The organism is Bradyrhizobium sp. Mp27, assembly GCF_029953005.1.
GTDB lineage: Bacteria > Pseudomonadota > Alphaproteobacteria > Rhizobiales > Xanthobacteraceae > Bradyrhizobium > Bradyrhizobium barranii.
The window spans coordinates 1-42,573 of record NZ_JASAUS010000075.1; the positions used below are offsets into that span (position 1 = coordinate 1).

General features: G+C 64.1%; 46 protein-coding genes and 1 pseudogene. 37 read left to right on the forward strand and 10 right to left on the reverse strand.

Annotation, left to right across the window (positions count from 1 at the left end):
* Nucleotides 1–109: 109 nt before the first annotated feature.
* Nucleotides 110–1,000 carry an HNH endonuclease gene (locus tag QJT78_RS30130; protein WP_038943869.1) on the reverse strand — a complete coding sequence of 297 codons (891 nt, stop codon included), beginning with the start codon at nt 998–1,000 and terminating at the stop codon, nt 110–112.
* 323 nt (nt 1,001–1,323) lie between these two features.
* Here QJT78_RS30130 and QJT78_RS30135 point away from each other — a divergent pair, with 323 nt between their 5' ends.
* Nucleotides 1,324–2,250 carry a hypothetical protein gene (locus QJT78_RS30135; protein ID WP_162136576.1) on the forward strand — a complete coding sequence of 309 codons (927 nt, stop codon included), beginning with the start codon at nt 1,324–1,326 and terminating at the stop codon, nt 2,248–2,250.
* Nucleotides 2,251–2,449: 199 nt separating this feature from the next.
* On the opposite strand, the gene QJT78_RS30140 is transcribed toward QJT78_RS30135, so the two are convergent.
* Together QJT78_RS30140 and QJT78_RS30145 are read right to left on the reverse strand one after the other, a co-directional pair.
* A complete protein-coding gene (locus QJT78_RS30140) occupies nt 2,450–3,091 on the reverse strand; it encodes a hypothetical protein (protein WP_038943873.1) in 642 nt (213 codons plus the stop codon).
* Nucleotides 3,088–3,780: an HNH endonuclease signature motif containing protein gene (locus QJT78_RS30145; protein ID WP_038943874.1), complete on the reverse strand. Its 693-nt coding sequence runs from the start codon at nt 3,778–3,780 to the stop codon at nt 3,088–3,090. Before QJT78_RS30145 ends, QJT78_RS30140 begins: the two co-directional genes overlap by 4 nt.
* A 246-nt stretch (nt 3,781–4,026) precedes the next feature.
* Here QJT78_RS30145 and QJT78_RS30150 point away from each other — a divergent pair, with 246 nt between their 5' ends.
* Together QJT78_RS30150 and QJT78_RS30155 are read left to right on the forward strand one after the other, a co-directional pair.
* Complete coding sequence (locus QJT78_RS30150) at nt 4,027–5,892, forward strand: SIR2 family protein (RefSeq protein ID WP_240537645.1); 1,866 nt, start codon at nt 4,027–4,029, stop codon at nt 5,890–5,892.
* A 221-nt stretch (nt 5,893–6,113) separates the two neighbouring features.
* Nucleotides 6,114–7,343, forward strand: a complete 1,230-nt coding sequence (locus QJT78_RS30155; protein WP_240537646.1) for a nuclease PIN — start codon at nt 6,114–6,116, stop codon at nt 7,341–7,343.
* Between the two features lie 25 nt (nt 7,344–7,368).
* On the opposite strand, the gene QJT78_RS30160 is transcribed toward QJT78_RS30155, so the two are convergent.
* Genes QJT78_RS30160 through QJT78_RS30170 form a run of 3 tightly spaced genes read right to left on the reverse strand, consistent with a single transcriptional unit; the run spans nt 7,369 to nt 10,137 of the window.
* Nucleotides 7,369–7,836, reverse strand: coding sequence for a hypothetical protein (locus QJT78_RS30160; RefSeq protein ID WP_038943877.1), 468 nt, complete (start codon nt 7,834–7,836; stop codon nt 7,369–7,371).
* A gap of 11 nt (nt 7,837–7,847) precedes the next feature.
* Nucleotides 7,848–8,090 carry a hypothetical protein gene (locus QJT78_RS30165; RefSeq protein ID WP_038943878.1) on the reverse strand — a complete coding sequence of 81 codons (243 nt, stop codon included), beginning with the start codon at nt 8,088–8,090 and terminating at the stop codon, nt 7,848–7,850.
* Nucleotides 8,083–10,137: a DEAD/DEAH box helicase family protein gene (locus tag QJT78_RS30170; RefSeq protein WP_049807744.1), complete on the reverse strand. Its 2,055-nt coding sequence runs from the start codon at nt 10,135–10,137 to the stop codon at nt 8,083–8,085. Before QJT78_RS30170 ends, QJT78_RS30165 begins: the two co-directional genes overlap by 8 nt.
* Nucleotides 10,138–10,322: 185 nt before the next feature.
* Between QJT78_RS30170 and QJT78_RS30175 the strand changes: the two genes are divergently transcribed.
* From QJT78_RS30175 to QJT78_RS30215, 9 genes are all read left to right on the forward strand, one after another.
* Entirely contained in the window at nt 10,323–10,913 is a 591-nt protein-coding gene (locus QJT78_RS30175) for a ComF family protein (protein ID WP_038943880.1), read from the forward strand.
* 4 nt (nt 10,914–10,917) lie between these two features.
* Entirely contained in the window at nt 10,918–11,787 is an 870-nt protein-coding gene (locus QJT78_RS30180) for an XRE family transcriptional regulator (protein WP_038943881.1), read from the forward strand.
* Between the two features lie 395 nt (nt 11,788–12,182).
* Nucleotides 12,183–13,379 (forward strand): DUF932 domain-containing protein, encoded by a 1,197-nt coding sequence (locus QJT78_RS30185; RefSeq protein WP_212490982.1) that lies wholly within the window; start codon nt 12,183–12,185, stop codon nt 13,377–13,379.
* A 196-nt stretch (nt 13,380–13,575) separates the two neighbouring features.
* A complete protein-coding gene (locus tag QJT78_RS30190; RefSeq protein ID WP_212490983.1) occupies nt 13,576–15,666 on the forward strand; it encodes a ParB/RepB/Spo0J family partition protein in 2,091 nt (696 codons plus the stop codon).
* Nucleotides 15,667–15,758: 92 nt separating this feature from the next.
* A complete protein-coding gene (locus QJT78_RS30195; protein ID WP_038943885.1) occupies nt 15,759–16,811 on the forward strand; it encodes a toprim domain-containing protein in 1,053 nt (350 codons plus the stop codon).
* Between the two features lie 325 nt (nt 16,812–17,136).
* Complete coding sequence (locus QJT78_RS30200) at nt 17,137–18,066, forward strand: DUF2493 domain-containing protein (RefSeq protein WP_038943886.1); 930 nt, start codon at nt 17,137–17,139, stop codon at nt 18,064–18,066.
* Nucleotides 18,067–18,241: 175 nt separating this feature from the next.
* A complete protein-coding gene (locus QJT78_RS30205; protein WP_038943887.1) occupies nt 18,242–18,682 on the forward strand; it encodes a hypothetical protein in 441 nt (146 codons plus the stop codon).
* A gap of 576 nt (nt 18,683–19,258) precedes the next feature.
* Nucleotides 19,259–19,585 carry a DUF736 domain-containing protein gene (locus tag QJT78_RS30210; RefSeq protein ID WP_038943888.1) on the forward strand — a complete coding sequence of 109 codons (327 nt, stop codon included), beginning with the start codon at nt 19,259–19,261 and terminating at the stop codon, nt 19,583–19,585.
* 129 nt (nt 19,586–19,714) lie between these two features.
* Nucleotides 19,715–19,927 carry a helix-turn-helix transcriptional regulator gene (locus tag QJT78_RS30215; protein ID WP_038943889.1) on the forward strand — a complete coding sequence of 71 codons (213 nt, stop codon included), beginning with the start codon at nt 19,715–19,717 and terminating at the stop codon, nt 19,925–19,927.
* A gap of 19 nt (nt 19,928–19,946) precedes the next feature.
* On the opposite strand, the gene QJT78_RS30220 is transcribed toward QJT78_RS30215, so the two are convergent.
* A complete protein-coding gene (locus QJT78_RS30220; protein WP_038943890.1) occupies nt 19,947–20,192 on the reverse strand; it encodes a helix-turn-helix transcriptional regulator in 246 nt (81 codons plus the stop codon).
* 227 nt (nt 20,193–20,419) lie between these two features.
* Between QJT78_RS30220 and QJT78_RS30225 the strand changes: the two genes are divergently transcribed.
* The 25 genes and pseudogenes from QJT78_RS30225 to QJT78_RS30345 all read left to right on the forward strand — a co-directional run.
* The gene (locus tag QJT78_RS30225) at nt 20,420–20,683 is read left to right on the forward strand and encodes a DUF2285 domain-containing protein (protein ID WP_038943891.1); all 264 of its coding nucleotides are present in this window, start codon (nt 20,420–20,422) and stop codon (nt 20,681–20,683) included.
* A 125-nt stretch (nt 20,684–20,808) separates the two neighbouring features.
* Complete coding sequence (locus QJT78_RS30230; protein ID WP_240537648.1) at nt 20,809–21,090, forward strand: DUF6499 domain-containing protein; 282 nt, start codon at nt 20,809–20,811, stop codon at nt 21,088–21,090.
* Entirely contained in the window at nt 21,050–21,595 is a 546-nt protein-coding gene (locus QJT78_RS30235; protein WP_240537649.1) for a DUF2285 domain-containing protein, read from the forward strand. The genes QJT78_RS30230 and QJT78_RS30235 overlap by 41 nt, the downstream gene beginning before the upstream one ends.
* A 213-nt stretch (nt 21,596–21,808) precedes the next feature.
* On the forward strand, nt 21,809–22,060 hold the full coding sequence (locus QJT78_RS30240) for a helix-turn-helix domain-containing protein (RefSeq protein WP_038943893.1): 252 nt from the start codon (nt 21,809–21,811) through the stop codon (nt 22,058–22,060).
* Between the two features lie 11 nt (nt 22,061–22,071).
* Nucleotides 22,072–23,187, forward strand: coding sequence for a replication initiator protein A (locus QJT78_RS30245; protein ID WP_212490985.1), 1,116 nt, complete (start codon nt 22,072–22,074; stop codon nt 23,185–23,187).
* Entirely contained in the window at nt 23,184–23,822 is a 639-nt protein-coding gene (gene parA / locus QJT78_RS30250) for a ParA family partition ATPase (RefSeq protein WP_038943895.1), read from the forward strand. The genes QJT78_RS30245 and parA overlap by 4 nt, the downstream gene beginning before the upstream one ends.
* Nucleotides 23,819–24,073 (forward strand): hypothetical protein, encoded by a 255-nt coding sequence (locus QJT78_RS30255; RefSeq protein WP_038943896.1) that lies wholly within the window; start codon nt 23,819–23,821, stop codon nt 24,071–24,073. The genes parA and QJT78_RS30255 overlap by 4 nt, the downstream gene beginning before the upstream one ends.
* Nucleotides 24,070–24,588, forward strand: coding sequence for a DUF2840 domain-containing protein (locus QJT78_RS30260; protein WP_038943897.1), 519 nt, complete (start codon nt 24,070–24,072; stop codon nt 24,586–24,588). Before QJT78_RS30255 ends, QJT78_RS30260 begins: the two co-directional genes overlap by 4 nt.
* Nucleotides 24,585–25,130 carry a S26 family signal peptidase gene (locus tag QJT78_RS30265; RefSeq protein WP_038976194.1) on the forward strand — a complete coding sequence of 182 codons (546 nt, stop codon included), beginning with the start codon at nt 24,585–24,587 and terminating at the stop codon, nt 25,128–25,130. The genes QJT78_RS30260 and QJT78_RS30265 overlap by 4 nt, the downstream gene beginning before the upstream one ends.
* A gap of 35 nt (nt 25,131–25,165) precedes the next feature.
* On the forward strand, nt 25,166–25,501 hold the full coding sequence (locus QJT78_RS30270) for a DUF736 domain-containing protein (RefSeq protein WP_038943900.1): 336 nt from the start codon (nt 25,166–25,168) through the stop codon (nt 25,499–25,501).
* Between the two features lie 4 nt (nt 25,502–25,505).
* Complete coding sequence (locus tag QJT78_RS30275; RefSeq protein WP_038943901.1) at nt 25,506–26,222, forward strand: lytic transglycosylase domain-containing protein; 717 nt, start codon at nt 25,506–25,508, stop codon at nt 26,220–26,222.
* Between the two features lie 46 nt (nt 26,223–26,268).
* Nucleotides 26,269–27,996 carry a VirD2 family relaxase/mobilization nuclease gene (locus tag QJT78_RS30280; protein ID WP_240537650.1) on the forward strand — a complete coding sequence of 576 codons (1,728 nt, stop codon included), beginning with the start codon at nt 26,269–26,271 and terminating at the stop codon, nt 27,994–27,996.
* 41 nt (nt 27,997–28,037) lie between these two features.
* Complete coding sequence (locus QJT78_RS30285) at nt 28,038–30,020, forward strand: conjugal transfer protein TraG (RefSeq protein WP_281460382.1); 1,983 nt, start codon at nt 28,038–28,040, stop codon at nt 30,018–30,020.
* 7 nt (nt 30,021–30,027) lie between these two features.
* Entirely contained in the window at nt 30,028–30,474 is a 447-nt protein-coding gene (locus QJT78_RS30290) for a hypothetical protein (protein ID WP_038943905.1), read from the forward strand.
* A 203-nt stretch (nt 30,475–30,677) separates the two neighbouring features.
* Complete coding sequence (gene trbB / locus QJT78_RS30295) at nt 30,678–31,667, forward strand: P-type conjugative transfer ATPase TrbB (protein ID WP_038952631.1); 990 nt, start codon at nt 30,678–30,680, stop codon at nt 31,665–31,667.
* Nucleotides 31,668–31,693: 26 nt separating this feature from the next.
* Nucleotides 31,694–32,005 carry a TrbC/VirB2 family protein gene (locus tag QJT78_RS30300; RefSeq protein WP_085965422.1) on the forward strand — a complete coding sequence of 104 codons (312 nt, stop codon included), beginning with the start codon at nt 31,694–31,696 and terminating at the stop codon, nt 32,003–32,005.
* Entirely contained in the window at nt 32,005–32,280 is a 276-nt protein-coding gene (locus QJT78_RS30305) for a VirB3 family type IV secretion system protein (protein ID WP_038943908.1), read from the forward strand. The genes QJT78_RS30300 and QJT78_RS30305 overlap by 1 nt, the downstream gene beginning before the upstream one ends.
* Nucleotides 32,281–32,287: 7 nt before the next feature.
* Entirely contained in the window at nt 32,288–34,726 is a 2,439-nt protein-coding gene (trbE, locus tag QJT78_RS30310; protein ID WP_038943909.1) for a conjugal transfer protein TrbE, read from the forward strand.
* Nucleotides 34,723–35,460, forward strand: a complete 738-nt coding sequence (gene trbJ, locus QJT78_RS30315; protein WP_038952629.1) for a P-type conjugative transfer protein TrbJ — start codon at nt 34,723–34,725, stop codon at nt 35,458–35,460. The genes trbE and trbJ overlap by 4 nt, the downstream gene beginning before the upstream one ends.
* Before the next feature lie 8 nt (nt 35,461–35,468).
* On the forward strand, nt 35,469–35,798 hold the full coding sequence (gene trbK-alt, locus QJT78_RS30320) for a putative entry exclusion protein TrbK-alt (protein WP_038943911.1): 330 nt from the start codon (nt 35,469–35,471) through the stop codon (nt 35,796–35,798).
* Nucleotides 35,795–37,156 carry a P-type conjugative transfer protein TrbL gene (gene trbL, locus QJT78_RS30325; RefSeq protein WP_038952628.1) on the forward strand — a complete coding sequence of 454 codons (1,362 nt, stop codon included), beginning with the start codon at nt 35,795–35,797 and terminating at the stop codon, nt 37,154–37,156. Before trbK-alt ends, trbL begins: the two co-directional genes overlap by 4 nt.
* Nucleotides 37,157–37,158: 2 nt before the next feature.
* The gene (gene trbF / locus QJT78_RS30330; RefSeq protein WP_038943913.1) at nt 37,159–37,848 is read left to right on the forward strand and encodes a conjugal transfer protein TrbF; all 690 of its coding nucleotides are present in this window, start codon (nt 37,159–37,161) and stop codon (nt 37,846–37,848) included.
* The gene (gene trbG, locus QJT78_RS30335) at nt 37,845–38,918 is read left to right on the forward strand and encodes a P-type conjugative transfer protein TrbG (RefSeq protein ID WP_038943914.1); all 1,074 of its coding nucleotides are present in this window, start codon (nt 37,845–37,847) and stop codon (nt 38,916–38,918) included. Before trbF ends, trbG begins: the two co-directional genes overlap by 4 nt.
* Complete coding sequence (locus QJT78_RS30340; RefSeq protein ID WP_281460383.1) at nt 38,915–40,129, forward strand: TrbI/VirB10 family protein; 1,215 nt, start codon at nt 38,915–38,917, stop codon at nt 40,127–40,129. Before trbG ends, QJT78_RS30340 begins: the two co-directional genes overlap by 4 nt.
* Nucleotides 40,126–40,338: pseudogene (locus QJT78_RS30345) on the forward strand (DUF2274 domain-containing protein); the annotation flags it as partial. The gene QJT78_RS30340 and the pseudogene QJT78_RS30345, both read left to right, overlap by 4 nt.
* A 218-nt stretch (nt 40,339–40,556) precedes the next feature.
* Here the strand turns inward: QJT78_RS30345 and QJT78_RS30350 are convergent.
* The 3 genes from QJT78_RS30350 to QJT78_RS30360 all read right to left on the reverse strand — a co-directional run bounded on the left by QJT78_RS30350 (nt 40,557) and on the right by QJT78_RS30360 (nt 42,502).
* Complete coding sequence (locus tag QJT78_RS30350; RefSeq protein ID WP_038943917.1) at nt 40,557–41,405, reverse strand: SAM-dependent methyltransferase; 849 nt, start codon at nt 41,403–41,405, stop codon at nt 40,557–40,559.
* A gap of 141 nt (nt 41,406–41,546) precedes the next feature.
* Nucleotides 41,547–41,981 (reverse strand): DUF2214 family protein, encoded by a 435-nt coding sequence (locus tag QJT78_RS30355; protein WP_038943918.1) that lies wholly within the window; start codon nt 41,979–41,981, stop codon nt 41,547–41,549.
* A 71-nt stretch (nt 41,982–42,052) separates the two neighbouring features.
* Nucleotides 42,053–42,502 carry a GNAT family N-acetyltransferase gene (locus tag QJT78_RS30360; RefSeq protein WP_312016863.1) on the reverse strand — a complete coding sequence of 150 codons (450 nt, stop codon included), beginning with the start codon at nt 42,500–42,502 and terminating at the stop codon, nt 42,053–42,055.
* Nucleotides 42,503–42,573 lie beyond the last annotated feature (71 nt).

A 42,573-nucleotide genomic window follows, 5' to 3' on the forward strand; every position in this document is an offset into this window, starting at 1 on the left:
TACGCCCTCCCGACGCAACGACAAAACCGTAAAGCCCCGCGTTCAGCATAACCCGGCAGGAATCCACTTAAATCCAGCGGGGCGCTGTCCAAACAACCGGGGCCAGCTCTCAATGCTCACGATGCCACTTTAAAAAATGCGGATGAGGCCGGTCCGATGGTCTCCTGGGTTCAAGCGCACGACCGGTCTTGTTGATGACCGATCGAACGCCTTCCAGGTCGTTTGTCTGGCGCGAGATCAATATTTCCAGATCATCGGCCAAGCTGATCAAACCGCGATCGAACATCCAATGAGCGGTACCGGACAGTGCGATCCCATTGCTCACGATGTCCGGCCCATTTGCCTCCACAGGCCGTATGTGCGCCGCCGCGACCTCTGCGCGCCCCATTCCATTAATGAGCTTCAGCCCGGTGATCGCGCAGCGCTCATCGTAGGCACGCAGTACTATTCGACGAAAAACTCGATCGCGCAGAAGTCTCGATACCGTAAGGCTGACGCGATCTCGCTGCTGCTCAGACATGAACGGCGCCTGCTCTTTTTCGTCAAGTTGAGACAACCTAACATCGGCATCAACTCGGGGCAGCAGCGGTGCGCCTTCCGTGAAACCGAGTTCGAATATTCGATTGAAATCGTCGGGTGAGATTGGCCGAACGGCCGCCTGAGCACGTCCCGAAATTCGTCCTTGCTCGTTCAACACGCCGCGCTCCACGGGATGAGTTGGGTCGTTGAAAGCGACTGGATTGGCAAAATCGAGATAGCTTCCAGGTTCAATCAGAGCGAGATACATACCCGAAGTGCCGGGGTCGGGAATAACCTGCTGAACCCGAGCAATCGCAAAGTAGCCGCGCGTCTCCGCAACCTTGCTCGGTTCGTAATAGATGATCCAGTCACCGACGCAGGCTTGAACGCGACGCAAATACTGACTGGGGAACTGATACCGTTCAGCCGGGCTGTCATCGTAGATCGAGTCCAATCGATGGATGAATACCCCAAACCCCATGATCTATGCTGCGACGCCTCTCCGGGAAGTAACCACCGAATTCAGTGCTGTTGAACTTGGAGCCCCCCTACTCCCACTCGATGGTCAACAGGCATAACTTCGCATTGTAACTATTGAACTTTCGGATCGCGCTCCGAACCCATACCAACTGAGATACCATCAGGGTCAAGCGCCGGATTCGCACATTCTCCACCGCATTGCTACTCGCCTTGAGCGTGCGCGCATTGCAAACAAGCTTCGGAAGAACGCGCGCCCTCTCCCCATCCCATGGCCGCATAGGCGCGCTCTATCTCCGATATTGCGACCCATGTTAGGAATTCGCGATGGAAAGGTCTTCGCCATTCTCAGATCGGTTCGGATTTCGGCCACCGGACGCCGAGATCACTATCCGCGAAGACGCGCCTGACGCTGTGCGCGATGGCGTAGTGATGCTTGGCTACGCTTGCGGGCTCGGCCCAGGGGGCATGCGAGACACGGTCTGCGAGGTCCTGCTCAAGCGGCCCGATCCAAATAATTGGTCCGCAGGTAACGTCGAAAATGAGGTTTCCTACCTCGTTGATGGCGCGCCCTGGTATCGGGTGTATGACATCGCCGAACACCTTTACCGAGCCGTCGGCGAGGGCGACTTCACCAACACCAAGCGCCCCGAATTCGAGCGTCGGCTCAACCAGCTTTTTCACGAGCATGGCGTAGGCTGGCAGATGAAAGCGGGCATCATCGTCACTCGTGGGTCTGAACCATTTGAACTGGCCACGAATGACGCAGCTCAAATCATGCGAGACTCCGGCACACCGACCGCCGCAAACGAACTGCACGAGGCTTTAAAGGACATTTCCCGGCGGCCGACTGCTGACGTGACGGGCGCCATTCAACATGCCATGGCGGCACTCGAGTGCGTCGCCCGCGAGGTCGACGGTAGTACCGACACACTCGGAAAGATCATCGGTCGGCTGAGCTTTCCTCCTCCACTCGATTCCGCTTTACACAAGCTCTGGGGATTTGCTTCTGAGCAAGGCCGGCACATCCAGGAAGGACGCGAACCAAGATTCGAAGAAGCAGAGTTGGTTGTTACCGTGGCGTCCGCTGTAAGTGTCTATCTTCTGCGCGCGACGGGAAGAACACCCTTAACGGTCGCAAAATGGCGACGACCTCAAACGCGGCTTTCGCTATATCCGGCAAGGTACGCCAACGGAACGCATTTTTCCCTAGCCACGAACCGCGTGTGGTTCGCCTCTGATGGCAGCATATAGAGCAAGTGGAGTGGCAAGCTCTCGGCCGCCACACCTAACTCAGATTTGAGCTTGCTCAGCGGTTCGCCATCTGGACCAACGACGAGGATATCTATGTCCCGCCCGACGCCGTTGAGGGTCGAGCCGAACATGTATGACTCGAAACCCGCCAGGGATTTGCATGACCCTAGGAGATGAGCGGCAACGTCACTCGCAGTCATCAAGCCTTCTTCAGGCACTCCCTCAGCTCGTCCCATTTCATCACCTCACATCCGAGTTGACGTCCGGCCTCCAACGCCTCGGGCGATGGCGTTCCGCTTGGATTGATGTTCCAAGCAATGTCGACTGGGCCAAATCGATCCCAGAGGCTCCGGACAGCATCAGCGGTAGGCTCGTATTCCGCTAGCATTCCGATCCGGAGCGTCGTTCCGGTCCTGAGCGAAACACGGTAAACCCGGTCGAATTCCCGGACGACATCAGCCACAGGGCCATACTGCCGGATGAGCCTGTCCGAAAATTTGTAGACCTTGTGAGACGCGGTATTTGCATCGCCGTCTAAGGCCGCCGAGCCAAGCGTGCCAAAACTTCCCCAACCCACGCCATTCTCTTCGAGGTAACGAATCGCGTCGCCTTCCCAGACGCAGCTCGTGCGGTAACCACATAAGAAGTCCAGATTCTCGAACTGCTCCCGATAGCCAATGGCCGCCTCTATATTGATCGTCTCATTCGCAGCAATCGCAGCAAATACATCCGGTCGATCTGGAGTAGAGACCTTGATGAGGTCGCCTGCTACATGCTCCGCCTTTGAGCGTTCGCCCGGTTTAGAAAAGTTGGCGAGAGCGTATTTTACCTGCCAGTTCACCCGAAAATACCTTCCATCGCCGCCGGAAAACGAATAGCGCGACCAGCGACACCGCAAACGTGTCGTTCTGATAGCCCGCGGACGTGTTCTTGATACTCCGCGAAGGTGCGTCGTTCTTCGTCGGTCGCAAGCTTCAGATTTGCCTCGATGATCGCTTGGACCCGGTAGTGGTTCGGCAGGATGACGCTCCTCATCCGCTGGCTCCACGCCGCCGCCGCCTCAGATTCCGGATCGTACTCGAACTTTGACCCATCGACGGGAGCATAGCGTTCCCAGATTGCTCTGTTTTCCGCCAGTATGCCGGTCACGGCCTCCCGAACCTGAGCACGCTCGTCATACGACCTGATGCCTTGCTTAAGCGCCAAATTCGCGAGGTGGCTCTGCTTCCAATCGAGCAGGATATTGCGTGGGTAGGCCTCGGGGTCCTTGTCGATTTTCGTATGACAGGTCGGGCACAGTAGGATCAGGTTCTCAAATGAGTCCGCGTCGAAACCGCCAGCTGGCCGGTCCTCGAAGCGCGGCCCGGCATCGCCGTGCGGGATAACGTGCGCCATTTCGGCGATGTGCTTGTCGCCGCCCATTTCGACGGGGAACAAAGCATTAAGGCAGTCCGGCTTCTGACAATGCCCTGATGCCGCTGCAAATAATCGCAGTCTTGTTCCAGCGGGTATCGCCTTACGCTCTGCCATCGAGGCACTCCATCTCCTTGCGATCCGCCGACATTCTATTGGTCGGAGGCCTTTACCTGTGCCAGCCTGCACCAGACCCGCCGAGCATTGAATAGAGATGCGGAGGGAATCGTTACCTCGGGGGAAGTCTGAGAGGGCAAGGTCACGGTGTAAATCGGCCTGAACGACTTTACAGAACTAGCCCACACCCAAGTATGATCGTCTCCCTATCTCGGTGGAAGGACCAGCACCATTCCCGTCCCGACGATGTCAGCATCGCAGTTTGCGACCGCCTTCGATCTCAGGCCAAACCTGGTGGCATGGTTCCTCGGCGCCGGAGCGTCGGCCGCCTCAGGCATTCCGACCGGCTACGCCATGATCCAGGATTTCAAGGCGCAGATCTTTTGCCGGGAGACGAACCTGTCGAGGCGGGAGATCGATACGGCTGATCCGATCTGGATCGACAGGATCGATTCTTTCTTCCGGCAATCGTCGCTTCTGCCACCCGCCGGGGACCCGACCGAATATGCGGCAGCGTTCGAAGCGGTGTACCCGCAACCCCGCCATCGCCGGCAGTACATCGACGACGCGATCTCCAAGGGCACGCCCTGTTTCGGGCATAAGGTCCTCGGCAGCCTGATGGCGTCCGGCAAGGTGGACTGCGTTTTCACGACGAACTTCGATCCCCTCATTGAGGAGGCGGCGCTTTCGGCAAATGTAATCTTGCCCGTGGCGGCCCAGAATCGCCCGACCGTTGCTGCGATCGACTCAGCCGACCGAGCGATGCGTTGCCTCAACGAATCGGATTGGCCGCTAGTAGCGAAGCTTCACGGTGACTATCAGTCGATCGCGATCAAGAATACCGGATCGGAGCTGGAGCAACAGGACATCCGAATGCGGCATGTCCTGGTAGAGGCCGGCCAGAGGTTCGGAATGATCTTTGTCGGCTATAGCGGTCGGGACGCCTCGATCATGGAAGCCCTCACGGATGTCCTCAATACGCCGGCGCCGTTCCCAAATGGGTTGTACTGGCTCACCTCTTCGGCCGCACGCCTCTTGCCAGCCGTTTCGGAATTTCTGGACCGGGCTCAGGTTGCTGGCGTCGACGTGGCTGTCGTCGAGTGCGCGACCTTTGACGAACTGGCTGCCGACCTCATCAGGACGACCGATCTGCCGCAACCGCTCTTCGATCGCGTGATGGAGGGCCGTCCTTCGCCGCGCCTGGTGCCTGTGCAACTCCCCACCGCCGAGGCTCGAGCCTTCCCCGTATTACGCTATTCCGCGCTTCTGATTGAAAAGATGCCGCGCACCGCCCGGCGAGTGAAGCTCGCACAAAATACGACCTCTCCCGCGGTCCGAGAGCTTCTTAAAGAGAAGGGGGTCAGGGCGACGGTCGCGGCTCAAGGGCGAGAGCTGGCGGTGTTCGGCAAGGATCAGGAAATCATCGATGCGCTGGCGCCGCTCGGGGCGGCGCTTGATGGCGAGATCGAATTGAATCCGGTCACGAACAGTTGGGCAATGGGCCTCCTCTATGACGCACTGGTCAGAAGCTTGGCGCGACGCCTACCGCTCATTCCCCGCTACAAGCGCTCCGGACATTCCGTCGTTATCGCCTCACCTCGCGAAGGAGACGATCCGGAGCGTCTTCGTCAAAACTCGCAGATGCTGGCCAACCTCCGGAACGCCTATAAGAGCGACCTATTTGGTGTGGTCCCTGATCTCAGCTTCCCCTTTCAGGAAGGCGTCTTCCTGAAGCTGGACCTTGTCGACGGGCGGTGGTGGTGCGGCTTCGAGCCTTACACCTTCGTGCAAGTCCCGCGTCCCGAAGAGCCGCGAGACGGCGATCCGGAGCGCTCGGGAGCCTCAATCGCAGACCCAATGGGAGCGCGCCCGGAGCGTCACGGCGACCCAGCGGGTGACTGGCGCCGAGAGCGCTGGGCGCAGCGGTACAACCGGAATTGGGCGGCAATTATCGACGCCTGGGCACAGCTCCTCACCAGCGCCACCGGCAGGACAAAACGCGCGTTTGGGCTACAGGACGGCGCTGGGATCGACGCCATATTCGAGGTCTCGCCTGTCACGGGCTGGAGCCGACCCGGCCACCACCACGTCTACTTCGATAGGACGACGTGATGAGCGCTCCCGCTTCGCTGACGAAGCTGCCGCCGTTCACGCTGCTGGACGAGCCTGACCTGTCCTTCTCGCCCTCGGATGCGACGCACGTCGATGTCCATCCGCTCAGGGGGCTTGCGAACTTCGGCCCCTATTCGAAGGGGTCGTTCGGCAGCTTCACCTCGCGCATAAGGGTTGCGACCGTAGGTCCGGAGAGCGCGTTCAGGCGGCGCGGCGAGCTGATGCTGCTCCTGCGCAACGCGCATCGACCATCCGACAGATCGGAATACGTCCCGCAGTATCCGGGCTTCGAGCGACTTTACCGCGTAGCGCTGGAAGCGGCGCCCCGCGATGCGCACATCAAGTGGCCGGAACATCTGCACGAGCTTCCAGGCGACGGTGACCCGCAAACCAGGCTTTTTCTCGCGATGGAGGCCGCGCTCCGGCGGCTGGAGTTGGTGCGTAACGACTTCGACGTTGTGCTAGTCCATTTCCCCGACGCCTGGAATCCCGCCACGCGTGGCAAATTTTTCGATGCCCACGACGCGCTCAAGGCGCTGGGCGCCCGATTCAATATCCCGACCCAGGTGCTCAACGACCGAGCTTTTACCTTCACGCACAAGGCGTCGCTCGCATGGCGATTGGCGACAGCCCTCTATGTGAAGGCCGGCGGCACGCCATGGAAGCTGGCGCCGCTGAAAGGCGTGCCGGCCGATACGGCCTACATCGGCCTGGCCTACGCGCTGCGCGGCGACCAGCAAGACGCGCACTACGTGACCTGCTGCTCGCAGGTGTTCGACATGGATGGCGGCGGCATGCAGTTCGTGGCCTTCGAGGCCAAAGATCCCGTTGCAGACGTCGCCGAGGCGCGGAGAAATCCTTTTCTAAGCCGCGACGACATGCGCGCCGTACTGGCTCGCAGCCTGGAGCTTTATCAGGGACGCAATGGCGGCAACCTGCCCAAGCGCATGGTCATCCACAAGACGACCGCGTTCAAAGATGGGGAGATCGAAGGGGCGTTTGACGCGCTGGCGGGTGTCCCGGAGATCGAATGCATCGAGGTTAGTTCGGCGTCCTGCTGGCGGGGCGTTTGGCTTATTGAGTCGGGCGTGCAGAGGCCTCCGACCAAGCCCTCGGGCTACCCCGTGCCCCGTGGCACGATGGTCGTGCGGTCCGGAAACTCGGCCTTGGTTTGGGTTGCCGGCAATGCGCCTGACGTCTCGACGAAGGGCGACTATTACCAGGGCAAGAAGAGCATTCCGCGACCGCTCCAGTTGATCCGACACGCCGGCAGCGGTCCGCTCGAACTGACGGCCCACGAAGCGCTCGCGTTGACCAAAATGGATTGGAACAATGATGCTCTCTACGATCCCGTGCCGGTGAGCATTCGCTACTCGCAGAGGTTGGCGCGCACGATAGCGAACGTCCCGGACCTCCCGCGAAACGTCTATCCTTATCGACTATTCATGTAGCGCGCTCTGGCGCTCGCGAAGTCCATCATGAAAGACCGCGACGCCTCACTGCCCCTATCACTTTCTGATTTATTGAACGCCTGCTTGCCAACTGCCGATCAGTGAGGTTGCGCTTACGCATCGTGCTTTGTTGGAACTGATATTCCCAGTCGTTGATCACCCCTCGCTCATGGAAGAATGCGGTGGCGTCGGGACCGATTGCCTTGTCCAGGTCCGCTCGGACACGTTTCAGCGATTGGAAAATCAGATCGGAGCGGAAGCCGAGGAAGCGCTTCACGCACACATTGCCGACGTCCACCGATTTTGCGGTCGTAGCATTTGAAATGGTACACAACTCGATGATTGGGAAATGGCCACACAGACAGGTCTCGGGCTCGTCGGCCTCGGAAATTTCGACGAGGTGCCACTCCTTTTTGGCCACTTCCCAATGAGTGGCCCGGCTCAGCGCCAAGATCGCGGCCTTTAGCTGCTGAAAGTTGTAACCGTCGCCCATTCCCCCGTCCTTCAGCTCTCAGGCGGTGACATTCCGAGTCCTTCGTAGATGGTCCTCAGCTTCGCCCAGGCCGCATCAAGCATAGGCTTCGCAGCTTCTCGGCTATAGCTGTAGTCATCGTTGGTCGCGTTGGTACGAACAACGAGACACCACTCGCCCTTCGGGATGACGTGGGAGCTGTTCCTTCGACATTTGCGCTGGCGCTGCGCCTGCTCAATCTTCACGTCGATCAGAATGTCTCTGACTTTAGCCATCGTTCTTCCCCTTTAGGGAGTCGCGCACGTTGTCTCCCAACATGTCGAGTGCAGCCAGTGCGTCCTCATTGTCGCCAGCGTCGGGCGCCTTGCGGCTCCCGGACTTAATCCCGAGATGTTCATTGATCGCCTTGTTCAGCAGTGACGTGACGGCGGCCCGGTTGTCACGACCGGCGACGGTCTTGTCTCGCTGGCCAACCTCGCGGCCGGCGGGCGAGAGTTTCAGATCCTTGAGGATGCGTGCGACGACGGAGCCTGTGCGTTCGGACAGCCGCTTGCGCGCGCCAACCCGCCGCGCCTGCGGCTGCACAGGAAGGTCGCCAGAACTACTGACCTGGGACAGCTCCGCCTGTTTTCGGCGCAGCGTCTCCCTGAGCTTGTCCTTCGCGATGACGTCGCGCAGGCGGAGGCCAGCGCCAATCTCGTGGTCCAGCATCTCTTCGAGGACGCGATCGTCTTCCGGATCAAGGAACGACCGATTGATGAATGAGCCGACGATCTCGTTATCGACCAGCATCCCGATATCGAAGCGACGGGGCTCTCCTGAGCCGTCGCCATCGCCATTCTCGTCACCGGCCTCCAACCACTTCTTGACCATCGCCTGGTCATCGAAGTCGAGTTCGCGGAAATCGTCCCAATGGGCGTCGGTGTTCAAGCCCACATGGGAAACCACGAAGGCGTGGTTGTCCGGGTGGTCCGGCTTCGCCTCATGGACGACGCGCATCACGCGCCCGACGAACTGGATGTAAGGCGATAAGCTTGCGAATGGCCGGAAGATGGCCGCGACGCTCAGAGGCGGATGATCGAAGCCTTCGCCAAGCATCTGCACCTGGACGATGCAATCGAGCTTGCCGCTGCGCAGATCGGCGAGAACGGCGTCCTGCTTGTCTCGATCCATCTCACCGTAGATTTCGGCCGCCTTTAGGCCCCGCTCTTCGTACAAGCCGCGCACCTGGCGGGCATGGTCGACGGAACAGGCGACGGCGATGATCTGATGACGAAAACCGCTGCGCTCTCGCAGCTCCTGGAGGTATTTGATGCTGGCGTCGACGATGTGACGGTTGCACTCCGGGGCCAACGCGACGCCCCGCCGGAACCAGGCATGTTCCCGCAAGGCCAACACCTCTTCCAAGGTGTGCCGTTTCGTATCGTCACGGTAGGTGAAGGACAGCTCTGACGGTGCGACGTTCCGAGAGTGGATCTGCTTGATGTATCCCTTCACCATCGCCCGGGTGAACGGGTAGCGATAGATCACCTTGCCGACCGGCCGCGTTCCGTCACCCCGGAACGGCGTCGCCGTCAAGCTGACGACCTTGGCGTTCGGAAAGCGATCGAAGACCTTCGCCCAGCTCGGGGCCACGTTGTGGTGGCCCTCGTCGATCATGATCATGTCGAAATAGTTCGGTGGAAACTGGGGGAGCCAGCGATCGGCCGAGCTGGCCAATTGGTGGATGTTGGTCACGACGAACTGGCTCGCGTTGCAGTCGTGGAGATTGGCGTCGACGCCATCCAGGACGGCGCGAAACGGCCCTGAGGAAAAATCGTGGAGCGCGCCCGTCCGCCGCCAGAAATTCTTCGGGTTGCTGATGTCGAGCGATTCCGCGACGCCCGACCGGATCGTCAAATTCGGTGTGATGACGAGCGCGCGCCCTTTGGCGACGCCGAAGGGCAATGTCGCAATGACGCCGGTCTTTCCGCAGCCGACAGGAATCTGCAGGATCACCGGCTCGTTCGAGGCTTCGAAGTGGGTCCGCACTGCCCGGTGGGCGCCCTGCTGCGGCTCCCGGATCTTGGGGTTCGCCTCAATGTCTGCAGTCAGCGTCTGAAACATATGGTCGGGCTCGTCGGCGGCCTGTTCGGCGCGCCGATACTCGAGGCGGAAGGGCTCAAGGTCGGGCCGGCGATAGAAGCGATAGCCGCTTCCCGGCCGGCGCACCGGCTTGAGCTTGTCGGAGGCATCCCACCGTCGAAGCGTATCCTTCGAGACGCCGACATACTCGGCGGCCTCGGCAAGGGTTAGGAAATCAGGGGCATCATTCTGTGACATGCCGCAACCTTATGCAACTCTATGCATTCGGTCAACCCCCTGGGCGACGACCCCGGCGCTGTGAGCGTTCCGGATGCCATTGATGACGCCGCTATGAGACTCTTGCGGATCATACAAGATTTTGTATATATCTCGGATGGCCTTGTGGACGGCGCTCCGAGGGCCTGCAAGGAACAATCTTCGTCATGCAGGTTCAGATTCGAAAGCTCGAAGGCAGTTGGGATCTCGGTTACGCGCTCCACAAGCATACGCTGTCGAGCGTCTACCTGGGCGACGACGAATACGGCCACCCTCGATTTGACACGACGCGCTCGGAGCCCGGCGAGGCGCTATACCAGCTTAAATATCGAGCCGATTGGAATCAGGTTCAGCCGCTCGCGGCCCAAGTGCAGCAATCCTTGCTGCCGCTGTTCGGCAAGATCGGCCTGATTATCCCGATGCCCGCCTCCACGGTGCGGGCGCGCCAGCCGGTCAATGAGATCGCCAACGAACTCGGCAAACTGACGAAGACGCCGGTGTTCGACGACATCATCGTCAAGGCGCCCGCGCCCGAAGGCAGCCCCCAGCTCAAGAACCTGCATGGCCGCGAGGCGAAGGACGCCGCATTGGAGGGACGGTTCAGCATCAACCCGTCCATCACCAACGAAGGGTGTTGGAACGCGCTTGTCCTTGACGATCTTTTCGACACGGGTGCCACGATGGACGCCGTCTGCAAAACGCTGCGCACGTACAAGAAAATCAACCATGTCTACGCCGCTTCGATCACATGGAAGTAATGCCATGACCACTGTCTTCATCGCCGGATCAATCTCCATCAGCCGCCTGCATGAGAAGGTCGCGGACAGGATCAACAAGATCGTGTCTTCAGACTTCAACGTCGTGGTCGGAGACGCCGATGGCGCCGATACCTCAATTCAGGAATGCCTACAGCGGTACCGAGCAGGAAAGGTCACCGTTTATTGCACCGGCGACTCGCCCCGGAACAATGTCGCAGAATGGCCGGTCCACAGGGTCGTTTCGAAGGCTAAAGCGGGCACACGCGCCTATTTCACCGCCAAAGACCTGGAGATGGCGCGCGACAGCGACTATGGCCTCATGGTCTGGGATTGCAAAAGCACCGGCACGCTCAGCAATGTCATCGAGCTTCTTAGAGAAAAGAAGAAGTCGGTGGTCTTCGTAAACAAGAACAAGGATTTCGTCACCATATCGGACAAGGGCGGCTTGGAGCGCCTTGTCGCCTTCATGTCGGATCATGCTCGGGCAAAGGCAGAAGAGAAGATCGGCCTCGCCGCGAAGATCGCCAGCATCGCCCACGAGCAATTCTCGCTGGACATCAGTGCGAATAGCGAATCGTCAGCAGGCCCGGTGAAGGATATCGAGCCGTCAGCACCAGCCGAAGCGAGCCCGGCGCAGAACGAGAGCGCAAAGTTACGTGCGGCGCTTATGACGGCGCTCAAGGAGCATATTTCCCGCGCGCATCTAAGCCAGTCTCAAGCGGCCAAAGTCTTTGGCGTGACTCAACCGCGGATCTCGGACCTCACCCGTGGCAAGGTCGACCTATTCGGCCTCGACGCCTTGGTTAACATGGCCGCTACGGCGGGCTTGCGTGTAGAGATGCACGTTCGCGACGCCGGCGTTGCTGCTGGCTGACGCGGCCACGCGACCCGTACTCCCGCCATGCATCTCGTACTCAGTCCGGGCCACGAAGCGGGAGAAGAATGTGGCCAACGGCATCCTCGGCCGAGAGCCCTTCATCGCCGGTGACGGTCAAAGCCGCGCGTGTCTTTTGTAGAGCCAGAACTGTATCAACGCGCCGCCCATGATGGTGACGAGGCCGATCTTCTTTACTGCCTTTTGCGCGAGCTAGAGCCAGGACGGCGGCGGGGGAATGCCTTCCCCCTGGTCGGCGCCGTGGTCGCCGACGCACCCCCTTCTGCGGGGAAATCCCCGCAACGCCCCTATTAGAGTGAGAGGACGGACCGGCTTCGCCGTGACGGGTTGAGGGCTGGAGGAGAGGCCTCCGGCGCCCGTCATGGAGACTAGCCATGACCCATGTGGAGATTCTGGACGCCGCTCGCGACCGCGCTGGCGGCTACAAGGTGGATGTGAGCCGCGGCGAGCGGATCGGCCGTGTATCGTCGGAATGGTTCTCGCGGCCGGCGGACGAGCGTTACCTGTCCCTGTCGGACCTCTACGCCGCCGTCCGTGGCCGGACAGAGCGGAGCCGCACCCGAACCGTCGAGAGCGCGGCGATCCGGGTCGAGGCGAGCCGCGACGATGCCGAACGCCTGGCGCTGATGCTGCCCGGCTCGGATGCGCCGATCGCGCCGACCCATTGGAGCTTCGGTCAGCTTGCCGGCCTGATCGGAGCGCCAGCGGCCTATCTGCGGCAGCTTCCGGCACCGCTGGCCGGTATCAATCTGCAATACGGCCTGACGTCCCATCGCGCCGAGCAGGTGAAGACGCTCGAGATCGAGGATGGTCGCGTCGAGCTGCGCGCCGTCACCGGGCCCGACTACGGCCGCATCTTCGACCACGAGCTGGTCTCGGCCGTTCAGCGCATCGCCGGCAATGGCACGGGCGACACGCGCTGGAAGGTCCCAGGCGTGCTCGACTGGTCAACGGGCAGATACAATCCGCGCGTCGACGTCACGCAGGACACGACGACGCTCTACGCGTCCGATCGCGACGTCTTCCTCTTCCTGGTCGACGATCTCAATCCGATCGAGGCCGGCCGGCTGCCGGATGGCTCGCCCGACCTTTACTTCCGCGGCTTCTATTGCTGGAATTCCGAGGTGGGCGCGAAGACGCTCGGCATGGCGAGCTTCTACCTCCGCGCCGTCTGCCAGAATCGCAATCTCTGGGGCGTCGAAGATTTCGAGGAGATCACCATCCGCCACTCGAAATACGCCGCTTCCCGCTTCGCGCATGAGGCGGCGCCGGCGCTGACCCGCTTCGCCAATTCCTCGCCGCTCCCCTTCGTCAACGGCATCAGAGCGGCGCGGGAAAAGATCGTCGCCCGCTCCGACGAGGACCGCAGCGACTTCCTGCGCCAGCGCGGTTTCTCCAAGGCCGCGACGGCGAAGATCATCGAGACCGTCTTGGCCGAGGAAGGCCGCAAGCCCGAGAGCGTCTTCGACTTCGTGCAGGGCATCACAGCCGTCGCGCGGGATAAGACCCAGCAGGACGCGCGGCTCGATCTCGAGGCGCGGGCCAAGAAGCTGCTCGACCGGGCGGCCTGACTCCCGGAAAGCCGGAGATACGGAAAGCGTGTCTCCGGCCTTCAGCCGATGCCGGCTAATTGGGAGTCGAAGGTGCGCTAATTGGAAGTCGTCGGTTATGCGGCGCTGCCCTCTAGAGTGAGAGGGCGGCGCTGCGCTTCGTGACGAGTTGATGCCGAGAGAGAGGCTTTCGGCGCTCGTCGCGGAGTACATCCCGATGGCTACCCCTGTTCAGAAGATCACCCTCTCGCCCTCGCGCGACATCCCCTTCAACAAGCTCTTGCTCTCCCAGTCGAACGTCCGGCGCGTGAAGGCCGGTGTCTCGGTCGAGGAGCTGGCCGACGACATCGCCCGCCGCGGCCTGCTGCAGGGCCTGAGTGTGCGGGCGGTCCTCGATCCGGACGGCGGCGAGACCGGCATGTTCGAGATCCCGGCCGGTGGCCGGCGCTACCGGGCGCCGGAGCTGCTCGTGAAGCAGAAGCGTCTCGCCAAGACCGCGCCGGTGCCCTGCATCGTCCGCGACAGCGGCATCGCCGAGGAGGACTCGCTCGCCGAGAACGTCCAGCGTGCACCACTGCATCCGCTTGACCAATTCCGGGCCTTCCTGGCGCTGCGCGAAAAGGGTCAGTTCGAAGAAGAGATCGCCGCCGCCTTCTTCGTCTCGGTCAATGTCGTGAAGCAGCGGCTGAAGCTCGCGTCGGTCTCGCCGGCGCTGCTCGACATCTATGCCGAGGACGGCATGACGCTCGACCAGCTCATGGCCTTCACCGTCTCCGGTGACCACGAGCGCCAGGAGCAGGTGTTCGAGCGGCTGAAGGCGTCCTACGACAAGCAGCCCTACGTTATCCGCCGCATGCTGACCGAAGGCGCGGTCCGCGCCTCCGACAAGCGGGCGCAGCTCATCGGCCTCGACGCCTATGTCGCGGCGGGCGGCACGGTGCTGCGCGACCTGTTCCAGGGCGATGATGGCGGCTGGCTGCAGAATGTTCCGCTGATCGACCAGATGGTCGCCGAGAAGCTGAAGGCGGACGCCGAGGCGATCGCCGTCGAAGGCTGGAAGTGGATCGAGGTCGCGCCCGACTTCGCCTACGGCCACGCCTTCGGCCTGCGCCAGCTTCGTGGCGAGGCCGTCGCGCTAACGGCCGAGGAAGAGGCCACCCGGGACGCGCTCCAGGCCGAGTTCGACCGGCTGTCCAAGGAATATCAGGACGCCGACGAGCTTCCGGATGAAGTAGATGAGCGCTTGTCGGAGCTGGAGACGCTGATCGAGGGTTTCGACGACCGTCCCGTGGTGTTCGACGCCGCCGAGATCGCGCGTGCCGGCGCTTTCGTCAGCATCGGCGCCGACGGCCAGCTTCGCGTCGAGCGCGGCTATGTCCGGCCGGAAGATGAGTTGCCGGCCGAGCCTGCGTCAGAGACGGACGCGGACGGTGACGACGAACGCGCGACAGCCGCCAGCTACGAGGGCGATGAGGCCGTCGTGACGGCGGAGCCCGACGCCGAGCTGGAGGAGGACGAGGGTCTCTCGCCCATCTCCGACCGGCTGATGACGGAGCTGACCTCGCACCGGACGCTCGGCCTGCGCCACGCGCTTGGCGAGCGTCCGGACGTCGCCTTCATCGCGGCCCTGCACGTTCTGACGTTGAAGACCTTCTACCACTATGGCTCGGATAGCTGCCTCGAACTCGATCTAAAGAGCGTCAGCTTCGGGACGCAGGCGCCGGGCCTCAACGACAGCGCATCGGCCGAGGCGATCCGCGCGCGGCACGAGAGCTGGTCGAAGGCACTTCCCAAGGAATCGGCCGATCTCTGGGACGCCTTGCAGGAATGGGATCGCGACAGCCAAGCGGGCCTGTTCGCCCACATCGTCAGCCTCTCGGTCAACGCGGTGTACGAGCCCTGGAACCGGCGGCCCCGTTCGGTGGCCCATGCCGATCGGCTGGCGCAAGCGGTTGATCTCGACATGGCGACGGGCGGGTGGAAGCCGACCGTGGACAACTTCCTCGGCCGGGTGACGAAGGCTCGCATCCTTCAGGCGGTTTCCCAGGCGAAGGGGCAGCGCGCCGCCGATCGGATCGAGCATCTCAAGAAGGGTGACATGGCGGCCGAGGCGGAAACGCTTCTGGCCGACACCGGCTGGCTGCCCGAGCCACTCCGCACACCGGGCAGCGTCATTGAGGCCGAACCAACCACGGAATCTGCGGCCGAGGAAACTGCAGAGCAGTCCAGCGAAAAACTGCCGGAGGACGAGGACGAGCCGGTCGCACAGAATGATGACGCCGGCGAGCCGATGATCGCGGCCGAATAGCTGCCGACTGCAACGAGGCCCGCCGCCCGGACCACCCCACGGAGCAGGCTTCGGGGACCTGGGCTGCGGGCCTTTTCTTTTCGAGGACCATCATGAGCAACACCGCGCATGATCTCGCACGGCGATTAGGTCGGCAGGCCGAGGCCGTGTGCCGCCATTACCTCTCCGCGGGGCGGCGTGAAGGCGGCTATTGGCTTGTCGGCGACGCCCGCAACGTCGCTGGCCGTTCGATGTTCGTGCGGCTCAAGGACACGGCGAAAGGGCCGGCGGGCAAATGGACCGACGCCGCCACCGGCGAGCATGGCGACCTGCTCGACGTCATCCGGGAAAGCTGTGGTCTGATCGACTTCAAGGACGTCGCCGATGAGGCGCGTTCGTTCCTCAGCCTCCCGCACCCCGAGCCAGAGCCCGCTCAATCCCGAGCGCGCGGACCTAGTGCCCCAACCGGATCACCGGAAGCGTCACGCCGACTGTTCGGCATGTCGCAGCCGATTTCCCGGACTCTCGTAGAAACGTATCTCCGTAATCGCGGCATTACGGCTTTGCACGGAACCGCAAGCCTGCGCTTCCACCCGCGCTGCTACTATCGGCCCGACGACGATAGCCCGACCGAAACTTGGCCGGCGATGATCGCTTCCGTCACCGATCTCTCTGGCCATCTGACCGGGGCGCATCGCACTTGGCTTGATCCGGGCGGCTTCTCCAAGGCGGCGCTCGGCAAGGCGCCGATCGACACACCGCGACGAGCGATGGGCGACCTTCTCGGAAATGCCGTTCGATTTGGCGTGGCGGGCGAAGTCATGGCGGCTGGCGAAGGCATCGAGACGATGCTGTCGCTCCGATGCGTCTTGCCGAGCATGCCAATGGTCGCGGCGCTCTCGGCCGCCCACCTCTCCGCCATCCTGTTCCCGGACACGCTTCGCCGGCTCTACATCGCCCGTGACGACGATCCTGCCGGCGACGGTGCGATGGCGACGTTGATCGGCCGGGCGCAGGAGGCCAGGATCGAGGCGATCGTGATCTCGCCGCGGCTCGGCGACTTCAACGAGGATCTCCGGCTGCTCGGTGTCGATGCGCTTCGGGGTACCAGCCGGGTGCAGATCGCGGCACAGGACGTCGCTCGCTTCATGGAGCTGGCGGCATAGCCGGAACGGAATGAGGAGTCGCGTCGGCGTCGTCACGGCGAGGCCGGCGGTCATGCTTCCTTGTGAGTCGGAGAGGACCGCCCCCACGGCCTTCTGAGAGGGCGATCGGGCAGCAAGCGGCTCGGACCGGCAACCTTGTGCGCCGACTATTTTCCGGCGGCGGCCGAGGCCGCCTTTCCATCGCGAGACAAAATAGTCGGCCCCTTCGGTCCTCCGCCAAGGCTCCGGCCCTTCGCTGCGCTGCGGGTGCAGGTCCGGTCGCCTGCCGCCTTCGTCGCCATGAAAGCCGCGATGGGCGCGGTCGATCCGACGAAGGAAGCCTGCGATGACCACCGACCACGACGACGATTTTGAGCCGCACCATAGCTCATCCTCGACCGACCAGGTCCTCCACGAACTCCAGCTCTATGGCTACCGCCCCTTCCACGACGAGCCCGACCCGAGGCCGCTCCCCGAAGCGAACATCCTCGTGGGCAGTATCTCCGACATCTTCGACGCCCTGGTGGTGGCGCTCGCCGACACACGCCTCGAGCCCGACCTCGAAGACCTGCTCTGGTCGACGGTGAACGTCTTTCATCGCGCCATCGACCGGATCGAACGCGAACTCGACGACAACGAGCTGGCGCAGCAGCGCTCCCAGCGGGAACAGGACGGCAGTGAGGTGAAGTCCGTCGAGCTGGAGCGACTGACGGCGGAAGGCCAGACGCTGATCGAGCGACGCAACGCCTTCGAACTGATGCGCGACCAGGCCGCCGACCAATTCGAGCAGCACACCTACTCCGCCTGGCGGCCGCGCAACGGGTCGAAGGTCAACCATCGCAACCTCACCTCGGCGATGATCGACAGCCGCGACTTCCTGGCTGCGAAGAAGCGCGCCGACAACCAGGTGCTCCTGCCGGCGGGTCCGAAGGTGGCGCTCACCGGCGGGCTCGACTTCAACGATCACCGCCTGATCTGGGCCAAGCTCGACCAAGTCCATGCCAAGCACCCCGACATGGTGCTGCTGCACGGTGGATCGCCCAAGGGAGCGGAGCTGATCGCCGCCAAATGGGCCGATAACCGCAAGGTGCCGCAAATCGCCTTCAGGCCTGACTGGACGAAGCACGCCAAGGCTGCGCCGTTCAAGCGCAACGATGCGATGGTGGAGACGCTGCCGATCGGAATGATGTACTTCCCCGGCACGGGCATCCAGGACAACCTCGCCGACAAGGCCAAGAAGCTCGGCATTCCGGTCTGGAAATTCGGCGGCGCGTAAGCGCCGCCCTCAATCATTCAGCGATGAGAGGGCCAATCTGCAGCGCAGCCGGGCAGCGGAACTCCCACAGGAATTCCGCTCCCGATCTGGTCCATTTCCGGCTATACTCAGGACCGCGCCGTGGTGGTGGTGGAAGGCGCGACCGTCAGACCTTTATCTCACGGAGACCGCCGCCATGATCATCTTTGGACCACTACTCGTCATCGCCGGCATTTGCTTCGTCTGCTGGCTTCTCTTCACCCTTGCTGTATTCGCCTTGCCCTTCTTCGTGGGCCTGACGCTCGGCGTCTGGGCGTTCCACAGCGGCGCCGGCGTGCTCGGCGGCATCCTCGTCGGCTTGGTCGCCGGCGGGGCGACGTTCGGTATCGGCCAGTTCGCGCTGGGCTTCGTGCCCTGGACCTGGATGCGGCTCCTGATCATCCTGCTTTTCGTCGCACCCGCCGTGGTCGCTGGATACAGCGCCACCTACGGGATCGCGCACATGGCCATGCCGTCCGCGACTTGGCAGACGATCTTCGCGGTCATTGGTGCGATCGCCGTCGGGATTACCGCGTTCTTCCGGTTCACAGGAATGGCCACACCCGGACTGGCCGGAAAGGGCATGGCGCGGACCTGATATCGATCCAGCGGCGAGAGGCAGGCGCGGACAGGCTTGCGCAGCGCCTCCTCGTCATCGGTGGTGGCTGAGGCTGGCGGGAGCCCGAGATCATCGTAGCCGATCGCCCGCTCGCATCCTCATAGGGAAATTGGACCGAGCGTCGCCGCTCTCGCTCTCCACCGACATACAAGGCGTTGACCGGCCTCGGTCTGCTATCGCGGCGCACTGGTCTGGAAGCGCCGGGTCGCCTGAAGGAGATCGCCTCGATCTGCCGGAGTCGTGCGCGCCAGACTGTTTCCAGCGCGACAGTCGCCAGGTTCTCCTTGAATCACCTCTGTAGATCGAGAGCACCAAACGGCCTCTTCAATGGGCTGATCTAGCCGAAGGACGGCTGAAGCCTCGATCGCCTATGGCGCAACAGCGGCGTCAAAACTTTCTTCCCCTGCCGGCTGCGCCGCCATTCCTCGCGAAACAAGAAAGCCCCTCCTCTGCTGTCGAGCCCCTCCGGGGTGCGCCGTCGATCGCCTCCGGCCAACCGATCGCCATCGAGGCCGCAATGGTGCGGGCTCGAAACAGAACTCAAGGAGAAATACCATGGCCACCATCGGCACCTTCAAGAAGACCGGCACGAACGAATTCACCGGCGAAATCGTCACCCTCTCGGTCCAGGCCAAGAACGTCCGGATCGTCCCCGAAGCGGCCCGCACCGCCGACAACAGCCCCAGCCACCGCGTCTACGTCGGCCGAGTGGAAATCGGTGCCGCCTGGTCCAAGCGCTCCAACGAGGGCCGCGACTATCTGGGCCTCAAGCTCGACGATCCGAGCTTCACCGCCCCGATCTTCGCCAACCTCTTCGACGACGAAGAGGGCGAGGGCTACAGCCTGATCTGGTCCCGCCCCAACGGCCGCCGGGGCGACTGATCTAATGCCCCGTCCGGCCGGTCCGGGCGGGGCATCCCCTTGCCCGCGAGGGCGGCGGCGATCCTTGAACAGGCGGAATACCTAGTTTACTAGGTGGCAGTATATTAGGTGGCACGGCGATCTCACCGCATGAGCTTGCGGGAGATCGTCGCGACGAATCTGCGAAGACTGAGACATGCCAAAAGCCTGTCGCAGGAGGAGCTTGCCGATCGTGCGGGCATCAATCGCAACTATGTTGGCATGCTGGAGCGCGAACAGCACTCCGCGACCGTCGACATGCTCGAGAAGCTCGCCGAGGTCCTTGAGGCGGACCCCGTCGAATTCTTTCGTCGCGAGACGTGAACCAAGCTCGTCACGGAATTTAAGGCTCGATTGGGGTCTTCTTCCGAGCCTTCACAGGTACGGCGCGCACCAGCTCGGTGGCTTCCACCTCGAGCGCCTCCGCGATCCGACCCAGCACCGTCACGCTCGCCGAGACGTCAGCGCGTTCGATCCCTCCGACGTACCGGGCGCTCAACCCGGCCCTTTCGGCCAATTCCTCTTGCGTCATCCCTTTCGCATGACGCAACCGACGCAGATTGATCGCCATGACCTCCTTAAGATCCATGGCGATGATGGAGCCGACATAGGAACTATCGTTCCAGGAATGATCGTTCCGATTCGTACATGCCGTTGTTATTCATCGACCATGCGAAGGCGTCAGTTTGCCACTTCCGCGAGCAACGTGATGCGCCCCAGGCATCGCGGCGTAAGTATTCGCTGCGCAAATCTTGCAAAAATTCGCGGTAAATGAATGGCTAACACATTGCTTTGATCTCTAGGGGGTGGATCGCAATGACTGAGGTGTCCTTCCAGGACCGGCCGCCGCACACCGACCGCTTAAACGCCTATGACGAGCAACATCTGGCGATCTATCTCCGATTGCTGATGGCAGACGAAGAGGGCGCCGACTGGCGCGAAGTCGTGCAGTTCATCTTCGGCCTCGACCCGGCGCAGGAGCCCGCTCGTGCCAAAACGGTCCATGACAGCCACTTGGCGCGAGCCCGCTGGATGACAGAGACGGGCTATCGGCACTTGCTTGAACCCCGGATGCAGTGAGTTCTCGTCCCGGACTCCCACGGCTCGCAGCCACGCGCGATGCAACCTTAAGGACTACTTTGGCGGGCGATTTTTCCGGATCGTGGCGACCCTCCTTGAGAGAGGACAAAACGAGAGGAAACGCCATGCCCACGGAGGATTGGCGCTCGCCGGAGACGATTGATCGCCTGAACTGCCTTGAACGTCCCGGTTTTGCCGCCGAATTTTTGCGCCGCAACCCTGATTACCGCCGCGACTTCGTCCGGACCCAGCGCCGGATCGCACGCGCTTCCGTCGATGCCGAGGCTGCCCACGTCAGTCTCGCTCGGCGATGGGGGTTGCGCTTTCGCCCACGATCCCGCGTCTCCAGTCGGACTCGAACCCGTCTTGTGGCTACCGGAAGTCTCACCGGCCACGCTGATTCTTGAACCGGCGCCATCCGGGTTCGATACGACGACATCCTTCGATACGAGCGCCTTCAGTCCTGCACCCGTCGAGCGCACCGACGCCGATGGCCGCGAACTGGTGATCGTCGACGGCTCGGGCGAACTCCATATCCGCCTGCAAGATGAGCAAGCCACGCGACGCCCGGCCGTGCTTCTGCCGCTCGACGGTATGTTCGAGCTTCGACTCGACGTCGCGCTACGCTTCGCGCGGCGACTTAGCGGCCAGCGCCTCAACTTTCTCCCGACCGCCCTGCGGCTCACATCCTTCCAGAAACGGCGACTGATCCAACTCCTCCACGCCTTCGACGTTCACGATGCCGGCGGTGGCCCGCGCGAGATTGCGGCGGAAGTACTCAGCTCCGACCACGCCCAGCTTCCCTCTGTCGAATGGAAGGATTCGCACGCGCGCCGCAAAGCCAACCGCCTGATCCACGATTCGATCGCCCTCGTCGAAAGGGGCTATCTGAAGCTCCTGCGCGGTCTCTGACGCGCGCCACCATCCATCCCCACGCATCGCTATCACCGCTCGGACCATTGGCCAACGGCCATGTCCGCGACGTTTCCGTTCGCCCCGTCTCAAACGGGGGGACACGCGCCAACCAAAATATTCGTCCACCCCCAACGCCTGAACTCTCCGCCACCGTCACCCCGACATGCCGCGATTTGGCCGCGGCGCTTCGAGGCAAGACGGAGGCTCCCTATGCTCGACAGGTCCGCGCAGCTTTCCACGCGCTACGTCCGAACCCACGAGGCGGCGCGCCTCCTCGGCATCTCGGCGCGCACCCTGGAGAAATATCGCTGCCACGGCAGCGGCCCGACCTTCCGCAAACTCGGCGGCCGCGTCGTCTACGCCATCGGCGATCTCGAGGCCTGGGCTGATCAGGCCGCCTGCAGCTCGACATCAGATCCCCGTTACGTCGAGGCCCGCGCCGCCGGCCACGCGCAGCGCTGAGGCGGTCTCTGATGTCCTCGCGCCGCCTCATTACCGCCAGCGAACGGAGCAAGCTCGACCCGTTCGTGGTCGCCACGGGCGACGCCAGCCCGCGCGATCAGCGCGACCTGATGGAGCGACCGTTCTTCTCGCTCGCTAAGACCAGGCGCACCGCGCCGATCCTCTACGAGGCCGGCGACGTGCGGGTGGAAGTCTATGCCGTCCCTGAGCACGGTATGGCGACCATCTGGGATGCCGACGTGCTGATCTGGGCGGCGAGCCAGATCGTCGAGGCCGAAAACCTCGGCTTCAAGACCTCGCGCTTCCTGCGTTTCACGCCGTACCAGCTCCTGACGTCCATCGGCCGGCAGACCGGCGCGCGCGATTACAAGCTCCTGAAGGGCGCACTCGCGCGCCTGCAATCGACCGTCATCCGCACGACGATCCGCAACGGCGAGCATTGGCGGCGGCACCAATTTTCCTGGATCAACGAGTGGGAGGAATGCACGACGCGCGACGGCCGCGTCGAGGGCATGGAGTTCGTCCTCCCCGACTGGTTTTACCGCGGCGTCATCGATCGCTCGCTCGTTCTCGCGATCGATCCGGCCTACTTCCGACTGACCGGAGGCATCGAGCGCTGGCTCTACCGCGTCGCCCGCAAGCACGCCGGCCGTCAGCCGAAGGGTTGGCTGTTCGAGATCGCCCATCTGCACGAGAAGTCCGGAAGCCTGGTGCGCGTCTCGGATTTCGCGCTCCAGATCCGGCGGATCGCCGCGCGCCAACCGCTGCCCGGCTATAGCCTGCGCATCGAGTGGCAGGGCCGGCGCGAGCTGCTGCGCATTCTGCCGGCTCACTTATCCACAGTCCCTGTGGATGGCGCTGTGGAAGCGGTCGGGACTTCGCACGCAAACGGTATCGGGACTCCGCACGCAGCCCTATCGGGACTTCGCACGCACGAATCCCAGCTAACGCTCTGGCCGGAAACGGCGATTCCGGGCCTTAACTTAGAGTCTAACTCAGAATCTAACTCTTGTAGTTGGCCGGCGCGATCTGCGGATAAGCGCACCACCCCTGCCACGCCGACCTCACACCAGCCAGGACGACAGCCGTCTCTGCCCTTCAGCCGGCCGCCGGGAGGGAAGCGATGATCATCGCTCTGCTCAATCAGAAAGGCGGCGTCGGCAAGACCACGCTTGCGCTGCACCTCGCCGGCGAGCTGGCGTTGCACGGCAAGCGCGTCACGCTGATCGATGCGGACCCGCAGGGCTCGGCGCTCGATTGGTCGCAGCAGCGGGCGCGGGAAAACGTCTCGCGGTTGTTCGGCGTCGTCGGCTTGGCGCGCGACACGCTCCATCGCGAAGCGCCCGAGATCGCCCGCACCGCCGACCACGTCGTGATCGACGGCCCGCCACGCGTCGCCGGCTTGATGCGCTCGGCGCTCCTCGCCGCCGACCTGGTGCTGATCCCCGTGCAGCCGTCACCGCTCGATGGCTGGGCTTCGGCCGAGATGCTGGCCTTGCTGCGCGAGGCGCGCATCTACCGTCCGCAGCTCGCCGCCCGCTTCGTGCTGAACCGCTGCGGCGCCCGCACGGTGATCGCCCGCGAGACCGCCGAGACGCTGGCGGATCACGATCCGCCGGTGCTCGCCAGCACGGTCGGCCAGCGCGTCGCCTTCGCCGACGCCGCGCAATCGGGCCGCCTGGTCTTCGAGCTGGCCGAGCAAAGCGCCGCGGCCCGGGAGATCAGCGCGCTCGCCGCGGAAGTCGCGAGGATCGCGCCATGAACGAGCGACCCACCAGGCGCGGCTTTGTGGCGCGACCAGGCGACGCCGAGGGCTGGATCAAGGCGCCCGAAGTCCCGGCGCGGCGCACCGATGACGCCTCGGCGTTCACCGCGCGTCTCACCATCGACGTCACGCCAGCGCTGCGTGGCCGCATCAAGGTCGCGGCCTTCCGGCGCGGGGTCACCGTCGCAGACATGCTGCGCGACCTCCTCGTGCGCGAATTCCCCGACGACGCCGGAGAGCCATCATGAGCGACAACGCACTGTCGCCGCAGCAAGCCGCGCCGCTGTCCAGTCGCGCCGCCATTGCGCTCACGCATGTCGAGCTGACCTGGATCGAGAAGAAGATCGAGCGCTGGCTGCGCTTCGGCCGGCGTGCCGAGGAGAAGATCCTCGATCGTCGCCGCAGCATCTCCAGCTTCAAGCCGGGCAGTATCTTCGCCTTCGTGCGCTGGGCGTCGAATGACTTCGGCACCATCATTTCGCGCATGGATATCGTGCGTGCGGTCGAAGCCGGCGCGCCGTACCAGACGCTGCCCTTCGTGAGCCCCGGCGGCGAGATCCTGTTGCGCGTCGATAGCTGGCCGAAGGTCGAGCGCGTGCTGCTGGCGATCGATGCGGTCGAAGCCCTCGACATCGATCCGGCAGACGCCGCGCCGGAATACTGGCGCCACCTCCACAACCGCCTCGCCGCCGGCCATGAGCCGCACCCCTACGCGCGCGATCAGCATGCGGCGTGGCTCAAGCGCAGGAGCGTCACGCCGTGACCCGCTTCGGCTACGTCATGACGACGTACTTCGCCATGCTCGTCTTCATCGGCTTGGCGTTCTTCCATCCGGCGCCGCGCCTGATCTGGAACGTCACGGCGAGCACGCCGACCGGGCTCTATGCACTCCGGCCGGCCGGACGGCTCCATGCGCTCGAGCTGGTCGCCGTGCGTGCGCCTGAACCGATCGCCAGCTACCTGGCTAATGGCGGCTTCCTGCCGAAGGGCGTGCCGCTGCTGAAGCATGTGATGGCGCTGTCTGGACAGACCGTGTGCCGCGTGGGCGACGCCATCACCGTCGATCGCGTCGCCGTCGGCACGGCGCGTGAGCGCGATCATCTCGGCCGCCCCCTGCCGCGTTGGAGCGGCTGCCACACGCTCGGCCCCAGCGATGTCTTCCTCATGAATCCGACCGTCCCGGACAGCCTGGACGGCCGCTATTTCGGCCCACTTCCCACCACCGCGATCATCGCCCGCGCGGTCCCCTTGTGGACCGACGAGGCCGGTGACGGCCGCTTCGTCTGGCGCGCCGCCACCGATTGACCCGCTTCTCAACCCGCCAACAACGGAGGCTTTCCATGGCGCAGATTGGTCAGTTCACCCGCGATAAATCCGGTTTCATCGGGCGCATCCAGACGCTGTTCTTCTACCGCGACCTCTCTCTCGTACCGGCCGAATCCTCCGATGCCGAGAATGCGCCCGACTACCGCATCCACCTCGGCGATGGCGAGGGTCCGGAGATCGGCGCGGGTTGGACGCGCACGGGCGAGAAGGCAGGCGAGTATGTCTCGCTGGTCATCGACGATCCCGCACTCGCACAGCCGATCCGCGCCAATCTCTTCCAGTCGGGCGACGACAAGTCCGCCTGGGTGTTGAACTGGAACCGGCCGCCGAAGCGCAGCGAGCGGGACTGAGCGAATGCGGCGCGCGCTTCTTCTCATCGCCAGCGCCACGGCGATCGGCATGCCGACGGTCGCCGTCCGCGCTCGGCCAGCAGCGGCCGTAGTGCAGGCTGCAACCGAACCCTATGCCGCGTTGATCGCCGAGGCCGCACAGCGGTTCGCCATCCCGGCAGCATGGATACGGGCGATCATGCGTATCGAGAGCCGCGGCGATCGTCGTGCAATCTCCCCGAAGGGCGCGATGGGCCTGATGCAGCTCATGCCCGAAACCTGGGCTTCGCTGCGCGCTCGCTATGGCCTTGGGCGCGACGCGTTCGATCCGCGCGACAACATCCTGGCCGGCGCGGCTTTCCTGCGCGAGATGCACGACCGCTACGGATCACCAGGCTTCCTCGCGGCCTACAATGCTGGGCCTGGACGATACGAGGACTACCGCGATCGCCGCCGTCCGTTGCCGGCCGAGACGGTCGCCTACGTCGCGGCGCTCGTCCCTTTTGTCGGGGACGGCGTGACCGATGGGCCTGTCCTGGTGGCGGCCTCCGATCCGTCGTCCTGGACACAAGCGCCGCTCTTCATCACGCGGTCGGCAAGCGCTGAATCGGCTCGTGGCGAGACCTCCAAGCAGCAGCCGAACGCCACGCCGGCCGTCGTTGCCGTGCGCGATGTCTCCGCCATCGCCCCGCAATCAGGCGGTCTGTTCGTGCCCGTTTCCGCATCGGGGCCGCAGCCATGATCGCGCCGTCCGCCGGCCTTTCGTTCGCGGCGAAATCACCGTCAGCGTGCGCTTTCCTTGGCGGCGTGGCATCCGCTCCTCGCGCAGCCAGCGGGCCAAGCCTTTCATCGCCCAGGCGCTCGCCGCCGCCCAGCGCGCCGGAGGCGGCGGCGTCTCGCGGCAGGGTCTGCTCCGGAGCGGCAACCGCTCGACCTTCGGCCGCGGCCGTGTCGCCGCCATCCGAGCGAACCATCTGCTAACGGGCCGCTCGCGCCTGGTGACGGTCAAGGCGCGCGTCGTCCGCCACACCGCGCGCTCGGCGCCGCTTGGCGCTCATCTCGGCTACCTCCGGCGCGAGGGCGTCACCCGGGACGGGGAGAAGGCCAGGCTGTTCGGTCCGGAGACCGAGGACGCCGATCCCAAGGCCTTCGCAGAGCGGAGTGAGGGTGACCGCCACCACTTCCGCTTCATCGTCAGCCCGGAGGATGCGCCGGAGATGGCCGACCTCAGGGGCTACGCCCGCGAGCTGGTCGGCCAGATGGAGAAGGACCTCGGCACCAAGCTCGATTGGGTCGCCGTCGATCACTGGAACACCCAGCACCCGCACGTCCATATCATCGTGCGGGGCGTCGCCGAGGACGGCCAGGACCTCGTCATCTCCCGCGACTACATCAAGGAGGGGATGCGCGCCCGCGCTCAGGACCTGGTCACACAGGAGCTGGGGCTGCGCAGCGATATCGACATCCGCCATGCGCTCGAACGCCAGGTCGAGGCCGAGCGATGGACGCAGCTCGACCGGCAGCTAATGCGCGATGCCGGCCGGCAGGGTGTCATCGATATCGCGCCCTCTCCGGGACAGGAGCCCGACCCGTTCCAGCCGCTGAAGGTCGGGCGGCTGCGGCATCTGGAGAGCCTCGGCCTCGCGCATCAGCTCGGGCCCGGCCAGTGGACGATGGACGAGGCGGCCGAAACCACACTCCGCGAACTCGGCGAGCGCGGCGACATCATCAAGCGCATCCATCGCGGCTTGCGAGAGCGCGGGATCGAACGCGCGGCCGCGAGCTATGTGCTGGCCGGCGAGAGCCTTGACGTACCCGTCATCGGCCGGATGGTGGATCGCGGCCTGGACGACGAACTGAAGGGCACAGCCTATGCCGTAATCGACGGCGTGGACGGCCGCACCCACCACATCAAATTCCCCGACCTCGACGCGACGGGCGATAGCGCGCCAGGCTCCGTCGTCGAGCTTCGCAAGTTCGACGACGCACAGGGGCGCCGGCGCGTGGCGCTGGCCGTGCGGTCGGACCTCGCGATCGAGGACCAGGTGACGGCCAGCGGCGCGACCTGGCTCGACCGGCAGGCGGTCGCGCGCGATCCCGTGGCGCTGGGCCAATCGGGGTTCGGCGCCGAGGTCCGCGACGCGCTTGACCGGCGGGCCGAGCAGCTCGTCGAGCAGGGCCTCGCCGAGCGCCAGGCGCGGGGCATCACCTTCTCCCACGGCCTGATCGGTACGCTCCGGCGCCGTGAGGTCGAAGCCTTAGGCGAGCGGCTCGCCACCGAGACGGGCCAGACCTTCAACCAGGCCGCCCCCGGCGAGTACGTCGCCGGCTCATACCGCCAGCGCTTCACGCTCGCCTCCGGGCGCTTCGCCATGATCGACGACGGTCTCGGCTTTCAGCTCGTGCCCTGGACGCCCTCCCTCGAAAAGCAGCTCGGCCGCCACGTCTCCGGCGTCGCGCGCGATGACGGCGGCGTCGACTGGGGCTTCGGTCGCAACAGAGGAATTGGCATATGAGTGATCCTTCGAGCCAAAGGTCCCAGGAGAGGCTCGCCGGTATGTCCGCGACCAAGATTCTCTGGGGTCAGATCATCACGGTCTTCGCCATCGTGTTGCTCGCAATTTGGTCAGCTACGGAGTGGACCGCTTGGCGGCTTGGCTTCCAGCCCGAGCTTGGGCGGCCCTGGTTCGAAATCCTGCGCTTCCCGTTTTATCTGCCGCCAGCGTTCTTCTGGTGGTGGTACGCCTACGACGCCTATGCGCCGTCGATTTTCATCGAAGGGGCATACATCGCATCATCCGGCGGACTCATCGCCGCGGCCGTCGCCATTGGGATGTCGGTCTGGCGTGCCCGCGAGGCGAAGAACATCGAGACCTATGGCTCTGCGCGTTGGGCGCAGCCGAAGGAGATCGAGCAGGCCGGCTTGCTCGGTCCCGACGGCGTGGTGCTGGGCCGCCACGACCGCAGCTACCTCCGCCATGATGGACCGGAGCATGTGCTTTGCTTCGCGCCGACCCGCAGTGGCAAAGGCGTCGGCCTGGTCATCCCCTCGCTACTCACTTGGCCGGGGTCGGCGATCGTCCACGACATCAAGGGCGAGAACTGGCAGCTCACCGCCGGCTTCCGGGCGCAGCACGGCCGCGTCCTCCTGTTCGACCCGACCAATGCGAAGTCGTCGGCCTACAATCCACTGCTTGAGGTCCGGCGTGGCGAGTGGGAAGTCCGCGACGTGCAGAACATCGCCGACATCCTGGTCGACCCCGAAGGCAGTCTTGAGAAGCGCAATCACTGGGAGAAAACCAGCCATGCGCTACTGGTTGGCGCCATCCTGCACGTACTCTACGCCGAGGAGGACAAGACCCTCGCCGGTGTCGCCGCCTTTCTGTCCGACCCCAAGCGGCCGATCGAGTCCACCTTGGCGGCGATGATGAAGACCGCCCACCTCGGCGAGGCCGGCGTTCATCCCGTGGTCGCGTCTGCGGCGCGGGAGCTGCTGAACAAGTCCGGCAACGAACGGTCCGGCGTGCTGAGCACGGCGATGTCGTTCCTCGGCCTTTACCGTGATCCCGTCGTCGCCGAGGTGACGCGCCGCTGCGACTGGCGGATCGGCGACATCATGGCCGGCGACCGCCCGACGACGCTCTACCTCGTCGTCCCGCCGTCCGACATCAACCGGACCAAGCCGCTCATCCGCCTGATCCTCAACCAGGTCGGCCGCCGCCTGACGGAGGACCTGCAGGCCAAGGCGGGACGCCGCCGATTGCTCCTCATGCTCGACGAGTTCCCGGCGCTCGGCCGCCTCGACTTCTTCGAGTCGGCGCTGGCCTTCATGGCAGGCTACGGCATCAAGAGCTTCCTAATCGCCCAGTCGCTGAACCAGATCGAAAAGGCCTACGGCCCGAACAACTCGATCCTCGACAACTGCCATGTCAGGGTCAGCTTCGCGACCAACGACGAGCGGACGGCGAAGCGCGTCAGCGATGCACTCGGCACGGCGACCGAGATGAAAGCGATGAAGAACTACGCCGGCAGCCGGCTATCGCCGTGGCTGGGGCATCTCATGGTCTCGCGCTCGGAGACCGCGCGCCCGCTGTTGACACCGGGCGAGGTGATGCAGCTCCCGCCCGCCGATGAGATCGTCATGGTGTCAGGTGTCCACCCGATCCGGGCGAAGAAGGCGCGCTATTACGAGGACGAACGGTTTCAGGAGCGGATCGTAGCGCCGCCCGTGCCGGCGCGGCCGAAGGAGGGGCGGCCCGATGATTGGAGCGCCCGTCCGCTGCCGCCGCGGCCGCCGACGCCGATGGCACGCGACGGCGAGGAAGCTGATGACGAAGATCCAAAGAATGTGGATCGGCGCAAGCAGCCCGAGCTGAGTCAGGAGGCTATCGAAAAAAAGCAGCCGGTCGAGAATGAGTTCGCACTCGATCCCGCAGACGACATCGAGGAGGACGCGCCCCGGATCGGACGGATGAACGACCTGATGCAGGGTGTCGCCCGCCAGGCCTCGCTCGATCCGGGCGACGACCTCGGACTGTGAGGGTCGGATGACGGCGCCGAAGAAAAAGGCCCAGGTTTCGGTCTATCTCGACCCGGGCGTCATGAAGGCGCTTTCCGCATATGCGGCGCGCCGCGAGCAATCGATGTCGCTCGTCGCCGAGGCGGCCATCGCATCGTTCTTGTCACCCGATGCCGACGAGCGACGCGAAGCGGCGATCGCCAAGCGTCTCGATCAGCAGGATCGACGCCTGGCGCGGCTCGAGCGCGACATCTCGATCGGCGTCGAGACGCTGGCCTTGTTCATCCGCTTCTGGCTGAACACAACGCCGCCGCTCCCTGAACCGGCCGCGAAGGCCGCGCGCGCCCAGGCCGGCGCGCGCTACGACAACTTCATCGCCACGTTGGGCCGGCGCCTCAACGAAGGGCCGAAACTTCGGCAGGAGATTCCGGACGACGTCTCGGAGCACTCTGCGAGCGGCTCCTCCGAGTCGTAATCTCCGAACCAAATTCATTTCGTGATGCGGCAAAGGACAGCGAGTGCCAGAATAGGTCCACCGCACCCGGCAAGTCTTTTTTCTCTGCTCTACGCTCGGTCCCTACGACGACTGAATACTTGTTGAACTGCCCTATTTCTTGCCTCTTCTAATCATCCCCGTCGCCAATCGCGTGTTGCGATTAGCTTATTACGGGGACGATCGTGGCGGTTGCTCCACTCCATTCCGAGGCCTTCTCGCGCGGCGCGCGCATGCTGCGCACCGCGCTCGGCCCGGCGATCGCCGCCTTCCTCGAAGACCCATCGATCGTCGAGGTGATGCTTAATCCCGACGGTCGGCTCTGGATCGACCGGCTGTCGGGAGGCCTGGAGGACACCGGGCGCACCATGTCTGCCGCCGACGGCGAGCGCATTGTGCGCCTGGTCGCGCACCATGTCGGTGCCGAGGTGCATGCGGAGCGGCCGCGAGTCTCCGCCGAGCTTCCCGAGACGGGAGAGCGGTTCGAAGGGCTGTTGCCGCCCGTCGTGACGGCGCCAGCCTTCGCGATCCGCAAGCCTGCCGTGGCAGTGTTCACGCTCGACGACTATGTCGCCGCGGGCACCATGACCGCCGGCCAGGCGGCGGCCCTGCGCGCGGCCGTCGCGTCGCGCAAGAACATCCTCGTCGCCGGCGGCACCGGCACCGGCAAGACCACGCTCACCAACGCCCTCCTGGCCGAGATCGCCGGGAGCAGCGACCGCGTCGTGCTGATCGAGGATACGCGCGAGCTGCAATGCCGCGCGCCGAACCTCGTCGCTATGCGCACCAAGGACGGCGTTGCCTCGCTCTCCGATCTCGTCCGCTCGTCGCTGCGCTTGCGGCCCGACCGCATCCCCATCGGCGAGGTGCGCGGAGCCGAAGCGCTCGATCTCCTGAAGGCCTGGGGCACAGGCCACCCCGGCGGCATAGGTACGATCCACGCCGGGACAGCCCTCGGGGCGCTGCGCCGCCTCGAGCAGCTCATCCAAGAAGCCGTCGTCACCGTCCCCAAGGCGCTACTCGCCGAGACCATCGATCTCGTCGCGGTGCTGCGCGGCCGCGGTGGCGAACGCCGCCTTTCCGAACTTGCTCTCGTCACCGGTCTCGATCCCGCCACCGGCGACTACCGCGTCCAAACCGCCGAGGCGGGCGGCGATCCCGGAGACCTCTCATGATTCGCGTTCTTGCCTCTGCCCGCCGTATGCACCGGCGCGCCTTCGACGTCGTCACCTTCGCAGCACTCTCGCTGACCTTTGCGCCAGCGGCCTATGCCTCCGGTTCTTCCATGCCGTGGGAGACGCCGCTCAACTCCATCCTCGAGTCTGTGCAAGGGCCGGTCGCCAAGATCATCTCGGTGATCATCATCACGGTGACGGGCCTGACGCTCGCGTTCGGCGATACGTCGGGTGGCTTCCGCCGGCTGATCCAGATCGTGTTCGGTCTCTCGATCGCCTTCGCCGCGTCGAGCTTCTTCCTGACCTTCTTCAGCTTCTCCGGCGGAGCGCTGGTCTGATGTCCGCGATCGTCGATCCCGACGTGCCCGGCTTCTTCGCGCCGGTCCACCGTGCTCTCACCGATCCCATCCTGATGGGCGGCGCGCCGCGGACAGTTGCGATCGCCAACGGCACGATCGCGGCGGCGATCGCGCTCGGCCTGCGGCTCTGGATTCCTGGCGCCCTGCTCTGGGCGGTTGGACACGCGGCGGCGGTGTGGGCCGCCAAGCGCGATCCGCTCTTCGTGGACGTGGTGCGCCGTCATCTCCGCTATCCCGCGCATCTGGGCGTGTGAGGTCGCAATGCTGAACCTCGCCGAATATCGCAACCGCCCTGCCGGTCTCGCCGACTTCCTGCCCTGGGCCGCTCTGGTCGAAGAGGGTGTCGTCCTCAACAAGGATGGTTCGTTCCAGCGCACCGCGCGCTTTCGCGGTCCGGACCTCGACAGCGCCACGCCCGCCGAGCTCGTCGCCGTGACATCGCGGCTGAACAATGCGCTACGCCGCCTCGGCTCCGGCTGGGCGATCTTCGTCGAGGCGCAGCGGATCGCAGCGCAGACCTATCCGCACTCGACCTTCCCCGATCCCGCGTCGGCGCTGGTGGATCTTGAACGGCAGGGCGCCTTCGAGGAAGCGGGCGCGCATTTCGAGAGCCGTTACTTCCTGACGTTCGTTTGGCTGCCGCCTGCGGAAGACGCCTCGCGCATCGAGAGCTGGCTCTACGAAGGGCGCACCCAAACCGGCGTCGATCCCTGGGAGCTGCTGCGGGGCTTCGTCGATCGCACCAATCGCGTGCTGCAACTGGTCGAGGGTTTCATGCCCGAGGTCAGCTGGCTCGATGACGGCGACACACTGACCTACCTGCACGCGACAATCTCGACGAGGGCGCAGCGCGTCCGCGTCCCCGAGACGCCGATGCACCTTGATGCACTGCTCGCCGACGAGCCGCTCGCCGGCGGGCTGGAGCCGAAGCTCGGCACAAATCACTTGCGCACGCTAACCATCGTCGGATTTCCGACCGCGACCCATCCTGGCATTCTCGACGAGCTGAACCGGCTGGCTTTCCCATACCGCTGGTCCACCCGCGCCGTGCTGCTCGACAAGACCGAGGCGGTGAAGCTGCTAACCAAAATCCGGCGTCAGTGGTTCGCCAAGCGCAAGTCCATCGCCGCCATCGTCAAGGAGGTGATGACCAACGAGGCGTCGACACTGGTCGATAGTGATGCCGCCAACAAGGCGGCCGACGCCGACATGGCGTTGCAAGAGCTGGGCACCGACGACGTCGGCCAGGCATACGTCACGGCCACCGTCACTGTATGGGACGAGGACGCCGGCCTCGCCGCCGAGAAGCTCCGTCTCGTCGAGAAAGTCATTCAAGGCCGCGACTTCACCTGCATGCCCGAGGGTGTGAACGCCCTGGAGGCGTGGCTCGGGTCAATTCCCGGCCACACCTATGCGAACGTCCGGCAACCGCCCGTCTCCACGCTGAACCTCGCGCACATGATCCCGCTCTCAGCGGTCTGGGCCGGCCCGGCACTCGACGAGCATTTCAAGGCGCCGCCGCTGCTGTTCGGCAAGACCGAAGGCTCGACGCCGTTCCGGCTGAGCCTGCATGTCGGCGATGTCGGCCACACGGTGATTGTCGGCCCGACCGGCGCCGGTAAGTCGGTCCTGCTATCGCTGATGGCGATGCAGTTCCGCCGCTACCGCAACGACCAAATCTTCGCCTTCGACTTTGGCGGATCGATCCGCACCGCCGCGCTCGCCATGGGCGGCGACTGGCACGATCTCGGTGGCAGCCTGTCCGCTGGATCCGAGCATTCCGTCTCGCTGCAACCGCTCGCGCGGATCGATGATCAGGCCGAGCGCGCCTGGGCGGCCGAGTGGGTGACGGCCATCCTCGCCAAGGAAGGCGTCACCATCGATCCGACCGCGAAGGAGCATGTCTGGTCGGCGCTGACGTCATTGGCGTCCTCGCCCGTGGGCGAGCGCACTATCACCGGCCTCGCGGTCCTGCTGCAATCCACCGCGCTCAAGCAGGCGCTTCAGCCTTATTGTGTTGGTGGTCCTTCGGGACGGCTCCTCGACGCCGAGACTGAGCAGCTCGGCTCCGCGCCAGTCCAGGCCTTCGAGACGGAAGGTCTGATCGGCGCCGGCGCGGCGCCCGCCGTGCTGACTTATCTGTTCCACCGCATCGAGGGTCGCCTCGACGGACGCCCGACCTTGCTGATCATCGACGAGGGTTGGCTGGTCCTCGACGATCCGGCCTTCGCGCAGCAATTGCGCGAGTGGTTGAAGACGCTCCGCAAGAAGAACGCGTCCGTCGTCTTCGCCACCCAATCGCTCTCCGACATCGACGGCAGCAACATCGCGCCAGCGATCGTCGAGAGCTGCCCGACGCGCATCTTCCTGCCGAACGAGCGCGCGATCGAGCCGCAAATCACCGCGATCTACCGCCGCTTCGGTCTCAACGATCGCCAGATCGAGATCCTCGCCCGCGCTACACCTAAGCGCGACTACTACTGCCAGTCGCGCCGCGGCAATCGGCTCTTCGAACTGGGGCTCGGCCCCGTCGCGCTCGCCTTCTGCGCCGCCTCTTCCAAGGCCGACCATGCCGCAATCGAGCGCCTGGTCGCCGAGCACGGCCGCGAGGCCTTCACGCAGACCTGGCTTGCGGACCGTGAGCTGCTGTGGGCCGCCGATCTCATCCCTGACCTGACCAACCTAGAGACGTCATCATGATCAAGCTGCGCCATCTGGCGACGGCGAACGCCGTCGTGCTCACCTTGGCTGTCACTACGCCGCCCGCGTCGGCGCAGCTCACCGTCTACGACCCGACCAACTTCAGTCAGAACGTGCTGACGGCGGCACGCGAGCTTCAGCAGATCAACAATCAGATCACGATGTTGACCAATCAGGCGACGTCGCTGGTCAACCAGGCGCGCAACCTTGCCAATCTGCCGATGTCGACGCTGACCCAGCTCCAGTCCTCGATCACCCAGACCCAGTCACTGCTAAGTCAGGCGCAGAACATCGCCTTCAATGTCCAGCGCGTCCAGCAGGCCTTTTCGACCAGCTATGGCACTGCGGCGGGTACGGGCTCTACCGCAACCATGGTCGCCAACGCCCGAACGCGCTGGCAGAACTCCGTCGCGGCCTTCGAGGACAGCCTGAAGGTTCAGGCAGGCGTGGTCGGCAACATCCCAACCAACTCCAGCGCCATGACCTCGCTGGTTTCCGCTAGCCAGAGCGCCACCGGCGCGCTGCAGGCCGCGCAGGCTGGCAACCAGCTTCTGGCCCTGCAATCGCAGCAGCTCTCCGACCTCGTCGCGGTGCTCTCGGCCAAGAGCCGGGCCGACGCGCTGGAGCAGGCGCGCACCGCGTCGGCCGAGGCGCAGGGCCAGCAGAACTACAAGACATTCTCGACGCGCAGCGGCTACCAGCCCGGCAACGTCACAATGTTCAGCGGGAATTGAGGCCTAAGATGCTGGGCCGGTCGGACACTTTCCGCGTCGTGGCGATCATCGCGTTGATCGCCGTCGTCGTCGTGAGCCTCGTCGCGATCCATCTGCGGCCTGCGCCGTCGGTCATGGAGACGCCGCCGACGGCCGCGGGCCCAGCATCCGATGACCTCTCGGCCGAGCTGCGCCGCTGCGGCGCGCTCGGCCCGCAGGACGCCGAGGACGCGCGCTGTGTGGCGGTCTGGGAGGAGAACCGTCGGCGCTTCTTCGGCAGGCCGGCGCGGCCATTGCCACCACAAACGCCCCCGGGCGCGGCTGCGCCGGCCACCAATGATGCGGGAGATGCGCGATGAACAACGTCGGCGTCATCGACACTTTCCTCAACACCTTCACAACATACATCGATTCCGGTTTCGGCCTGATCAAGGGCGAGGTCGGATACCTGTCCTCGACCTTGATCGTGATCGACATCACGCTCGCCGGACTCTTCTGGGTCTGGGGTGCGGACGAAGACATTCTTCAGCGCCTGGTGAAGAAGACCCTCTATATCGGCTTCTTCGCTTTCATCATCACCAACTTCAACAACCTCTCGGCGATCGTCTTCAACAGCTTCGCCGGCATCGGCCTGAAGGCCGGCGGCTCTTCGATCTCGACGGCCGACTTCCTTCGGCCAGGCAAGCTCGCCCAAGTCGGGCTCGACGCCGGTCAGCCCCTGCTCGACGCCGCGAGCCAGATGATGGGCTTCACCAGCTTCTTCGCGAACTTCGTCCAAATCGCGGTCTTGATGGTGTCGTGGATCCTGGTGCTGATCGCCTTCTTCATCCTGGCGGTGCAGCTCTTCGTCACCTTGATAGAATTCAAGCTGACCACACTGGCCGGCTTCATCCTTATTCCCTTCGCTCTCTTCAATAAGACCGCCTTCCTCGCCGAGAAGGTGCTCGGCAATATCGTCGCCTCCGGCGTCAAGGTGATGGTGCTGGCCGTCATCGTCGGCATCGGCACCGGCCTTTTCTCGCAGTTTACCCAGACCTACACCGGCGGACAGCCGACCGTGGAGCAGGCGCTCTCCGTTGTGTTGGCCGCGCTCGCCATGCTGGGCCTCGGTATCTTCGGGCCGGGCATCGCGACCGCCCTCGTCTCCGGTGCGCCGCAACTCGGCGCGGGCGCAGCGGTCGGGACCGGACTTGCTGTCGCCGGCACGGCGATGGCCGGCGCTGGCGCGCTGGGCCTGGCCGGAAGGGGAGCGATGGCCGCGGCCTCCGGCTCGGCCGCCGCGGCGCGCGGCGGCGCGGTGATGGCAGGCGGGGCGTCCTCCGCCTACAGCCTCGCGTCCGCCGGTAGGTCCGGGGCGTCGGGCGTCGCCGCCGGTCTTGGCGGCGTTGGGCGAGCCGCAGCCGCGAGCGCGGCCGCACCCTTTCAGCGTGCCGCCAGCCAGGCCGCAGATTCGGTGAAACAGAGCTTCGCGGAAGGCGCTAAATCAAGCTTCGCCGCCACCGGCGGCTCCTCGACCCAGGGCACGGTCGGCGGCGCCCAAAGCGCCGCTGCCGGCCCCGCCGAGGCGAATGCTTCGAACTCCGGGCCGCCGGCGTGGGCCCAGCGCATGCGGCGCAACCAAGCGATCCATCACGGCGCGACAGCGGCCGCCAACGCCCTCAGGTCCGGCGACAGCCATGGCGGCGGCCATTCCGTCAATCTCTCGGGAGGAGAATGAGCATGGCGATCTTCCGCCGCGCGTCGGTCCGCTATGGCCGCACACCTGAACCGGAAACCCCTTACCAGCGCGCCGCACAGGCCTGGGATGATCGCATCGGCTCGGCCCGAGTGCAGGCCAAGAACTGGCGGCTAATGGCTTTCGGCTCGCTCGCGCTCTCTATGGGTCTGGCCGGCGGCCTCGTCTGGCAATCGACGCACGGCAGCATCGTCCCTTGGGTGGTGCAGGTCGACAAACTCGGCCTGGCCCAGGCCGTAGCGCCCGCCGCAGCCGACTACACGCCGAGCGATCCGCAGATCGCCTGGTATCTCGCGCACTTCGTGTCGCTGGTTCGCTCGCTGCCGGCCGACCCCATCATCGTGCGGCAGAACTGGCTCGACGCCTACGACTTCACCAGCACCTCCGGGTCCCAAGCGCTCAACGACTACGCCCGCGCCAACGACCCGTTCGCCAAGCTCGGCAAGCAGCAGATCGCAATCGACGTCTCCAGCGTGATCCGCGCGTCGCCGTCGAGCTTCCGAGTCGGATGGGTCGAGCATCGGTATCAGGACGGCGCGCTCGCCGACACCTCACGATGGACCGCGATCCTCACCGTCGCGATCCAGACGCCAACCTCCGCCGACGTGCTCCGCAAGAACCCGCTCGGCATCTACGTCACCGCAATCAACTGGTCGAAGGAGCTGGGACAATGAGCCTGCCGATTTCCATGGAAGCCGGCGGTCCGGCTTCAGATATTTCCGCCAAACCACAAAGACGGCAAAGCGGCGCTACGTCTTTCCGTAAAGCCGGACTCGCGGCTTTGCTGATGTCCGTCAGCGCTCTGGGCGGCTGCGCCCACAAGTTCATTCCGCCCGACATCAACTACGACAGCGCGGTGCCGGCGAAGCTTAGCGCCGATCCGCCGCCGCCGATCAAGATCGTCGAGCTTCCCAAGCCCTTGCCGCTGCCCGGCCAGTTGAAGCCGCTCGATGGCGGCAAGCCTACGCCCGAAGCCGCTGATCCGACGGTGCGCGTCAACCAGGCCAACGCGGCGGCGCGGATCCAGCCGGTGCGCAACGGCTTCATCAACGCGGTCCAGGTTTATCCCTATTCGGCCGGCGCGCTCTATCAGGCCTACACCGCACCGGGCGAGATCACCGACATCGCCCTGCAAGAGGGCGAGCAACTCGCGGGTACTGGCCCGGTCGCCGCCGGCGACACCGTGCGCTGGATCATCGGCGACACCGAAAGCGGCGCGGGTCCGACCAAGAAGGTCCATATTCTGGTCAAGCCGACCCGGCCGGAGTTGTTGACCAATCTGGTCATCAACACCGATCGGAGGACCTACTTCCTTGAGCTGCGCTCGACCGAGAAGACTTACATGGCCTCGGTCTCGTGGCAGTATCCGGAGGACCAGCTCATTGCGCTCCGCCAGCAGAACCAGACCGCGGAAGCCGCGGCCCCGATCGCCACCGGCGTCGATCTCGCCGCCATCAACTTCCGCTACGCCATTCAAGGCGACAATCCAGCGTGGCGGCCCCTGCGCGCGTTCGACGACGGGCAGAAGGTCTACATCGAGTTTCCGACTGGCATTCGCCAAGGTGAAATGCCGCCGCTCTTCGTGATCGGTCCGGCCGGCGGGTCCGAGCTGGTGAACTATCGCGTCAAGGGCAACTACTACATCGTCGATCGCCTCTTCGCCGCCGCCGAGCTTCGCCTCGGCGACAAGGACAGCGAGCGGCGCGTGCGCATCGTCCGCACCGACGGAAGGCCGCGGTCATGACAACGGACGGTCCTGAAGAACAACCGGCGCCACTTCCACCGCCCAGCGCGGCGTCGCCCGATCTGCGGCTAAGGGGCGAACGGCCGCATGTCATGCGCCTGTCCCGGAAGGTCCTGATCAGCCTGGGCGCCGGCTCGGCGCTCGCGATCGCTGGCGCGCTCGGCTACGCGCTCCAGACGCACAACAAAGGGCAATCCGCCCAGGAATTGCTCAGCACGCAGAATCGGCCGTCGGCCGAGGGTCTGGCGGGTTTGCCCAAGGACTATACCGGCCTGCAGCGACAGGCGCCGCCGCTCGGACCGCCGCTGCCCGGGGATCTCGGAAAGCCGATGCTCAACGCCGGCGCGGCGCCGAACACTGTCACCGCCGGCGCCACGCCCGATCCGGAGGCGCAGCGAAGAGCCCAGGAGGAGGAAGCGGCGCGCGTCAGCCGCCTCTTCTCGCATACCAGCCAGCAATCTCCGGCCGCGGGCCAGATCGGCTCGATCCCGTCGGCCAGCGCGGCTATGGCTCCCGCCGCCACGCCGCCCGTCGATGCCGGCTCGGCCCAAAACATGCAGGATCGCAAGACTGCCTTCCTCAATGCGTCGACGGACAAACGCACGATCAGCCCCGACCGGCTTGAAGCGAAAGCCTCGCCTTATGTCGTGCAAGCGGGCACCGTTATCCCCGCCGCGCTCATCACAGGCATACGCTCCGATCTCCCGGGCCAAATCACCGCCCAAGTGACGGAGGCCGTCTACGACAGCCCATCGGGCAAATACCTCCTGATCCCGCAGGGCGCGAAGCTGATCGGCCAATATGATAGTTCGGTCGCCTTCGGGCAAAGCCGCGTGCTGCTAGTGTGGACGCGGATCATCATGCCGGACGGCGACTCGATCGTGCTCGAGCGCCAGCCTGGTGCGGATACCAAGGGCTACGCCGGGCTTGAGGACGAGGTCGACAATCATTGGGGCATGCTGTTCAAGGCCGCTGTCCTCTCCACCCTGCTCAGCGTAGGCGCGGAGGCGGGCACCAGTCAGGACGAGAACAACCTGGTTCAGGCCATCCGCAGCGGCGCCTCCAACAGCATCAGCCAGACCGGCTCGCAGATCGTGGAGCGCCAGCTGAACATCCAGCCGACGCTAACGGTACGCCCGGGCTTCCCCGTTCGCGTGATCGTCACGCGGGACCTAGTGTTGGCGCCTTATGCAATGGGAAGAACCCCATGACCAAACTCAAGCTTGGGCCGCTTCCCAATGATAAGCCAGTTAAAATGAGCGTAGAGATACCTGCTACCGTTCACAGACAGCTTATCGCTTATGCTGAGGTACTTGGGCGCGAGACCGGTGAGGTGACTATCAATCCGTCAAAGCTTATCGTGCCAATGATTGAGCGGTTCATGGCTACCGATCGAGCTTTTCTGAAAGCTCGACGACATTTGGCCGCTCAAAGCCTATTGGGTTCGGCAGGTGCGGAAAGCGCTGCCGATGCAGCGCCAAAAACGACACAAGTGTCGGGTTCTCGTTCGGATGACGCCAATAGGCCGTGAAGTTCAACCGAATTAGACCTTCTCATCGTATAGCTCGCCGTGCGTCTCAGCCTTCAATATCTTCCCCTCGAACTCCCTCGGCGAACATTGCCGTTCACGCAAAATCGTCATGTGCAGGCGAGGAGCAGGTGACCTCCAACTCGCGGTATTGCCGAGCGAGGCGGTGCGGCATGTCCTTGCAGCCGTACCAGAATGGCCGGTACGTCGAAGTCATCGATATTGTCGAAGTGATACCTGCGTAACATGGCATGCAGATCGCTAGGAATGAAGCGGCTAAGGATGGGCTCTCCTGCAGCCGCCACCCGCGCTTCTCTTTCGTCGCGGTCTGCGCGAGCCGCCGGATCAATCCGGTCGCTGGGCTCGCTATAGTCGAAAACGACTTCTGCACCGGCGGGATGCGCGGCCATCTGCGAAAGGCAAAGCGAAATTGCATCGACTGTAAGGTACGGCACGACTCCCAGCCAGACAAAGAAGGTGCGTATGTTTTGGTCGAGCCCGCATGCGGCTAGGCAATCAGACAGGTTATCTCGCTCGAAATCCACTGGCGCGTAAACAAGGTCCGACGGAATGGCGATCCCCGCTTCAACCAAACGTCGACGTTTCCAGGCCTGAGTTGCCGGATGATCAACTTCAAACACCTTCAACTGTGAGCCGAATGGATTTCGATAAGAGAAGGTATCCAGACCTGCTCCCAGAATGACCAATTGCCTCACTGCTCGCCGCTCCACAGCCTCCTTGAGCGCCTGCTCCGCGATGGCAGATCGCGCGACCACGAAGAACCGGATGCCCCGCCGACGATTATGCTCCTCCCGATCCTGCCAGAATGTCTCCGGATCAAGGCCGAGAATGGGGACTGCAAAAGGGTCTTTGAAGAAACGCCCCTCTTCCAGTACTTGATGGGCTGCGCGGTAAAAAGCAGCATTAAAGGCCGTCCGGCTGGGTTCCTGCTCAAGCATGCCGATACCTCGTTTCTTCCAGAATTGGCGCTTGAGCGCTTATTGAGACCGGCACCGTCATGAGACAGATAGCCAATAGGGATCCGACCCAGACGCTTCGATCTTCCCCGCACCATTGCGCTCTATGCCGCTGACTAACCCTCAGAACTCGCCGACCCCTCTCGCCATCATCGCTGCGAGCACGGGCAACAAAGCGAACAACGCAAGTTCGATGACAATGACGCTCTTGACACGCGCAATCTCTCGTTTGGACACTGCGCCCGCTCGCGTCCACCTACGAAAAGTAAGCGTGGGATAGATGGAGATGAGGCCTACCCCAGCAAACACCGCCATTTTGGCCCAGAATGCCGTATTATGGGCGTAGAAGGTCCACCCCTTGTCCGCGAATGCGACGCGACATCCACCAACGATGAGGATGATCGCGGCGGTCAGGCCATAGCCAAGATCCACACGGGCGAGCGTTTTTGTGCGACCTTCGTCCGGCATCGCCGAAACGATTACGAACTGGCTCACCAGCACACCGAAGAGAGTGAATACTGCTAGGTGATGTAGCACGGCGAGCACGAGATCGGTCATGGGGAAACTCATCTGAGAAAATCCTAGTCCTTGTGACGGATTGTCACAAAAGCAACGCCATGTTTGCAGCGTTAGCGTTGCCCGTGGTGAGAACGCTGTGTTCTAAGCCAGTCATCCTTAGTACTGACGTAGATTAGGCCGCCGGCAACAGCTCCTGGCCCCCTCAGAGTCGCACCAATTCTTTTAGCCACCGCCACAGAGGCATTGTTATCAGGATGAATTATGTGGACGGCTTCCTTCCAACCCAATTCTTCGAACGCCCACTCTAGGCAGCGAATTCCGGCTTCCGTAGCGTATCCTTTCCCCCAGACGTCCCGACTGAACGCCCACCCTATCTCAGGGCCAGGCCACCCTGGAGGGAGCCAAGGTCCGGCCCGGCCGATCCAGCGACCGGTCGCCCTCTCGATCACCGAAAAATTGCTGTATCCTTGAATGCTCCAGGCGCCCGCGAAAAGGCAAAGACTGCGCCAAGCACCCGCAGCAGAGCTGGCCCCGGTTGTTTGGACAGCGCCCCGCTGGATTTAAGTGGATTCCTGCCGGGTTATGCTGAACGCGGGGCTTTACGGTTTTGTCGTTGCGTCGGGAGGGCGTA

Excerpts from the sequence above, each read along its gene's own strand:
- trbJ (WP_038952629.1), top strand. The coding sequence starts at position 34,723 with ATGATCAAGCTGCGCCATCTGGCGACGGCGAACGCCGTCGTGCTCACC.
- QJT78_RS30355 (WP_038943918.1), bottom strand. The coding sequence starts at position 41,981 with ATGACCGATCTCGTGCTCGCCGTGCTACATCACCTAGCAGTATTCACT.
- trbK-alt (WP_038943911.1), top strand. The coding sequence starts at position 35,469 with ATGCTGGGCCGGTCGGACACTTTCCGCGTCGTGGCGATCATCGCGTTG.
- QJT78_RS30200 (WP_038943886.1), top strand. The coding sequence starts at position 17,137 with ATGACCACCGACCACGACGACGATTTTGAGCCGCACCATAGCTCATCC.
- QJT78_RS30170 (WP_049807744.1), bottom strand. The coding sequence starts at position 10,137 with ATGTCACAGAATGATGCCCCTGATTTCCTAACCCTTGCCGAGGCCGCC.
- QJT78_RS30230 (WP_240537648.1), top strand. The coding sequence starts at position 20,809 with ATGCCCACGGAGGATTGGCGCTCGCCGGAGACGATTGATCGCCTGAAC.
- QJT78_RS30195 (WP_038943885.1), top strand. The coding sequence starts at position 15,759 with ATGAGCAACACCGCGCATGATCTCGCACGGCGATTAGGTCGGCAGGCC.
- QJT78_RS30220 (WP_038943890.1), bottom strand. The coding sequence starts at position 20,192 with ATGGATCTTAAGGAGGTCATGGCGATCAATCTGCGTCGGTTGCGTCAT.
- trbG (WP_038943914.1), top strand. The coding sequence starts at position 37,845 with ATGAGCCTGCCGATTTCCATGGAAGCCGGCGGTCCGGCTTCAGATATT.
- QJT78_RS30275 (WP_038943901.1), top strand. The coding sequence starts at position 25,506 with ATGCGGCGCGCGCTTCTTCTCATCGCCAGCGCCACGGCGATCGGCATG.
- QJT78_RS30175 (WP_038943880.1), top strand. The coding sequence starts at position 10,323 with ATGCAGGTTCAGATTCGAAAGCTCGAAGGCAGTTGGGATCTCGGTTAC.
- parA (WP_038943895.1), top strand. The coding sequence starts at position 23,184 with ATGATCATCGCTCTGCTCAATCAGAAAGGCGGCGTCGGCAAGACCACG.
- QJT78_RS30285 (WP_281460382.1), top strand. The coding sequence starts at position 28,038 with ATGTCCGCGACCAAGATTCTCTGGGGTCAGATCATCACGGTCTTCGCC.
- QJT78_RS30305 (WP_038943908.1), top strand. The coding sequence starts at position 32,005 with ATGTCCGCGATCGTCGATCCCGACGTGCCCGGCTTCTTCGCGCCGGTC.
- QJT78_RS30160 (WP_038943877.1), bottom strand. The coding sequence starts at position 7,836 with ATGGGCGACGGTTACAACTTTCAGCAGCTAAAGGCCGCGATCTTGGCG.
- QJT78_RS30145 (WP_038943874.1), bottom strand. The coding sequence starts at position 3,780 with ATGGCAGAGCGTAAGGCGATACCCGCTGGAACAAGACTGCGATTATTT.
- QJT78_RS30240 (WP_038943893.1), top strand. The coding sequence starts at position 21,809 with ATGCTCGACAGGTCCGCGCAGCTTTCCACGCGCTACGTCCGAACCCAC.
- QJT78_RS30155 (WP_240537646.1), top strand. The coding sequence starts at position 6,114 with ATGCTGCTCCTGCGCAACGCGCATCGACCATCCGACAGATCGGAATAC.
- trbF (WP_038943913.1), top strand. The coding sequence starts at position 37,159 with ATGGCGATCTTCCGCCGCGCGTCGGTCCGCTATGGCCGCACACCTGAA.
- QJT78_RS30270 (WP_038943900.1), top strand. The coding sequence starts at position 25,166 with ATGGCGCAGATTGGTCAGTTCACCCGCGATAAATCCGGTTTCATCGGG.
- QJT78_RS30135 (WP_162136576.1), top strand. The coding sequence starts at position 1,324 with ATGGAAAGGTCTTCGCCATTCTCAGATCGGTTCGGATTTCGGCCACCG.
- QJT78_RS30340 (WP_281460383.1), top strand. The coding sequence starts at position 38,915 with ATGACAACGGACGGTCCTGAAGAACAACCGGCGCCACTTCCACCGCCC.
- QJT78_RS30185 (WP_212490982.1), top strand. The coding sequence starts at position 12,183 with ATGACCCATGTGGAGATTCTGGACGCCGCTCGCGACCGCGCTGGCGGC.
- QJT78_RS30210 (WP_038943888.1), top strand. The coding sequence starts at position 19,259 with ATGGCCACCATCGGCACCTTCAAGAAGACCGGCACGAACGAATTCACC.
- QJT78_RS30225 (WP_038943891.1), top strand. The coding sequence starts at position 20,420 with ATGACTGAGGTGTCCTTCCAGGACCGGCCGCCGCACACCGACCGCTTA.
- QJT78_RS30205 (WP_038943887.1), top strand. The coding sequence starts at position 18,242 with ATGATCATCTTTGGACCACTACTCGTCATCGCCGGCATTTGCTTCGTC.
- trbL (WP_038952628.1), top strand. The coding sequence starts at position 35,795 with ATGAACAACGTCGGCGTCATCGACACTTTCCTCAACACCTTCACAACA.
- QJT78_RS30255 (WP_038943896.1), top strand. The coding sequence starts at position 23,819 with ATGAACGAGCGACCCACCAGGCGCGGCTTTGTGGCGCGACCAGGCGAC.
- QJT78_RS30260 (WP_038943897.1), top strand. The coding sequence starts at position 24,070 with ATGAGCGACAACGCACTGTCGCCGCAGCAAGCCGCGCCGCTGTCCAGT.
- QJT78_RS30180 (WP_038943881.1), top strand. The coding sequence starts at position 10,918 with ATGACCACTGTCTTCATCGCCGGATCAATCTCCATCAGCCGCCTGCAT.
- QJT78_RS30350 (WP_038943917.1), bottom strand. The coding sequence starts at position 41,405 with ATGCTTGAGCAGGAACCCAGCCGGACGGCCTTTAATGCTGCTTTTTAC.
- trbE (WP_038943909.1), top strand. The coding sequence starts at position 32,288 with ATGCTGAACCTCGCCGAATATCGCAACCGCCCTGCCGGTCTCGCCGAC.
- QJT78_RS30215 (WP_038943889.1), top strand. The coding sequence starts at position 19,715 with ATGAGCTTGCGGGAGATCGTCGCGACGAATCTGCGAAGACTGAGACAT.
- QJT78_RS30290 (WP_038943905.1), top strand. The coding sequence starts at position 30,028 with ATGACGGCGCCGAAGAAAAAGGCCCAGGTTTCGGTCTATCTCGACCCG.
- QJT78_RS30245 (WP_212490985.1), top strand. The coding sequence starts at position 22,072 with ATGTCCTCGCGCCGCCTCATTACCGCCAGCGAACGGAGCAAGCTCGAC.
- QJT78_RS30165 (WP_038943878.1), bottom strand. The coding sequence starts at position 8,090 with ATGGCTAAAGTCAGAGACATTCTGATCGACGTGAAGATTGAGCAGGCG.
- QJT78_RS30190 (WP_212490983.1), top strand. The coding sequence starts at position 13,576 with ATGGCTACCCCTGTTCAGAAGATCACCCTCTCGCCCTCGCGCGACATC.
- QJT78_RS30130 (WP_038943869.1), bottom strand. The coding sequence starts at position 1,000 with ATGGGGTTTGGGGTATTCATCCATCGATTGGACTCGATCTACGATGAC.
- QJT78_RS30300 (WP_085965422.1), top strand. The coding sequence starts at position 31,694 with ATGCACCGGCGCGCCTTCGACGTCGTCACCTTCGCAGCACTCTCGCTG.
- QJT78_RS30150 (WP_240537645.1), top strand. The coding sequence starts at position 4,027 with ATGTCAGCATCGCAGTTTGCGACCGCCTTCGATCTCAGGCCAAACCTG.